The sequence below is a fragment of the Sphingomonas brevis genome (assembly GCF_023516505.1).
In the GTDB taxonomy this organism is placed as follows: Bacteria; Pseudomonadota; Alphaproteobacteria; order Sphingomonadales; family Sphingomonadaceae; genus Sphingomicrobium; species Sphingomicrobium breve.
This window is the reverse complement of record NZ_JAMGBB010000001.1, coordinates 1-56,903: the sequence shown is the minus strand read 5'-3', so window position 1 is coordinate 56,903 and position 56,903 is coordinate 1. Positions and strand designations below refer to the sequence as shown.

Genomic DNA, 56,903 nt, shown 5'->3' with positions numbered 1-56,903 from the left:
AGCCCTAGTTGCCGCCGGCCGACGACGGCGGCGCGTAGACGATCCGCCATTCGGTCTTCTCGCCAGATGCGACCGCCACCATCTGCGCTTGCGGCGCGCGATTATGCTTGGGCGGCCCGAAGGCGAAATGGCTGTGATCGCCCTCATCGAGCGACTCCGCGAGGGAATAGCCCGCGGTGCGATAGGCCGCCGCGATCTGCCAGTGAGCGATGCCTGGACGCCGCGCAATATCAATTGCCCTGCCGCGGAGATGATAACTGTTAGCGACGCCGCCGACGCGCCGGTTATGTTCGGGACTGCGGTAAGTGCTTGTCACCTGGCCCCATTGCGAGCCGATTTGCCTGACGCTGCCCATGTCGACCGCGCGGCCGGCAGGTTGCTCCATCGCCCAGGTGCCCGCGGGCAAAGGTTCACTACTGGCCGTCTTCAGCTTGCCCCACTGGACGGGCTTGGCCGGCTGGACCGGCTTCCCAAGTTCGCGGATGCCCCAATTGGTCTCCGCGGCGGCAGGAGCCGTCGCGAAAGCCAGCACCATCAATGCGATCCCCGCTCGCACCATGACTTGCCCCTTTTCACGCTCAGCGCTCCGTATAACCCAAATTTAACGTGGATTGGGAGTCTGTTGAGGCAAGGCGCCCATTCTAAGCGTTCATCGGTTCACCGCCGCGACAGCTTGCCGGGCGCATCTCCAGTGGCGTAGGGGACTATCGATGCACCTCATCCGAAGCCTGTTCCTCGCTGCGGCGCTGCTGACGCCAGCGGTCGCAACGGCCGCGCCCGAACAGTCCGCACCGCTACCTTCCGAAATCCGACTGTCGGACGAAGAGAAGGAGAAGGTGCTGGAGGCCGCGGCTGCCCGCAAGCGCGAGCATGTCGCTCCGACGGCCGAGGAGCTTGGGTCTCAACCGGTCCAGGTTCACGGCGAGGTCGGGGTTACACTCGGCACGGGCGGCTATCGTTCCATTTACGGCACTGTGTTCACGCCACTCGACGGCGATGGCTTCGCCGCCATGTCATTCGAAACTACCGATTTCGGCAAAAAAGACCGATACTTCGATCCCTGGTTGCGCTGAACTCAGCCTTCTTCGACCGCGATCACCGCCGACAACGACATCCAAATGCCGACCAGCACGACCAGCGCCGCCGCCGCAATCAGCAAGTCTGACCGGATCAGCGGATCAAGGATCAGGTCGAGCACATCGTAAATCGACACGAACGCCACCACCAGCAGCGCCAAGAACCACGACAGGTCGCGCGCGAAGCTACCCGATTTGAGCCGCCACAACACCGCGAAGAAGGCGATCATGAACAAGGGCGGCAACAGCCAGGCAACCCAGTCCGCCTTGATGATATCTTCCAGAAAGGCCCACATTCCGGCCAACGCCACCGCATTGGCAGCCAGATACCACCATGAGAGTTTTGGACGCACAGGCTTACCCACCTAATAATCTCCCCTCGCCTTCATCAAGGAGCCAAACCGACCCGGAGAGTCAATGGCGCACAGGTTAGAATCGGTCAGGTAGATTGACCGGTCCGACGAGTTCCTGGTGGCGGGCAATTGCGAAGCGATCGGTCATTCCCGCCAGATAGTCGCCGATCCCCCGAAGCCGCTGCTCTTCTCCCTCCGCGCGCTGCCAGCCCGCTGGCAAGGCGGATGAATGATCGCGGTAGAATTGCGCGAGGTCGCCAACGATCCGCTGCGCCTCGATGCGGATGGGCCGAAGGGCGTCGCTATCGTAAAGATTGGCATAAAGGTGGCGCTTGAGGCTGCGCTCCTCGTCCTCCAACCGCGCCGAAAAGCCGACTAGCGAACGTCCGGCATTGCGGATGTCGTCGATCGTCTCGACCCCCGATTCGACCACCCTAAGCCGGGTTTCTTCCAGCACGTCGCCAACCATCGATCCGATTCCGTCGCGAACCAGTGCCTTCAGCTTCTTCCCCCGGTCCAGTCCGGGATGGCGCAGCTCGATGTCGGCCCAGTGACGCGCGACAAACGGCTCGCTGACCAGCGCGTCGAGATTGAGGATGCCGGATCTCAACCCGTCGTCGATGTCATGATTGTCGTAAGCGATATCGTCCGCGATCGCCGCAACCTGCGCTTCCAGGCTGGGCCAGCTGCCAAGTTCCAGGTCGACTGCCGCATTTGCTTCAGCCATCGCCCATTTGGGCTTGGCGACCGGCCCATTATGCTTGGCCAGCCCCTCAAGCGTCTCCCAAGTCAGGTTGAGGCCGTCGAACCCCGGATATGGATTTTCGAGGCAGGTCACGAGCCGCAGCGTATGGCCATTATGGTCGAACCCGCCGGCGTCGGTCAGCGCTTCGTCGAGCGCTTCCTCGCCGCCATGGCCAAACGGCGGGTGGCCCAGGTCGTGGGCCAGGCACAGGGCTTCTGTCAGATCCTCGTTCAACCCCAGCGCACGGGCCATGGTCCGCCCGATTTGCGCCACTTCGATCGAATGGGTCAGGCGGACCCTGAAATGGTCGCCGTCGGGCGCGACGAACACCTGCGTCTTGTGCCGCAGGCGACGGAAGGCGACGGAGTGGACGATTCGGTCGCGGTCGCGCTGGAACAGGTCTCGCGGCCCACGCGGCGCCCGGTCCTCCTCGGCGAAGGCCCGTCCGCGCGATTGCGATGGCTGCGCGGCGAGGGCCTTGGGGAGGGTCATGTCTTGGAGAGTTTCTCGATCTTGATCTTTGCCGGTGTGCGGGTCCAGCTAAAGCCGTCGACGCCTTCCTTTTCAAGCTTGTTGACGAACGCCTGGGACTCGCTCTTGCTGTCGAACGGGCCGACCAGCAGGCGGAAATAGTCCTTGCCGCCGGTGACATAGCCAGCGCGCGACTTGAGCAGCTTGCCGGCCTTGGCCGACAGCTTCCGATATTCGATCGCCATGCGGTCCTGGTTGGACCCACCCGCCAGCTGGACCCAATGGGTTCCGGCAACGCCGAGCCTGGCAGCCTCCTCCTTGGCCTTCTTTTCCGCGGCCAGCTTCTCCTCGCGCGCCTTCTTCTCGGCTGCTTTCTTGGCAGCGGCCGCCTTGACTGCCTTGTCGTTGGAGGCGGTGGCAGCCGGCTTCTTTGGTTCCACTTTCGGCTCAGGCGCGGGAGGCGCCTCCGCCAGTGTCGCCAGCAGCTTGTCGATCCCGGTCAAATTGCTTTCGGCAGCGCTTTCCTCCCCGGCGGCCAACTGAGGTTCGGGCTGGGCCGGTTTCGCCTTGGTCTCGACAGGCGCCTGGTTGATTGCCGTCGGCGCGGCGCCATTGGCCGACGGCAGGCTAAAAGACGGGGAGGCCGTGGCAACCCTGTCTGACGGCAGCGTGAAAGCTGGCGAAGGTGCGGCTTTCACCGGCGGCGGATCGGCCGACGCCAGCTTGACCGGCTGCTGCGGCTTCGTAACCGGCGGGCTCAAAGGTCGGCCGCTGTCCGCGGCCGGGCCACGCACCGACACGGTAGGCTGGTTGGCCCGCAGCGCGGCCGGAAGTTCCGGGGTGCTGTTGGAGGCCTGCGCCAGCGCCACTCGCTCTTCGGGATTTTCCGGGAAGATACCGAGGTGGACCGCCGCAGCTTTTTCGGTGGTGCTGAGGTTGGGAAGGTACCGGAAGAAGGGCGCGAACCGGGCCGACCCGCCCGGCATCACTGCCTCGATCGCTTCCGCCGCGGCAATCTGGTCGCCGACCAGAGCCAGCACGAACGCCCGCGTGCGTTGAGCCGCCGCATCGCGCCGGTTGAGCAGCGGCTGGATCGTGTCCAGCGCCCCCTTGCGGTCGCGGCCGATCGCCAGGCTCAGCGCCAGCCGCCGGCGAGCCTCGTCGGACCCGAGCGATGCAATCGCCAACCGATAGTCCGCCTGAGCCGCCTTGAGGTCGCCCTGCAGGTCATGCGCCATGCCGCGATCGGCGGCCATCACCATCGGTTGAGCACCAAGCCGGCTTGCCTGGTTGAAGTAGAAGATCGCGCCGTCGGCGTCGCCCATATGCGCCATCGCCGCGCCCAGCCCGACCTTGGCCGCCGCGGCGTTTGGATTGACCTCTTCGGCCCGGCCGAAGAAGCCGGCAGCGGCCTGGACGTCGCCCAGCTCAAGCGCGGCCTTGCCGGCGCCGATCAATGCATTGAAGTCGCGCGGGGATGCCGCCAGCACGCGAATGTTGCGCGACAGTGCGTCCGCCGCGGTCTCGGCGGCAGCCTGGGCAATTGCGGGGGATGAAGTTACGCAGGTTCCGGCAATTAGCAGCGCGGCCACTGAGGCATTCACCAAAGCTCGTTTCAGCATGTTATTCTCATGCTGGCTCCAAGCTTTCGCAAAGCTGTCATGGAAAGGGCCGGCGCGACGGAACGTTGCGGCCCGGCGACAAACCGGGCCGCAGCTTAACCGTGGTTACTGATTATTCTGCCGATTGAGGAAGCGCGGGATGTCGAGCGGTTCGCGGCGGAAGCCCGGCGTCGGCTCTTCATCGATTTTGGCCTGGGCCGCGCCCCTGGCGATGTTCGACATCCGCTCGAATAACGTTCCGGACGCGGCGGCGGGCTTGATCTCGTCCGCATCGATTTCCGCAATCTCTTCCTCGTCTACCGGCGGAGCGATCGGCGTCCCCAGGACTGGGTCGGCGAGGATGTCCTCGCTGTCGAGAAGCAGCTCGTCAGTCACCTCTTCGTCCTCACCAAGGTCGAGCGGCTCTTCCTCATCCTGCGGAGCGCTGGTGGTGGCGATCGGCGCCGGGGCCGGCTCCGCGGCCGGTGTTGCCGCTGGCCGGCTCGCGGTCGGGAAGGTGAATACCTTGCCCTGGGTCGGCTGGACGAGAGCCTCGGCCTCGATGCCCGTGGCAACCACCGATACGCGGATCTTGCCGCCAAGGTCGTTATTGAACGCCGATCCCCAAATAATGTTGGCGTCGGGGTCGACCAGCTCCTTGATATGGCTGGCAGCCTCGTCGACTTCCATCAAACGCATGTCCTCGCCACCGGTGATCGAAATGATGACGCCCTTGGCGCCCTTCATGCTGACTCCGTCGAGCAACGGGTTGGAGATCGCCTTTTCGGCGGCCTCGATCGCGCGATTGTCGCCCGACGCCTCGCCGGTTCCCATCATTGCCTTGCCCATTTCGCCCATCACCGAACGGACGTCGGCGAAATCGAGGTTGATCAAGCCGGGCATGACCATCAGGTCGGTGATCCCGCGAACGCCCTGCTGCAGTACCTCGTCGGCCATCTCGAACGCTTCCTTGAAGGTCGTTTCCGAAGTGGCAAGGCGGAACAGATTCTGGTTGGGGATGACGATTAGCGTATCGACATGCTTTTGCAGCTCTTCGATGCCGGACTCGGCGGCACGGCCGCGGCGGGCGCCTTCGAAGGCGAACGGTTTAGTCACCACGCCGACGGTCAGGATGCCCTTGTCGCGCGCGGCCTTGGCGATCACCGGAGCGGCGCCGGTCCCGGTACCGCCGCCCATGCCGGCTGCGATGAAGCACATGTGCGCACCGTCGAGCATCCGCTCAATCTCGTCGAGCGTCTCTTCGGCTGCGGCGCGGCCGATCTCGGGGCGCGAGCCCGCGCCCAACCCCTGGGTAATCTTGAGCCCAAGCTGGATGCGGCGGTCGGCAGCCGACGCATTGAGCGCCTGCGCGTCGGTATTGGCGACCAGGAACTCGACGCCCTGGACGTCGGAGCGGATCATGTTGGCGATTGCGTTGCCGCCGGCGCCTCCGACACCAATGACACTGATCCTCGGGCGAAGTTCGTCAACTTCCGGCCGGATGAAATCAATGCTCATGGACTAACCCCTCCCCCTGCGCTGCTAGCGCGTTGAACCGTCAACGAGAATCCATGAATCATTGCGAGTCTCGCGACAAGCGGAAAAGTTAACGGACAACGAAAAAACTCGTGGATTGTGCCCCTATAGACTCACCATGATTCAATATGGGACAGGCAAGAAAATCCAACAGCCGTTCCAGCATGCTGGGGGCATGCCGGCCATGCGGCTACTCGCCGTTAACGTTAATATTAGTCCGGAATTACTCGGCGGATCTTGGGGACGCCGATTAGCCACCAAAGCGCCGCTGCCGCGCAGACAGCTGCCGTCAACTTGAAGGCGTTGTCATAGGAACCCGTCCAGTCGATGATCAGGCCGGTGACGATCGGCATGATGATCCCGGGTACGTTGCCGAGGCCGTTCTGAATGCCGATGAACGTACCCGACGCCCGCGGGCCGGCGAATATCTGGGCGATGGCGTATAGGTTCACCCCGCCGGTTGCCGCCGCCGCGCCGAATATGACCAGCCATAAGCCGATCGTTGCTGCGTCCTCCGCTTGCATCAGCGCCAGGATCGATACCGCCATCATCACGTTGCCGCCGACCATCAGCGTTCGTCGGACCAGGGCCTCGTCGCGGCCGGCGCGGACCAATCGATCGGACAGCCAGCCTTGCCCGACAGCGCTCAACGCCTGCGCAATGAAGCCGAGCGTCGCCAGGTAGGTCATGTCGGTGATTGAAAAGCCGCGCGTCTTGGTCAGGTACAGCGGCACCCAGATAATGATGAAGTAGAGCGGGTAGGTCGCGCCGAAATGGCCGATGCCCATCGCCCATACCTCCTTGGTTCGGGCGGTGATCCTTATCGGCACCGGCGGTTCGCGGCCGGCCGGGGCAAAGGTCGGCAATCGCCGGGCTGTCAGCAGCCAGGGAATAACCCACAACAGGGTGATCAGGCCGAAAACCACGAACATTGGCCGCCACCCATAGGATGCGACCATCAATCCACCGGCAAACGTGCCAACCACCGGACCCAGCGCGATCCCCGCTGCCACAACACTATTTGCCAGCCCCCTATTTTCAGGCGCGACGTGGCGGGCGATAACTTTAGACGCTCCGGGAAAAGTGATGCTTTCCCCAAGACCGAGAAACAGCCGAAATATGACCAGCGACAGCAGGCCGCCCACCAGGCCCATGGCCAGCGTGCTAAGCGCCCAGACGGCGATGCCGATGGCGATCAGCCGGTAGACACACCAGCGGTCGCAGGCCCAGCCGATGAAGAATTGGATCGGCACATAAGTCCAGAAGAAGGCCGACACCGCATAGCCATATTCGGTGTTGCTAAGGCCGAGTTCCGGTTTGAGCACCGGCGAAGCGATCGCGATTGCCCCCCGGTCGATATAGTTGAGGAGGATCGCCAGGCCGATCAGCAGGACTAGCGCCAGGGTAGCCGGCCGTGCCGTTGTAGTCGCAACCGTCGCCATCGATGCCCCCCGCGTTTCGAGACTCTAGAAGCCACCTCGCATTGCTGCAATCAGGCGGCCGACCATACCGGTTGCCGGCTTGCGCTCGCGCGCGGCGCCCATCGCCAGGTCGCGAATGTCGCCGCTCCCTGCACCGGCCAGCATCGCCAGCCCGACCAGGGTCGAAAATGCCGGGCCGCTATGCGCTTCCGGCAACCCCGTAATCGTCCTTGGGCGTCCGACACGCACTGCTCGGCCGAGCACGCCCTGCATATAGTCTGCGATATTCTTAAGTTCGGCGCCGCCGCCGGTCAGCACGACCTGCCGCCCGACCGGCCCGGAGAAACCGAGGCCCTTCAGCGCCGCCTCAATCTCGTTGGTGATCTGCTCGGTCCGTTGGCGGATCACGGTGATCAGCTGGGCATGGGTGATCCGTAGCGGCTCGCCGCCGTCCTCGCCGCCGATTGGTGCTGCCTCGACCATCTCATGATTATCGCGCGGGGAGGTCATCGCCGACCCGAACCGGCACTTCATCCGTTCCGCCTCGCGCCGTTGGACTCCGAAAGCGCAGGCGATGTCGTCGGTAACGTCCTTTGCTCCGAGCGGGATCGAGCGCAGGCCGACAAGCATGCCACCCGCGTGAAGCGAGACATTGGTCACCTCCGCGCCCATCTCGACCAGCGCGACGCCCAGCTCCCGCTCTTCGGGCGTCAGGCAGGACATTGCCGCCGCAACCGGCGAAGCGACGATCGCCTTCACACCGAGGTGCGCCGAGCGGATCACATAATCGATATTGCGGAGCGGCGCCGGGTCGGCCGCGACGACATGGATATCGACTCCCAGCCGGTCGGCGTGAAGGCCAATCGGATGATTTACACCTTCGACTCCGTCGATCGTGTAGAGCGCCGGATGGGCATGCAACACGACCTGGCCGTTGCGATCGATCGCCCCGCGGCCGACGGCAAGCAGCTCGTCGATGTCGGATTGCTCGACCTGGTGTCCGCCCAGCTCAACCTCGACATTGGCAATGTCGCTGACCAGTCCGCCTGCGGCAAAGCTCGCCCAGACATCGTCGATCGTCACTCCGCTGATCCGCTCGGCGATCTCGACAGCCTCGCGAACCGCCACCTCGCTTGCCTCCATGTCGGTGACATAGCCACGCTTGACCCCGCGGCTCTCCCGCTGGCCGGTGCCGAGCACACGCAGCCGCCCGTCAGGGTCGAGCGTGACGATCAGCGCGCTGACTTTGGACGAGCCGATGTCGAGCGCGGCAATCAGGGGTTGGTCGTTGTTGGCGGCCATGCTGCTGTTATTAACTCTCGGACGCGGATTGGGGAACGATCGGCTCGCCGGGTTCGCGCGGCAGCCGAACCGTCATCTTGCCGGGGATGCGAAGGTCGAACCGGACGATACCACGGCCCAGAAGTCCTGCCGACTGGTCCATCTTGGCGAAACGCACAAGCGCATCGCTGGCCGCCGACGCGCCTTCTGGCAGGGCAACAGTCTCGCCTGACTGGAAACTCAGGTCCCAACGGCGCCGCCCGACCCAGGTCGCCGACACCAGTTGCGCTTTCAGTGACGGGACCTTGGCCAGCAACTGGTCGAGCGGCACGGCCTGGGCATTGGCGCCCCGGCCGATCAGCAATGGCAAGTCGGGCATTTGGGCCACCGGAACCCGGTCCAGCACGACGCCTTCCGCGTCGATCAGCGTCAGCCGGTCCTCGTCCTGCCACAATGCGGCGGGCGTACGCTCGACGATGTCGATCACCAAAGTATCCGGGAAGCGGCGCGAAACGCGCGCATCCTTGACCCAGCCAAATTCGAGCAAACGCTTGCGAATGTCGGTAACGTCGACCAACGGCATGGCGGTGGTCTTCTGATCGAGCGCGATTTCATAGACCGGCCGGGGGTCCATGCGCTTGATACCCTGGACGTCGACGCTCTTCACCCTGAAGCCGGCGTTTCCGACGGCCTCGCCGACGGCCAGGCCAGCTTTGTGCGGAATGTCGAGCGCCAACAACGCCATTCCAACAACGCCCAGTGCGAACAGGCCGAAAGCCCAGGCGGCCATGCGGTTGGCCTGGGCCTGCTCGACCGGTAGCTTGGATGCCAGCTTCTTGGGAACGGAGACGCGCGCCGACTTCTTCGGTCGTGACCGGCCCGACGCCCCCCGCCGGACATGCGCCGCGCTCACGTCGCTGCTTCCTCCTCTTGCCTGACGTCGGCCAGCGCTTCGGCGATGATTCGCTCGACCAACTCGCCGTAACTGATACCCTTCTGCTTCGCTTGTTCGGGCACCAGGCTCAGCGGCGTCATTCCTGGCTGCGTATTGACTTCGAGCAGATAGACACCTGCCTCGCCCTGGCTGTCGTCCCACCGGAAGTCGGACCGCGACGCGCCCTTGCAGCCCAGCAGCCTGTGGGCGGCCAGCGCCATGTCCATCATCTCCTTGGCGACATTGCCAGGTACGTCGGCAGGGCAGACGTGCTCGGTGAGACCGTCGGTATATTTGGCATCGAAATCGTAGAAACCGGCCTTGGGCTTCAACTCAGTGACGCACATCGCCTCGTCGCCGAGCACCGCCACGGTCAGCTCGCGACCGCGAATGAACGGCTCGGCCAGCAGCCGGTCGAAATGCAGCCAGGGCCCTTCAGCCTTCTGGCTGATTGGATGGCCGTAATTGCCCTCGTCGGTCACGATCGCGACCCCGACTGACGAGCCTTCGTTGACCGGCTTCAGCACATAGGGCCGCGCCATTGGATCGCCTTCGTAGAGCGTGCGGCTTTCGACCACCTTGCCCTTGGGCATGCGGATGCCATGCGGCACCAGCACCATCTTGGTCAGCTCCTTGTCGATGGCGATGACAGAGGTTTCGAGGCCGCTGTGGGTGTAGGGGATCTGCATCAGGTCCAGGAGTCCCTGGATCGTCCCGTCCTCGCCCGGCGTCCCGTGCAGCGCGTTGAACACCACGTCGGGCCTGATCCCCGCCAGTACCCGTGCGACGTTGCGGTCCATGTCGACCGGCGTGACATGCACGAAGCCGCGCTCCTTCAGCGCCTTGACGATGCCCTCACCGCTCATCAGCGAAACCGAGCGTTCGGACGACCAGCCGCCCATCAGCACGACGATATTCAGGTTCCGGTCGAGCTCACTGGCCACGCTTACGCTACTCCGATCCGCTGGATTTCCCATTCAAGGGTAATGTTGGTCTTGTCCTGCACCCGGCGCCGGACTTCCTCTCCCAGCTCCTCGATTTCGGACGAGCTAGCGTTACCGAGATTGAGGAGGAAATTGCAATGCTTCTCCGACACTTGCGCGTCACCGATCCGAAGCCCGCGGCAGCCCGCCGCATCGACCAGCGCCCAGGCCTTGTGCCCGGACGGGTTCTTGAACGTCGAACCGCCCGTACGGCTGCGAAGGGGCTGCGATTCCTCGCGCGCCTGGGCGATCCGGTCCATCTCCTGGCCGATAATCAACGGATCGCCTTTGATGCCGCGGAATATGGCTTCCACTACCACCGCGCCATCGGGCAGCTCGCTGTGGCGGTAGGTGTAGCCGAGCCGCTCCGCGGGCCATTCTTCCACCGTTCCGTCGTGGAGCACCACCGTACATGAAACGAGGATGTCCTGCACTTCGCGGCCATAGGCGCCGCCGTTCATCCTGACGAAGCCGCCGACCGTCCCGGGGATACCGCGCAGGAATTCGAGTCCCGCGATTCCGGCATCGCGCGCGGTCGAGCTGACCAATATGCCGCTTGCCCCGCCGCCGCACCTCAGCGTGACCTCGTCGAGCCGTTCGATCTTCGAAAAGGCCTTGCCCAGCCGGACGGTCACGCCCGGCACACCGCCGTCGCGAACGATCATGTTGGATCCAAGGCCCAGGGCCATCACCGGCGTGTCGGCATCCAACACCCTCAGGTAATCCACCAGGTCATCGCGGTCGGCCGGCTCGAAGAGCCATTCCGCATTGCCGCCGGACTTGAACCACACCAGTGGCGCCAGCGCCGCATCGGCCTTCAGCTTGCCCCGAACGGCGGGAATGGCCGGCGCGCTGCTCATTTCTTGCTTTTGCGTGCCTCGGCGATGCCGTCGGCCAGGCCGCCCGCCCATTTGGTGATATCGCCGGCGCCCATGCAGATAATAATATCGCCCTCCGCCGCCAGGTCGCGCAGATTGCGCGCCAGGTCAGCAGAGTCCTCGACCGTTTTCACCAGCCGGTGGCCGCGCGAGCGCAACCCTTCCGCCAGCGCATTGGCGTCGACCCCTTCGATCGGTTCCTCGCCCGCCGGATAGACCGGTGCAACGAACACCACATCGGCGTCATTGAACGCATTCTGGAAGCCTTCCATCAGATCATGAAGTCGCGAATAGCGGTGCGGCTGGACCACCGCGATGACCCGCTCGGAGGCCGCTTCACGCGCCGCCGCCAGTACGGCCCTGATCTCAACCGGATGATGGGCATAATCGTCGATGATGTCCGCGCCGTCGACCTCGCCAACTTTCGTGAAGCGGCGCTTGACGCCAGTGAAATTATTGAAACCGCTCTTCAGCACTTCGTCGGAGAAGCCGAATTCCAATCCGACAGCGATCGCCGCCAGCGCATTCAGCACATTATGCTTTCCGGGCATCGGCACGAACATGCCTTCGATGGTGCGGCGTTCGCCGTCCTTGCCCAATACGGATACGTCGAACCGGCTGCCGCCCTTTTCGGGCACGACATTGTCGGCACGAAGGTCAGCCAGCGCCGACGTGCCATAGGTCACGATCCGCCGGTCGCGGATGTGGCTCAGCACCCCCTGCACGTCGGGGTCGTCGACACACATCACTGCCAGCCCATAAAAGGGCACATTCTCGATGAATTCGCAGAACGCCTTCTTGACCGCGTCGAAGTCGCCGTAATGTTCGAGATGCTCGGGATCGATGTTGGTCACCACCGCGATCGTCCCGTCGAGCCTCAGGAAGCTGCCGTCGCTCTCGTCGGCCTCGACTACCATCCAGTCGGATTTGCCGAGGCGGGCGTTGGAGCCATAGGCGTTGATGATGCCGCCGTTGATCACGGTCGGATCGATCCCGCCGGCATCGAGCATCGCCGCGATCATCGAGGTGGTGGTGGTTTTACCGTGCGTGCCTGCGACCGCGATGGTCATCTGCATCCGCATCAGCTCGGCCAGCATTTCTGCCCGCCGCACCCGCGGCAGCCTCCGCTCGGCAGCCGCCTGAATTTCGGGATTGTCCTCGCGGATGGCGGTCGAGCAGACCACCACCGTCGCATCGCCCAGATTGTCGGCGCTCTGCCCGATCATCACGGGGATGCCGCGCTTCCTCAGGCCTTCGGTGACATAGCTTTCCTGCCGGTCGCTACCCTGCACCTTGTAGCCCAGATGATGCATCACCTCGGCGATGCCCGACATACCGATCCCGCCGATGCCGACGAAGTGGATCGTGCCGATCTCGGTGCCCATCGCTTTCATGCCGGCACCCCTATGCCCGGAGCCTCGCGAGCCGGCTGAACGACCCGCCCGACCATCAGCGGCGCGGCTCCCGCGGCGATCCGCTCGACCAGGTCGGCGAGGTCCTTGGTGGCATGCGGTCGGCCGACCGACAGCGACCGCTCGGCGGCATTGGAGAGCGCCTGCGGGTCGCCCGCCACCGCCTCGATTTGCGCCGCCAGCACTTCCGGCATGAACTCGTCCTGCGGGATCATCCGCGCCCCGCCTGCCTTGGCCATTTCCCGCGCATTGACGGTCTGGTGATCGTCGGTGGCGATCGGCAGCGGAATCAGGATCGCGGGTCGTCCCGCCGCGGTCAGCTCGGCAATTGTTGATGCCCCGGCCCGGGCAATGATCAAATGCGCCTCGGCCAGCTTGTCAGGCATGTCCTCGATATAAGTCAGCAGCTCGGCCGGGATGTTGAGCGCGGCATAACGATTGCGGACCGCTTCGATATCGTCGGGCCGGCATTGCTGCACGACCTGCAGGCGGTGACGGAGCTTGGGCTGCAGCATGCCCAGCGCATCCGGGACCACGGAACCGAGCACCGTTGCGCCCTGGCTTCCCCCGGTAACCAGAATCTTGAGCGGCGCGGTCTCGTCGAATTCGGGAAAGGGCATGGTCCCCAGCCGCGACACCGATTCCCGCACCGGATTGCCGACTAGCGCCACTTTCCGCCGGAAGCGCGGCTTTAGCCGCTCGACGTCAGGATAGGATGTGGCGATAGCGTCGGCGCTCCCGGCCAGCAGCCGGTTGACCCGGCCGAGCACCGCATTTTGCTCGTGCAAGATGGTCGGGATGTTGAGCGCGCTTGCCGCCAACAGCGCCGGGAAGGCCGGATAGCCACCGAAGCCGACCACGGCGTCAGGCGTGAATTCGCGATACAGCGCCTTGGCTTCGCGCCTCCCCGCCAGCACCGCGCTGGCCGCCTTGATCCAGCCGATTGGTCCCCCGCCCAGCCGCCCGGCGGGGAGGATATGCGTCGGCACGTCTTGAAACAGCGCCGGGATGCGCGCTCCGCGCTCGTCGGTGACCAGCATTACGCCATGGCCGCGCCGCTTCAGCTCGGCGGCAAGCGCATGGGCCGGAACCATATGCCCGCCGGTGCCCCCGGCGGCGAGGGTAATATTCATCTAGCGATATTCTCCCCGCCCCATTTCACCACATAGGGCGAGCGGGTCAGATAAGGGTTTCGCCGCGTGAAGGCGAGCAGCAATCCCATCGCAATCGACAGAGCAAGCATCGACGAGCCGCCATAGCTGATGAACGGAAGGGTCATGCCCTTGGACGGCGCGATCTGGACGTTGACGGCCATGTTGATCAGCGCCTGCAACCCGAATTCGATCACCAGCCCGGCGGCGGCGAGAATCGCAAAGCTCGATTCCTCGTCGAGCAGCTTCACCAGCACCCGGGCGACGATGCCGAGATAGAGCAAGGCGATGGCCAGGCAGGCAATCAGGCCGAACTCCTCGCCGATAACCGAGAAAATATAGTCGGTCTGAGGCTCGGGTAGCCCGAACTTCCGCGTCCCCGCTCCCGGCCCCATTCCGAACAGGCCGCCTGCGGTCAGCGTCCGCATCGCATTTTCGGTTTGGAAATTGTCGCCGGTGCCGAACAGGAAGGCATCGATCCGCGCCGTCGCTACATCATAGAAGAAATAGGCCATCACCACGCCGATCAGCCCGACCAAGCCCAGCACGACAAGGATGCGGAGGTTGAGCCCGGCGATCGCCAGCATCGCGATCCACACTGCGCTAAAGATGATGGTCGATCCGAAGTCTGGCTGGCGCATCAGCAGGAATGCGACAATGCCGGTAACCACCGCCGACAGGGTGAAAATCGGCAGCGATTTGTCCTGTTCGCGCAAGGATAGCAGCCAGGCCAGCGAAATGACGAAGAAGGGCTTCAGAAACTCCGACGGCTGGAACTGGCCGATTCCCAGGTTGAGCCAGCGCTTGGCGCCGTTCACCTCGGCCCCCAGCCAGGGGACCAGCGCCAGCGCCACGAGGCATATCAGCGCACCGACCAGCGACAGGCGCTTCAATCGTTCTCGCGGTTGCATCGAAATGGCGATCATCACCGGCATCGACAGCGCGATCCAGGCGATCTGGCGGTAGAAATAGTAAAGCTCGGGCACGCGGACATTGCCACCCGAGTAGCGCTGCGCCGCCGCCGGGCTTGCGGCCGCGACCGCGATCAGGCCGACGCCGATCAGCACCGCCAGCAGGAGCAGCAGGACGCGGTCGATCTCCCAGAACCAGCGGCCGACGGTCGAGCGATCGGACCGGCCATAACGGTTGGGATCGACCAGCGCGGTCGCGTCCTTGATACGGCCGGTAATCGTCTGGTTCATAATTCCCCCACCAGGGCACGAAACGCATCCCCGCGCGCCTCGAAATCCCGAAACTGGTCGAAGGAAGCGCAGGCCGGTGACAGCAAAACCGTCTCTCCAGCAAGAGCCTCCGACGCGGCGGCGCGAACCGCCTCATCCAGCGTCACGCACTCTGCCACTTCCATCTGCGGGGACAAGAGGGTGGCGAACATTTCTCCCGCTTCGCCAATGGTATAGGCCTTGACGACATGGCCGAAGTGCGGGGCGCATTCGTCGAGATTGTCCGTCTTGGCCTGCCCGCCGAGGATCCAGCGGATTTTTGGGAAGGCGGCAAGCGCCGGAGCGGTCGCGGTCGGGTTGGTCGCCTTGCTGTCGTTGACGTAGAGGACGCCCTCTTTTTCGCGGATGCGCTCCATCCGATGCGGGAGGCCGGGGTAGGTGCGGAGGCCATCCCGGATTTGCTCAATTGAGAGTTTAAGAATGTCACAAACCTCTACGGAAGCCGAAGCATTTTCTAGGTTGTGAGGACCTTGAAGTGCAGCCCAGTTCCGCTGCTCGCTCGGCTTTAGGGCTTTGAAGTCGAAGACGTCTTCGATGAAGCTCGCGACAACGCCTTGGCTAGGGATGTCAAAGTCGCGAGCCTCGGTAACGCTAACAACCATGTTGTGCTCGGGCGTTTGCATCTCAAACAACCGCAGCTTCGACGCCGCATAGGCCTCGAAATCTTCATACCTATCGAGATGGTCGGGCGTGATGTTGAGCAGCACCGCGACGTCGCAATCGAGGCTCTTGGTCAGGTCGATCTGGTAGCTCGACAGTTCCAGCACATAGACTCCGCCTTCGGGGAGCGGGTCCTGGGCCAGGATCGGCAGGCCGATATTGCCGCCCATCTCAGTCGGCCAGCCCGCCGTCTTCAAAATGTGATGGACCAGTGCGGTGGTGGTCGACTTGCCGTTGGTGCCGGTGATCCCGACCACCTTGTGCGGCGGAAGCTCCGCCCGCGCCCGGGCGAACAGCTCGATATCGCCGATGATTTCGACCCCGGCTTCGCGAGCCCGCTGGGCGATCGAGTGGCGGTTGAGGGGCAGGCCCGGCGTAACGACGATGGAGTCGAAGCGCTTGAGGTCGCCATCGACAAAGTCTTCCAGCTCGACGCCCGCGGGCGCCTTGGCCCTGGCCTCCTCCTTATCGTCCCACGCCGTGACCTTTGCACCGCTGGCCAATAGCGCCTCGACCGTCGCCAGGCCGCTGCGCGCTAACCCAAGGACAGCATAATGTTTTCCGGCGAAGGCCCGGGCTGCGATCACCTGAGTTTGAGTGTGGATAGCCCGGCCAGCGCCAGGATGAAGCTGATAATCCAGAAGCGGATGACCACGGTCGGCTCGCTCCATCCTAAATGCTCGAAGTGATGGTGGATGGGCGCCATCCGGAAGATGCGCTTGCCGAACCGCTTGAACCAGAACACCTGGACGACGACGCTGACCGCTTCCAGCACGAACAGCCCGCCGACGATCACCAGCACGAACTCATGATGGGTCGCGACCGCGACCGCGCCTAGCGCTCCGCCCAGCGCGAGGCTGCCGGTATCGCCCATGAACACAGCCGCCGGCGGCGCATTGAACCAGAGGAAGGCAAGGCCCGCGCCGACCACCGCCAGCAGGAGTACGGTCAGATCGCCGGCGCCCGGCACATGCGGCAGGCCGAGGTAGGTCGCGTACTTCACGTTGCCGACCAGGTAGGTAATCAGCGTGAACGCCATGCAGGCGATGATTACGGGCATGGTCGCCAGCCCATCGAGCCCGTCGGTCAAATTCACCGAATTGCCAAAGGCGACGATCACAAAGGCACCAAAAGCGATATAGGCCCAGCTAAGGTCGATCACCGCGCCCTGGACGAACGGCATGTAAAGGTGCGTCCCCGACATCCGCACCATCAGCCAGGTGGCGAGGCCCGCGATGGCGAACTCCAGGAACAGCCGCATGCGCGCCGACAGTCCGGCATGATGCGCCTTCTTCACCTTGTCGTAATCGTCGAGGAACCCGATCAGCCCGAACCCGCCGGTGACCAACAGGCAGGCCCAGACATAGACATTGGTCAAATCCATCCACAGCAATACCGAGATGGCGACGCTGATCAGGATCAGGAGGCCGCCCATGGTCGGCGTGCCGCGCTTGGCGAGGTGGCTCTGCGGCCCGTCGGCGCGGATCGGCTGACCCTTGCCCTGCTTGGCGCGAAGCCAGCGGATGAACACCGGGCCTAGCAGCAGGCCGATGGCGAGCGCCGTCGCGGTTGCCGCACCGGCGCGGAAGCTGATGTAGCGGATCAGGTTGAGGAGGCCGGGGAAACCGAGCTGCTCGGCTATCCAATAGAGCATGCCGGTTCCTTCACCATGTACTCGACCAGTTTGGCAAGCCCGATCGAGTTCGACGCCTTGACCAACACCGCGTCGCCTGGTCGGACCATCGCGGCCAGCGCCGCGCAAGCCTGATCGACATTGTCGGCTCGGGTCATCGGCACCGCGGCGCCGATCGCCCGTTCCAACGGCCGCATATCTTCTCCGACCAAAATCAGCTGGTCCACCTTGGCGTCCAGCACCGAAGGCGCCAGTCCGGCATGGATTTCCTCGGCATGTTCGCCAAGCTCGCGCATCGGCCCCAGCACAGCGATCCGCCGCTCGACGCCCTGCTCCTCGCCCAGCGCCTTTAGCGTCGCCGCCATCGACGCCGCATTGGCGTTGTAGCTTTCATCGATCAGCAGATAGCTTCCACCGTCGACCGCGATCCGGTGCCGTTCACCGCGGCCCTTGAGCCCGCCCATGTCGGCCAGCGCCAGTCCGGCAATTGCAAGATCGGCGCCGACCGCTTCGACCGCTGCCAGCACCGCGAGCGAATTGGTCACCCAATGATCGCCCCTTTGGGCAATCGTGTAGGTCAGGTCGCTCTCGACCAGCCGCGCCGTCACGAGGCTGCCGCCATGTTCGGACCGCACCGCATGCACCACCGCGACATCGGCTTCGCCATGCCCAAAGGTGATCGTCCTTGCGGCATGTTTGCGCGCCGCCTTTACCAGCCGGTCGCGGTAGACGCTGTCCTCCGGCACGATGGCCAGGCCGTTCGGCTCCAGCCCCCAGAAAATCTCGGCCTTGGCGTCGGCAATTGCCTCCATCGACCCGAGATGCTCGATATGGGCCGAAGCGATCGTCGTGACCATCGCGACATGCGGACGGATGAGCCGGGTCAGCGCCGCAATCTCGCCGGCCGCGTTCATGCCCATCTCCAGCACGGCAAACTCGCAGTCGCGCGGCATCCGCGCCAGGCTCAGCGGGACGCCGGTGTGGTTGTTGTAGCTTTTTACCGAGCGGTGAACCCGGCCTTTGGAGTAGCGCTCCAGCGCTTCATAAAGCGCTTCCTTGGTCGAGGTCTTGCCGACCGAACCGGTTACGCCAATTATTTTACCCCCACAACGATTGCGTGATGCAATTGCAAGGTCGATCAACGCCCTGGGAACATCGTCAACGAGGATATGCGGGCCCCCGTAACTATTGGCGCCCGGCCTGGATACGAGCAATCCCGCCGCCCCAGCCGCCAGCGCCCTGGCAACATAATCATGTCCATCCGCGACCGTTCCCGGCATCGCCACGAACAGCCAGCCAGGCTCCACTTCCCTGCTGTCAAAGGTGACACCCGAAACTTCGAACGAGTCACCTTGCAGTATGCCGCCGGTGGCCGCGACAATCTCTTGCGACGTCCAAAGTTGGGGGCTCTGGGCGGTCACGCGGCGCACTCCCGCGCCACATTCACATCGTCGAACGGAAGCACCTGGTCCCCTATGATCTGTCCTTGTTCATGCCCCTTGCCCGCCACCAACACGATGTCGCCCGCCTTGGCCATGGCGATTGCTTCGCCGATCGCCGCGCGCCTGTCGCCAACTTCGATGGCAGTGGGAGCGCCGGCCAGCACCGCCTTACGGATGGCCGCCGGATCCTCGCTTCTTGGATTGTCGTCGGTGACGATCACGATGTCGCTTAGCCGCGCCGCGACCGCACCCATCTCGGGTCTTTTGCCTTCGTCGCGGTCGCCGCCGGCGCCGAGCACGGTGATCAGCCGGCCTTCCACATGCGGCCGCAGGGCAGCAATCGCCGCCTCGATCGCGTCGGGCGTATGGGCATAATCGACATAGACCGGCGCCCCGGCGTGGCTGATCACCGCCCGCTCGAGCCGGCCGCGCACCGGCGATACGCGTGCCATTCCGGCCAGAGTCGTGGCCCAGTCGCCGCCTGTCGCCAGCACCAGCCCGGCGGCAGTCAGCACATTGTTCATCTGGTAGGCGCCGATCAGCGGCAGCGCGAGCTTATGTTCCTTGCCCTCGTGGCGAAGCACGAGCGCTTGCCCCAGCGGCGTCGACGTGCGCGATTTGAGCTCGATCGTCTCCCCGTCCGGCCCGACCGTGACCAGCTTCAGTCCGCGCCGCCTGGCATGGCCAATCACCTCTTCCGACCGGGCGTCTCCGGTCCACACGACCGCAACGCCATCGTCTTCGACTACCTCGTCGAACAGCCGCATCTTGGCCGCGAAATACTCCTCCATCGACGAGTGATAATCGAGATGGTCGCGGCTGAAATTGGTGAATGCCGCGGCCTTCACCGGCACACCCTCCGCACGATATTGGTCGAGGCCGTGGCTCGATGCCTCATAGGCGACATGGCTTATCCCCATTCGATCCATGCCGGCCATGTTGCTGAGGAAGGTGACGATGTCGGGCGTCGTGAGCCCGGTCTTCACCTGGTCATCTGCCGTCGTGACGCCGAGCGTGCCGATCGAAGCCGACCGGTAGCCCGCCATCCGCCACAGCTGCCGCGTCAGCTCGACCGTCGAAGTCTTGCCGTTGGTCCCGGTAACCGCGACGATTGCGTCCGGATACGGCGCAAAAAACCTTGCCGCGAGCTGCGCGAACAGCCTGCGGGGCTCGTCGTCCGCCAGATGGGGGACACCGTCTACCCTGGCGTCGGGCCGGGCGACGATCGCCGAGGCGCCGCGCCGTATCGCCTCGCCGATAAAATCCTCGCCGTTGAACCGAGATCCCCGGAAGGCCCCGAATATATTGCCGGGCGCGACCTTGCGGTGGTCGAGCGCAAAGCCGGTCACTTCGGAATCGCTGATGATATCGGCGAGCTCGCCCAATTGCATGCCGAGCTATTCCGCTTTTTCGTGAACGTAGGGAAGCACTTCAGCCAGGTTCGGCTCACGGCGCTTGTCAGGCCGGACGCCGAGCATCGGTGCAATCCGGCTAACGGTTTTCGACACTACCGGCGCCACGTTCCAGCCGGCCGTGTGGAAGCCATAGGTTTCGGCCGTGGCCTTGGGCTCGTCGAGCATGACGACGATTACATAGCGCGGTTCGTCCATCGGGAACACGCCCGCGAATGACGTGACTACTGCCGCCGACGTGTAGCGGCCGCCGACAATCTTTTCTGCAGTGCCGGTCTTGCCGCCAATGCGATAGCCGGGCGCGTCGGCCTTCTTGCCAGTGCCTTCGGTCACCACGAGGCGGAGCAGAGCGCGCATCTTGTAGCTGGTATCCTCGGTGAACACGCGGTGCCCCTGCCCGACCGGGTGATTGCGGTCGACTTTGAGGAGGGTCGCCGGGCGGTAGATGCCACCATTGAACAGGGTCGCGTAGCCTGTTGCGAGGTGCAGCGGGGTCACGGCGATGGCGTGGCCGAAGCCGACAGTCATCGTCTCGAACGGGCCCCAGCGCGAACCCGGCGTAAGCGTACGGCCGCGCTCCTTGAGCTCGATGTTGACCTTGTCGAGAAAGCCCATTTTCCGGAGGAAAGCCTCCTGGCGGGTTTTGCCCAGCTGCGCGGCAATCTGCGCCGTGCCGATATTGGAGCTCTCCTTCATGATCTCGGCTACCGAGCAAGGGCGCCCGAACGGGTGGGTATCCGTAATGCTGTGGCCATAGGCGTGAAGCGCATCGGGACAGGGATACATTTGCCCCATCGAACGGACGACGCCCGAATCCATCGCCATCGCCACGGTGAACGGCTTGAAGGTCGAGCCGAGCTCATAAACGCCAAGGGTAGCGCGGTTGAACCGAGCCTCCGGCGTGCCTTGCCCGGCCGCGTTCGGATTGAGTTGCGGCAGCGACGTCATCGCCAGCACCTCGCCAGTATGGATGTCCATGACCACGCCGGCGGCGCCGATCGCCGAGAAGTGGGTCATCGCCTCGCCCAGCTCATGTTCCAGCGCCTGCTGGATTCGGCTGGAAATGCTGAGCACAATCGGCTGGCCGCGCCGGGCGGGATCGCGCAACTGCTCGTCGAACGCGCGCTCGATCCCGGCATTCCCCTTGCCGTCGATGTCGGTAAAGCCGACGACGTGCGCGGCGAGGCTCGTCTGCGGATAGAGTCGGTCGGGCTCGCGCTCCAGCGCCAGGCCCGGCTCGCCCAGCGTGTTGATCGCCGCCACCAGCCGCGGCGGCGCCCGCCGCCGGAGGTAATAGAAATTGCGCCCTGAGCGCAGCATGGCGAGATAGGTCGCCGTGTCCTTTTCGGGCATCAGCACGGCCAGCTTCTCGGCCACGTCGAGCTTGTTGCCGATAACCTTCCCCGGCTGCAGGCCGATGGTCCAGGCATCGATTGTCCGGGCCAGGGCCTGGCCTTCGCGATCGACGATGTCGCCGCGTTCTGGCGTCAGGTTGACGAGGCCGTTCTTGCGGCCGGCATGATCGCCGAACGCAGCAAGATAAATCAGCCTGAGAGCGATGATCGCGACAATTCCGGCATAGACCAGCATGCCGAACATCAGCCGCTGGTGCATTACGGCAAGTATCTGCCGCCGCTGTCCGACCAGACGGAGCCGCTCGGGCCGGGCGACGAGAGCGGGCGTCGGGGCGTTCATGTGCTAGTCGTCGCTGTCCTTGAGCGTGCGCTTTTTAGTAGAAGCCGCGGTGGGCGCGCTGCCTTTGGCTTTTGCGCCGGCCCCTGGCAAGGGCGCCAACGGATCGGCCGTCGCGGTTTTGACCGACTTCGTCGCAGTCACGGCGCTCGTTTTTGCAGGCAAGGTCGCCGGACCGCTTACTGCTGGCCTGGGCGGCGCAACCTTGACCGTCTTTGACGGCAGCACGGTGTAGCTCGCAACATGCATCATCTCGCCGATCGGGCGGGACGGCGGCGCGGCCACGACGCCCGGCTCGTCCGCGTCTCCGGTTAGCTTAGGCTGCCCGCCGGTCTGCGGGATCGGGGCGGCGGCGAGCACCACCGGCGCTTCCATTACCGGAGTCTTGTGGGGCGCAACCAGCGTCGCCAACTGGAAGCCGCCGTCGACGAACTGGTCGGCGTTGGGCGCCGATAGGCGGATGAACTTGACGTTCCACCGCTCAAGCTGGGCCAGCCGACCGCGCGTACCAATCTCGGTCTGCAACAGCCGGATGTCGCGCTGGGTCAGGGCGATCCTGGTCTCGACCTCTTCGAGCGCGGCGCGCTCCGAAGCGACCCGCAGCGACACGAGGTAGAAGCCGAGCGCCGCTCCCACCACTGCCCCTGCCGACAACACAGATCCAAAGCCACGCGCGCTCATTGTACAGCCCTCCGGGTTTGCACCCCCCTCTCCTGGTCCCACGCGGGCGCCGCGGTTCGAATTGCGGTACGGAGTCGCGCCGAGCGCGCGCGCGGGTTTCGGGCCAGCTCGGCCTCGGATGGCGAGACCGGCTTGGCAACTTGTTCGAAAGTCGGGGCGGGCCCGGGCGCGATCATCGGCCGATGGCGCGATCCTGCGGGAACGTCTCCGCTGCGAGTCTTGAGGAAGCGTTTGACGATCCGGTCTTCCAGGCTGTGGAAAGTGACCACCGCCAAGCGGCCGCCGGGACGAAGCGACCGCTCGGCGGCCCGGAGTCCTTGCTCCAGCTCGTCAAGCTCTGCGTTCAAATGGATTCGGATGGCCTGGAAGGTGCGGGTCGCCGGGTCGCTCTTCTGACCCTGGCGATAACCCAGCGCCCTGCGCACCACCGCCGCCAGCTCGGCCGTTCGGGTCAACGGTCTTGCAGCGACGATGGCGCGGGCAACCGCGCGAGCGCGCGGCTCCTCCCCATAGTCCTTGAGGACGCGGGCAATCTCGCCCTCTTCGGCATGGTTAAGGAATTCGGCTGCGGTTTCGCCCGACTGGCTCATCCGCATGTCGAGCGGGCCGTCTTTCTGGAATGAAAAGCCGCGATCGCCCTGGTCGAGTTGCATCGACGACACGCCGATGTCGAGCGCTATACCGTCGACCGGCAGCAAGCCACGTTCGGCCAACACGCGGTCCATCTGGCTGAACCGCTCCTCGATCAGGGTTAGCCGGTCGTCGTCGATCAGCGAGGGGCCGTTGGCGATGGCGTCGGGATCGCGGTCGAACCCGATCACCCGGCCCGCACCGGCCGCCAAAATGGCCCTGGCGTAGCCGCCTGCTCCGAAGGTGCCGTCGACTAGGGTCTCGCCGGGGACGACGGCGAGACCCGTTACGACCTCTTGAAGCAGCACCGGCAGATGGGCGGCGCCGCTGGTCATTGGCCGCGCTCCTCCAGCCGGAAGCGCGCGATATCCTTCATGTCTTCGGGGACGTTCTTGTCGGCCAGGAACAGCTTGGGGTTCCAGATCTGGAATGTCTCGCCGACGCCGACGAACAGGGCGAGGTCGTCGAGCTGGCCCTTGCGGCGCATCATCGGCGGCACGATGATCCGGCCCGAGCTGTCGTAAGGCACTTCCTCGGTCGCGCCGAACGCCATCATTGTCCGCCGGGCATGCTCCAGCTCGGCGGCGGGATCGGTCTCCTGCTTTTCCAGCAGTCGCTCGATCTTTTCATGCTTCAGCGCCGCGTAGGCGGGGTCATATGCGCTGAGGCAGGGAAAGGCGTCATGCTTGGCCAGGACGATGGTGCGGGCATCACCGCGGCGCTCGATTACCGAGCGCAGGAATGCGGGCACGGACACACGCCCCTTGGCGTCGACCGCATTCAAAGCACTGCCTTGGAACAGATGCTCTAGTGCCACGTCCCATCCCTCGGGCGCGGGCACAGCTCCCCTGCTCGCAGGTGCACGGGTTCCCCGTGCGCCTGACGTACTGATCGACTCAATACAGGTTTGCCCCGCGCTACTGAGTTTGTTGGTAACTCAAGCAGGCGCGGGATACAATGGATTTCGATGCCATATCGTGGGAATTCATGCCGTGTGGCGGATTTTCAACGGTTTTTCAGACTTTCTTTACCATTTGTTCCACGCCCGTTCTTGCGGGACAAGCCTGTGGATAAGATTGTTGGAAAAGCGCGCGACTCTGCGCGGTTCAACGAGTCTCAAGGCGATCCAGTTCGCTCGCCAACAGGTCCAGCCCGTCGGCATCCGGCGCATCGACATTGAGGAAATCGGCATCGGCGATCACCGTGGCCTGTCCCCGACCGATGTTACAGTGGGCGATCAGCCCCTCATCCGAAACATCACACTTGCCCTTACTTGCAAGTCCCGCCGACGACAGCTGGAGACCCCAATGGTCGAGCAACCCGGTGTCGGCGAACACCGGCGGCGAGCGCAGCAGGTCGCCCAGCGGTCGTTCGCTCGGCCAGTCAAGCTTCGGGTCGGCCAGAAGCAGCAGATGGCCGCCTTCGCGCAGCCAATTGTCCAAATCGACCAGAGCCTCGGCCGGCTGGGCCCGCGGATGCGCCATCAGCAACAAGCTCTTGCCTTTCAGGCTGGCTTCGTCCGCCACGCCGATCGGCACCACCCGGTAACGCTGTTCGAGTCGGGTCAAAGCCGGCGATCCGCCGCCCTCGATCGAAAAACTCTCGCCGAACACCAGCGGCAGGCTGGTGAGCAATGCGAGCTCCGGCCTTTCGGCGGCTGGCCGAGGTCCAGGGACGTCACCGCTCTCATGGGGTCGCCCGAGCCATCCAAGGCCGGCAATGGCGAACGTCGCCGCAACCGCCAGCAGTAGCCTGACCCTCACTGATCCTTGGCTTGGTTGGATTGGTCGTCCGCCTGGTTGGTCGAAGTACCCGTGCCCGGCGCCGCACCGATTTCCGCCAGCGGCTCATTGGGCTCCTGGTTGGCGAACATTTCATTCTGTTCGGCGGTCGGCGGAGCGTCGTTGCTCGACCGGCTGATGGCCGTTCCCAGCAGCACCAGCAGGAACACGAACGCGAGGCCGGTCAGGCCGATACGGATCCGTTGAATCCGTTCCTCCTTGTCGACACGGTTCATCCTGTGCAACTTATGCGGCGCGGGGTGTCATTGCAACGAAGCTGCGCTTTACGCGGCGCAGCACGCTTGATTAAGGGCGACGAATGAATCGCAACCTATCTCTCATCCTCCTCGGAGCCGTGGCGCTCGCCGCCTGCAACAAGGAATCCCACACCATCGTCGGCGGCGAAACGCCTGACCCGATGAAGGAAGAACTGGCGAAGGCCGCTCCGGTCGAGCTGCCGCCGGCCATCGAAGCCAGCAAGACTTACCGCTGCAAGGACAACAGCCTGGTCCGCATCGATTGGCTGCAGGGCGGCAAGGGAGCCTACCTCCATGGCGAGGGACACGATCAAACACATCTCAAGGCGGCGGAAGCTGCCGAGGGCAAGCCGGCCAGCACCGACCTCACGGCCGAAGGCGGCTTCGTGCTGAAAGGCGAAGCCAAAGCGTCGACTGTCACACTGACCGTGCCCGGCAAGGGCACTCAATCCTGCAAAGGCTAACCTGGAATTGAAGAAGGGCCCCGGGATCGCCGGGGCCCTTTTCGTTTAGGCAGGCTCGGATTCCTTCTGCTTGGAAAAGAACGCCTGCATCCGCTCGGGAAGCTCAGAATCCGGCACATCCTCGATATGGGTCGCCAGACTCCATCCATGGCCGAACGGGTCGTTCAGCGTTCCCATCCGATCGCCCCAGAATTGATCCTCGACCGGCATCGTCTGGGTGCCGCCAGCCGCGATCGCTTTCTGGAACGCCGTATCGACGTCGTCGAGATAGACGATCAGCCCGGTTGACGAACCGCCGCGCGCCTTGGGTCCCAGGTTCCCGCGCTCGGGGAATTCATCATTGAGCATGAACCTGGTGTCGCCGATCTGCAGCTCGGCATGGCCGATCTTGTCGCCCATCGGCAGGCGTGAAAGCTCCTTGGCGCCGAACGCCTGCTTGTAGAAATCGATTGCCTTGGCCGCATCGTCGACCGTCAGAACGACGTTCACGCTGCGATATCCTTCGGGAATTGGTTTGGGCATGGTTGCCTCCTTGTCCGATTCCCCCCGCCGCCGCCGATATCCGCCTCAATCATGACAAGCTCAATGCAACGACTCGCGACTGGCCTAGCCCTAGGCACCTATCGCCGTTAAAGGCCCGCGAATGACCGTTTTGGACGCCCCTCGCATCACCCCTGAAATCGTTGCCGAGCATGGCCTCGCACCGGAAGAATATGACCGCGTCCTGCATGCCCTCGGCCGCGAGCCGAACCTGGTCGAGCTCGGCATCTTCTCCGTAATGTGGTCCGAGCATTGCTCCTACAAATCGTCGCGCTTCCACCTGAAGAAGCTGCCGACGAAAGCCCCGTGGGTGATCTGCGGACCGGGAGAGAACGCCGGAGTGATCGACATCGGTGACGGCCAGGCCGCCATCTTCAAGATGGAGAGCCACAACCACCCAAGTTACATCGAGCCCTATCAGGGCGCGGCAACGGGCGTTGGCGGCATCTTGCGGGACGTCTTCACCATGGGTGCGCGCCCGGTCGCCAATATGAACGCGCTTCGCTTCGGCCGGCCGGACCACCCCAAGATGCGCCACCTGATCGCCGGCGTGGTCAGCGGCATCGGCGGCTATGGCAATTGCGTCGGCGTTCCGACGGTCGGCGGCGAAGTCAATTTCGATACCGCTTACGACGGCAACATATTGGTCAATGCGATGACCGTTGGCGTCGCTCACACCGACAAGATTTTCTATTCGGCCGCGACAGGCCTCGGCAATCCGATCGTTTATGTCGGGTCCAAGACCGGCCGCGACGGAATCCATGGCGCGACCATGGCATCCGCCGACTTCGACGAGAATAGCGACGAGAAGCGTCCGACCGTCCAGGTCGGCGACCCATTCACCGAGAAACTGCTGATCGAGGCCTGCCTCGAGCTGATGGCGACCGACGCTATCGTCGCCATCCAGGACATGGGCGCCGCCGGCCTCACCAGCTCGTCGGTCGAGATGGCATCGAAGGGCGGCGCGGGCATCCGGCTCGACATGAACAAGGTGCCGTGCCGCGAGGAAGGCATGACCCCCTATGAAATGATGCTGTCGGAATCCCAGGAACGGATGCTGATGGTGCTGAAGCCCGGCCGCGAGGCCGAGGCCGAGGCGATCTTCCGCAAATGGGAACTGGATTTCGCGGTAATCGGCGAAGTCACCGATACGGGCCATATGGTATTGGAATTCGATGGCGAGGTCGTATGCGACATCCCGCTCGGCCCGCTCGCTGACGAAGCCCCGGAGTATGAGCGGCCTTACATGTCGCGCGACGAGTATAAGGCCTGGGCCAAGGTCGAGCCGCTGGGCGACATCCCGGAGAGCACCGACATCGCGGCCGACCTGCTAAAGCTGATGGCCTCCCCCAACCTCGCGTCGCGCCGCTGGATCTGGGAGCAATATGATAGCCAGGTCGGTGCCGACACGGTTGAAAAATCGGGCGGCGACGCCGCCGTAGTCCGCGTCCACGGCACCGGCAAGGCACTGGCGATCACCACCGATTGCACGCCGCGCTATTGCTACGCCGACCCCTATGAGGGCGGGAAGCAGGCGATTGCCGAAGCCTATCGCAACCTCTGCGCGGTCGGGGCAAAGCCGCTGGCGGTCACCAATTGCCTCAACTTCGGCAACCCTCAGCGGCCCGAGATCATGGCTCAATTCGTCGGCTGCCTCGAAGGCATGGGCGAAGCCTGCCGCGCCCTCGACTTCCCGATCGTGAGCGGCAACGTCAGCCTCTACAATGAGAGCAAGGCGACGGGGGGTGGCAGCGCCATCCTTCCGACGCCCGCGATCGGCGGCGTGGGGTTGCTCGACGACTGGTCGAAGAGCGCCATGATTGCCTTCAAGGCGGAAGGCGAACAGGTCATTCTCATCGGTCACAGCGACAGCCATGTCGGCCAGTCCCTTTGGCTGGACGTCTGCCACGGCCGGCGCGACGGTGACGCGCCACCGGTCGACCTCTCCGCCGAAAGGCGCGCCGGCGAATGCATTCGCCGTCTGATCAAGGCCGGTCATGTTTCGGCGGTCCACGATTGCTCAGATGGTGGCGCGGCTGTCGCCGTTGCCGAAATGGCGCTGGCCGGAAACGTCGGCATGATCATGACGGTGGTCGAGCAGATCCCCAATCCGGGCGCGATCCTGTTCGGTGAGGATCAGGGCCGCTACATCGTCGCCACAAGCGATCCCGACACAGTCCGCGGCCTCGCCAATGCCGCCAACCTGTTCGCCGTTCCCATCGGCACGACTGGCGGCGACAGCATCACGTTCGACTTGGTTGGCCGCGGCGGTCCGCAATCCGTTACTCTGGCCAATCTCCGTGCCGCGCATGAAGGCTTCTTCCCAGCGCTGATGCAGGGTGAGCTTTAGTCGCGGGATGAGGCTCGCCGCGCTGCTTCTGGCGAATCTGGCCGGACCCGCGCCCGCGGCACCGCCCCCAGCGCAACCGGTCACGATCGTTGCCCATCGCGGGCTGGCGGAAGGATTGCCGGAGAATACCCTCGCCGCGTTCCGCCAGTCGATTGATCGCGGCATCAAGGTGATCGAGCTTGACGTGCGGGTCACCCGGGACCGGCAGTTGGTTATCCTCCATGACGCAACGCTCGATCGCACCACCGACTGCAGCGGCCCGCTGTCGAGCTTCACTCTTGTCCGCCTCAAGGCCTGCGATGCCGGCTGGCCAACCCACCAAGGCGAGCGAGTGCCGACGCTGGCCGAGGCAATCGCGCTGGTCGAACACGGCCCGGCCCGGCTCCTGCTCGACATCAAGCCGGCTACGCCCCTCGACGCCGTGCTCGCGGAAGTTCGCGAGCTTCATGCCGAACGAAAAGTCATTCTTGGTCTCCGCAGTGCCAGCGAGATATCGCAGGCCCGCACCGCGCTGCCCGGCGTCATGATCCTCGGCTTCATGCCGAAGGTCGACGATGCCCCCGCATTTGCCAAGGCCGGTGTCGATATCATCCGCCTCTGGTCCGACTGGGTTGGCGCGGACCCGGCACTCGTCGCCCGCACACAGAGACTAGGTACGGATGCCTGGGTGATGATCGGCCGGCGCCTGCCTGCCAATGCCGCCGAGTGGAGCGCGCTTCACAGCCGCATGCTTGCTACCTACCCGCAAGGCTTGATCACCAACCGGCCCGACCTAATCGTAGCAAGATGACCGCCGGATATTCGGGCACTCCGCTGGCGAAAAAGCTGGGCCTCAAACCTGGCATGCGCGCCTGGCCGCTCGACATGCCCGGCAACGTGCGCGCCGAGATCGATCGCGATGCGCCCGACGTCGACTGGCTCGCCCAGCCCGATCCGCCGCTCACGTTCGCCCATATCTTCGTCACGTCCGTCGCCGCGCTCGATTGCGAACTGCGCCTGCTGCTGCCGCTGATCGCCCGCGACGGCATGATCTGGGTCAGCTGGCCGAAGAAGGCGAGCAAGGTCCCTACCGACATCACCGAGGATGTCATCCGCGCCATTGCGCTCCCGCTTCACCTGGTCGACGTCAAGGTCTGCGCGGTCGACGAAATCTGGTCAGGGCTGAAGCTGGTCATTCGTCGAACAGAGCGTTGACTTAGCCGCGCCCGGTGGCAGCTTCCCGCGATCGAAGCTGGGGAGATGGACGATGGGACGCGCAATCGGCCTCGCGACACTGATAGCCGGAACGCTCGACATATTATTCGCGATGATCCTGACCCTCTGGTTCGGGCGCGAAATCCCCAACATGCTGCGATACGTCGGCTCCGGCCCCTTTCCCGCCGCGACCGACATGGGCACCGCCGGCGCCGCGCTCGGCCTCGTCACCCATTATGGGCTGATGGCGATCATGGCGGCCGCCTACATCGCGATCGCCAGCCACCGTCCGCAGCTGCTGGCAAGACCGGTCCAGTGGGGGATCATCTATGGCCTGGTCACCTATGTCATCATGAACTGGATCGTCGTCCCGCTGCGCTTCGACACGCCGCTTCCTCCCAAACCGCTGTCGATTGCGACCCAGCTGTTCGCCCATATCGTTCTGGTCGGCATCCCGATCGCCCTCATCGCCGCAAGGCTCATCAAGCGTCCCGCCTTCGCTTAAGGATTCACGCCCACGCCTCCGGCTAGTGAGCGAAGTGCTCGGATAGCCCCCGGATATCCTGCATTTTCTCTCTTGCGAATGGTTCGCATTATCGAGTATGACGAACGCCATGATCGTTTGTGTCTGCAATGCGATTCGCGAGGATGAGCTGCGCGCCGTTGCCCGTGATGGCGCGGCCGAGCCGCTTGCCGCCTACAAGGTGCTCGGCTGCGAGCCGCTTTGCGGATGCTGCCTCGACTACGCCCAGGAAGTGATCGACGACGAGCAGAGGAAGCCTGCCCGGCGCAATCGCTCGTCGGTAGTCGTGACGTTCCCAAAGGCCGCCTAGCTGCGATTAAGTCGCATTATTTTTCGCTGATTTCCGCCAGTTTTTCGCTTCCCTTTGGCGTGCCCAAGCGTTAGACGCCATGCCACCTCCACAGGAGACCGCGCATGAAGGGCGACAAGAAGGTCATTCAGCTCCTCAACGAAGCGCTCAAGAATGAGCTGACCGCGGTCAACCAATATTGGCTGCATTATCGGATGCTCGACAATTGGGGCATCGCCAAGCTGGCCGAGTTCGAGCGGCATGAGTCGATCGACGAGATGAAACATGCCGACAAATTGTCGGAACGCATCCTGTTCCTGGACGGCCTTCCCAATTTCCAGCTGCTGGGCAAGCTTAGGATCGGCGAGAGCGTCGAGGAAATGCTGAAGTGCGACTATGCGCTGGAGCTGGAGGCGCTGACCCAGCTCAAGGGCGCCATCGCTCACTGCGAAAAGGTCCAGGACTATGTCAGCCGCGACCTGTTCAGCGAGATCCTCCAGAATGAGGAAGAGCATGTCGACACGCTCGAGAAGCAGTTCGACATGATCTCCCGGATGGGTCTGCAGAATTACATTCAGCTTCAGTCCGAAGCGACTGAAGATTAGCTTCCTTCCGTCATCCCCGCGCAGGTGGGGACCCAGCGAAACAAGAATCTAGGTTCCCGCTTTCGCGGGAATGACGATAGGTGTTCTTTCTGGGGGAGCCGATGGCCACGACATCAACCAATCGCATCTTCAGTCTCGACATGATCCGCGGCGTCGCGGTGATGGGCATCTTTTCGGTCAACGTCATCGCCTTCGCGATGATCGAGGCGGCCTATTTCAACCCGCCCGCATATGGCGGCTGGCACGGCGCCGATCTCGGCCTGTGGGCAACCAATATGCTGGTCATCGACGGCAAGATGCGCACGCTATTCTCGATGCTGTTCGGGGCCTCGACCCTGCTGGTAATCGAACGGGCGGAGGCAGCCGGCCTCAGCGGTCCCAAGGTCCATATTCGCCGGATGTTGGTGCTGCTGTGCTTTGGCCTGATCCATTATTATCTCATCTGGTTCGGAGACATCCTCACCCTTTACGCGACGAGCGGCCTCATCGCCTTCCTCTTCCGAAGGCTCCCGGTTTATCGATTGGTTGCGCTTGGATCGGCCTTCCTGCTCGGCAGCATGATGCTCTTTTCCGGATTCATCTTCACCCAGTACCAGGCCGACATTGCCGCCCATGCGCCGGGCGCCACGCAAGCGGCGATCAGGGAATGGAATGACGGGCTGGGAAATTTCTTCCCCACTGCCGCCGAAATAGCCAAGGACAGGGCGCTGCACCTTGGGTCCTGGCTCGAATTTGTCAGGCATAACCTTGCACATTGGACCGAACAGATCGGCCAAACCTTGGTGTTCATGCCCGAAACGATCGGGCTGATGCTGCTCGGAATGGCCGGGTACAAGTCGGGCTTCCTGACCGGCGACTGGGCCGACGCCGATTATACCCGCATCGCCAGCATCGCCATTCCCATCGGCCTTGCCGCCGGCGCGGCAATCATCGCCTATGACGTCTTGGCCAACTTCTACATCATCGGCGTCTTCGTCGCTTTCATCATATTGGCTACTCCGTTCATCACGATTATGGCGTTCGGCTATGCAGCGCTGATCATCCTGCTGTCGCGCAGGCATGGCTGGATCGCCCAGCGCATCGCCGCGGCGGGACGCTGCGCCTTCACCAACTATCTCGGCACGTCGCTCATCGCGACTTTCATCTTCTACGGCTGGGGTCTCGGTTACTACGGGTCATTGTCGCGCTGGCAGGCATGGCTGCTGGTGCCGTTGGTATGGGCGGTCATGCTGGCCTGGTCGAAGCCGTGGCTTGAGCATTTTGAATATGGCCCGCTCGAATGGGCGTGGCGCAGCCTTTCGCGAGGCCAGTTGCAAGCGATGCGGAGGAAGCGGTCGCGGACGCTTCCGGCATGAGGGCGTGCTAGCTAACCAAGTCTCAACTGGCCGAAGGAGGGAAGAATGGACAGCAAATCCCGGAACTGGACCCTGGTCGGACTTGCGATCGCGCTTTTTGGCCTTCCGGCAATCGTGACCGCCTATAATTGGCAAGTTGCCGCGCCGACCAACGCGACGATAACAGTCCGGGAAATCGCCATCCTCACGTTGACCGGGTTCCTCCTGTGGATCGTGGTCAAGCGCGAGCAACTGCCTTTGTCGTCGATCGGCCTTCGGTTTGATCGGCCCGGAAAGTCACTCGGCTGGGGCCTGGTGCTGGCGATCGTCCTTTTCGCCGTGATACTCGCCATTCTCGCGGTCTACAGCTCGCTCGGCATCAAATATGGCGAGGGCGCCAAGATAGCGCCGTCTTTGCTCGTGGCACTGCTGACCGTCATTCGGGCCGGGATTTCCGAGGAAGTTTTCTATCGAGGATTTGCGCTCGAGCGTTTGCAGTCATTGAGCGGCAGCAAATGGATTGCGGCCGCCGTTTCGCTGCTGCTCTTTGCCGGCTTTCATTACCGGCAGGGGTTTGCGGGCGTATTTATCGCCCTCGTCGTGGGCGGCGTAATTACGCTATTTTATATGTGGAAGCGCGATCTTCTGGCGACCATTACCGCCCACTTCCTGGTCGATTTCACGCCCAATGTGCTGTTCCCGCTTTTGGGCGCGGGCGACTAAATCCGGCCGAAGCCCTGGTTGCCAACCTTCTTCCCGAACCCGCCAGCGGCGGGCGCCCGGCTCTGCAGCGGGTTGGTCGCCTTGTCGAACAGCTCGACGGTCCGGTTCCACAGGCGGCGAAGCTCCACAACATCGGGCACCATCTCGTCGGGGAAGCGGTGGGATTCGATGCAGAAGCGCGCGGTCTGCTCGATCTTCTCGGCGACCATCGATAGAGGCTCGGCGCCGAACTGGCGGGCCTCGCCTTTCAGCGTATGTGCCGGGATTACCAGCGCGACCGTGTCATGGTCGTGCATCGCCTGCTCGATCGCGGCCAGGCTCTTCGCCCCGTCCTCGCGGAAATAGGCCAAAATCCGAATGAAGCCCGGGCCAAGCTCTGCCCGGCTCTTCTCGAAATGACCCCAGTCGATGATGTCCGAGCCTTCGTCCACTTGATCCCATGCTCCCAGGCGCCTCTGGTCCAGGCGCAGTCCCACCGCACCTGACTAAGCCCAAAAGGGTAAAGGAGCGGTTATTTTTTGAGGGACCAAACCCGCCATCACCGCGGGCCTGGTCCCTTACTTAACCCTTGTTGTGAAATGGGTTCTTCGGGGAGCGCATGGTCAGGCGCAACGGCACCGGTCCAAGCCCCAGCTCGCGCCGCATCGAATTCAGGAGGTAGCGCTGGTAGCTGGTCGGGAGCTGGTCGACCCTTGTTCCAAACACCACGAAGGTCGGCGGCCGGGACTTTACCTGGGTGATGTAGCGCAGCTTGATCCGCTTGCCGCCCGGCGCTGGCGGTGGATTTTGTTCGACCGCGCGCTCGAACCAACGATTTAGCTCGCCGGTCGTCACGCGCTGCGACCATTTGTCGCGCACTTCGAAGGCGGCGCCTAGCAGCTGGTCGATGCCCTTGCCGGTTTTTCCGGAAACGGTCAGCACCGGCACGCCCTTCAGCTGGCTGAGCCCCTCTTCCAGTGCTGCCTTGACGCCATTGAACAGCGATGACGCATTTTCGGCCACATCCCATTTGTTGAGCGCGATGACGAGCGCCCGGCCCTCTTCCAGCACCTGGTCGGCGATCCTCAAATCCTGTGATTCAAGCCCGCGGGTCGCGTCGAGCAGAAGCACCACCACTTCCGCATAGTCGATCGCCCGTTTGGTATCGAACGCCGACAATTTCTCCAGCTTGTCTTCGACTTTGGCCCGTTTCCTCAGGCCCGCGGTGTCGACCAGCTGAACTGGACGGTCGTGCCACGCCCAGTCGATACTGATGCTGTCGCGGGTGATGCCGGCTTCGGGACCGGTGATCATCCGCTCCTCACCCAGCATCTTGTTCACCAGGGTCGACTTGCCGGCGTTGGGCCGGCCGACGATTGCCAGCTTGAGCGGTCCACCGCCTTCTTCGCCTTCCTCGGCCTCGGTCAGGAAATGCTCATGCTCGACGTGCGGGCGAATGGCCTCGAACAGGTCGACCAGCCCTTCGCCATGCTCGGCCGATAAAGCGAATGGCTCGCCCAGACCCAGCGAAAAGGCTTCCAGCCGGCCCGACTCGCCGGCATTGCCCTCTGACTTGTTGGCGGCGACGACGACCGGCGTGGCATGGCCGCGCAACCAGCGTGCGATTTCCTCGTCGAGCGGGGTCAACCCTTCGCGGCCATCGATCAGAAACAGTGCCACATCGGCTTCGCGCACCGCCGCCTCGGTCTGGGCGCGCATTCGACCGGGCAGGCTAAGCGGGTCCTGGTCCTCGAACCCGGCCGTATCCATCACCCTGAACTTGAGGTCGAGCAGACGCCCTTCGCCCTCGCGCCGGTCGCGAGTCACTCCCGGCCGGTCGTCGACCAGCGCGACGCGCTTGCCAACCAGCCGGTTGAACAGCGTCGATTTGCCGACGTTGGGACGGCCGATAATTGCAACAGTGGGAAGGGGCATGGCGTCGCCCCTGCCCGCCTGCTGCTGATGCGTCAACTAGCGGTAGGCGACCAGCCTGCCGCTGTCGGTCAGGATATAGAGCGTATTATTGGCCACCACCGGCTGAAAGCTGATCCCGTCCTTGAGGTCGACCTGGCTCTGGAAGCTGCCGTCGGCTGGGCTGACGTTGATCAATGCGCCGTTCGACCCGGCGACGATCAGCCGCTCGCCGGCAAGCACCGGCCCGACATAGGTGATAAGGCCTGACTTGGCCTTCATCTTCTCCCAGCGCGGCAATTGGTTGATCCAGCGAATCTTACCGTTGGCGCGGTTGACCGAGATCAGCTGGGCGCGGTCGTTGACTGCGAACACCCAGTCGCCGGCGACCCAGGGCGTGGCGATTCCGCCGAAGTTCAATTCCCAGATGCGCTGGCCCGAGAAAAGGTCGAGCGCGACCATCCGGCCGCCTTGGCCGACCGCATAAACCACGCCGCCGTCGATTACCGGATCGGCATCGATGTCGCTCAGCGACGCAACGCTGGTGGTGATGGAGGTCCGCGCCAACGCGTCCTGCCACACCTGCCGGCCATTTTCGTATCGATAGGCGTTGAGCTCGCCGCTGGAGAAACCGGCAACCACCGTGCCTTGGGCGACCGATGGCGCGGCCGATCCGAACACGCCCGCGATTTCCAGCGCGGCGGCATTCGACCAGTTGGTCGTGCCGTCAGCAGCCTTCAGCGAGTAAATCTGGTTGTCCTGGCTCATCACATAGACGGAGCCTTCGGCCACCGATGGCTCTCCGCGAAGCGGACCGCCCGGCCGTACGGTCCACACCAGCCCGCCATTGCCGGCGTCGAGCGCAGCGACATAGCCAAGGCCATTGGTGGCATAAACGCGGCCACCCTCATAGGCGACGCCGCCGCCGTAGAGCGACGAGCTATTCTCGCCAGCATCGCCGAACCTGGTCGACCACAGCTGGCTGCCGGAGCTGCCATCGAACGCGCGCACCACGCCCATCGTGTCGATGGTAAACACCTTGCCGTCGGCGACGACCGGGCCTCCGCCCAGGCGGCCATCCTTGCCGCTGCCCTGACCGATCGACGCGGTCCAGGCGACGCCGAGCGACTGGCCCAGCGAGACATGACCGACCGATTTGCGGGCATTGCCGCCGGACTGGGCCCATTCACTATTGGTCTCGGCCGCGGGCAGGCTCATCGGCAGCGCTGCAGTCTCCGGGTCGATGTCGATGTCGGCTTCGTTGACCAGCACCGCAACGCGGTCGCCCGGAACAGTGAGCTTGTCCTTCTTCTTGAACACGCCGAGCGGACCGCCGCCGCCGCAACCGGCCAGCAACGAAGCCGAAATCAGAAGAAGAGCAACGCGGGATACGTGACGCATGGAATTCATGTCCTACTGGGCAGGAGTGGCGGTAAGGTCGACCGGCATCGAGGCCGTGGCGTCGACTCCAAGCGAGCCGGCGAGCTGAACTGCTCGGCCGCGGATCGATTGGGGAACTTGTTTGTCGGCGGCGATCTTGGCGAACAGCTGGCCGGCGCCATTGCGGTCGCCCTTGGCGAGCATTGCCAGGCCGGTCATTTCGCCGGCGCTGCCGAAGAAAGGATTACCGGGCTGCGACAGAGGCGCCAGGCGCGCGATCACCTCGTCGGGCTTGAGATTATCATATTCGGTCATTGTCCGCCGGACGGTGGCAAGGTCGCGGTAAGGTTGCGGCAGGCCATCGTCTGCCTCTACCTGCTTATAGAGCTCGGCCGCGGTCTTGCGGTCGTTCTGGCGGAGTGCGGTCGCGGCGCGGCCCAGCAATGCCGATGCGCGCGTGACATCGTTGGATGAGGTGCTGAGCGACGTCAGTTCGGCTTGCGCACCCTTGAGATTGCCCGATGCCACCTTGTCGAGGGCGGCCGATACGGTCTCGGCTTCGGCCTTGGCCTTTTTTTGCTGGTAGGTCTGCCAATAAAGGAAGCCGCCGACGGCAGCCAGGAACAGAATAACGGCAACGACAATCCACTTGCCGTACGACTTGGCCATATCGGCCATCTGGTCGCGGCGGAGATTTTCATCGACTTCGCGGACGAAGGCTTCGGCCGGATCGGTAGGAAGCGCCAAGTTAATCCTCAAAACTGTCCGTGGGGGACGCTGGCCGCTTCTTTCCCCACCCCAAATGAACAGAAGCTGGCGGGAAGCCGTCTAGCCGCTTGGACGGCAAAGGCAAAGGCGGAAAGCGCTCTATTCGGCAGGAACGGCCAGCGGCACCGGAACGGCGATCTGCTGCTGGTCGGCAAGGTAGCCGTGAATGGCCGCTACGACCTGCGCTCCGTCGCCGACCGATGCCGCGACCCGCTTGACCGATCCCGATCGGACATCACCGATGGCGAATATGCCGCGCCGGCTGGTTTCCAGAGGCAGTCGATCGTCGCCGGCGGCTTCCCCGGTCAGGACGAAGCCGCGATTGTCGAGCTTGATTCCGGAGCTTTGCAGCCAATCGGTGTTGGGCTCGGCGCCGATGAAGGAGAAGAGGAACCGCGACGGGCAGCGGATCTCCTTGCCGGTTGAGCGCTCGCGGACCGTGATCCCTTCCAGCGCACCCGGCTCGCCGTCGAGCGATTTGATCTCGCAACCGATAACCACCTCGACATTGGGCAGGCTTTCGATCCGTTCGATCAGATATTGCGACATGGTTTCGCTGAGCGGTCGCCGTGCGATCAGGCCCACCCGCCGGGCCCGCGCCGCAAGATAGACGACCGCCTGGCCGGCCGAATTACCACCACCGACGAGCGCCACGTCCTGACCGGCGCACAGATCCGCTTCAAGCGGCGAGGCCCAATAATGAACACAGCTGCCTTCGAACTCCTCGAGCCGGTCGACTTCCAGCCGGCGGTAGCGCGCACCCGTGGCCAGGACGACGCTCTTCGCCTGGACGCGTTCGCCGGTCGCCAGCAGCACATGGCAGGGGTCGTTGCCGCACTCGAGCCTTGTTGCTTCATCTGGAATGGCCAGCTCGACTCCGAATTTTTGCGCCTGGCTATAGGCGCGGCCCATTAGCGCCATGCCGCTGATCCCGGTCGGGAAACCAAGATAATTCTCGATCCGGGCAGAGGCACCGGCCTGTCCTCCGAACGAGCGGCAGTCGATGGCCAGCACGGACAGCCCTTCAGATGCGGCATAGACCGATGTCGCGAGGCCTGCCGGTCCCGCGCCGATAATCACCAGGTCGTACAGCTTGTCGGAGTCGATTTGCCCGACCAGCCCGACGCAACGCGCGAGCTGCGCCTCGCTCGGGTTCCTGAGCAGCTGTCCACCGGGGCAAAGCACGATCGGCAATTCCTTCGGCTCGATCTGGAATCGCTCGATCAACGTTGCGCCGCAGCTGTCACTGGCGGGGTCGAGGTTCTGGTAGGGATGTCCGTTGCGGCGCAGGAAATTGATCAGCCTCAGCACATCGGCATTGCTTTCATGACCGACGATGATCGGGCCCGCCCCAGCCTCGATCAGCCCGACCCGGCGCAGGATCAGTGCGCGCATGATCCGCTCGCCCAGTTCGGCCTCGGCGATCAGCATCGCGCGCAGGCGATCCGGTGCAACAGCGATCGCTTCGACATCTTCAAGTGCCGTCACCTCGACCAGCGATGGCCGCCCCGACAGCTGCGCCAGTTCGCCCATGAAATTGCCCCGCTCGTGCGTGACGATATGGGTCGGCGGATGGCTTTGCTGCATGACCTCGGCCCGGCCCGACAACACCAGCAGCAGGCCCGGTCCGACCTCGCCGGGCCGCGCAATCGTCTCGCGGGCGGCATAGCGCACCGGCTCGCCGAACCGCGACAGCCGCGCCAGCTCGTCGTCGGTCAGCCGCGGGAACATCTGCGCTCCGCGAGTAGAGATGATCGACTGGCTGGTCTCGGTCATGGGCTACTCTTTCGGGCGGTAAGTCTGGTCCCCGGTCGGGAAAGCACGGCTCCGCACCTCCTCGGCATATTGACCGACGGCCGCGCCGATCTCGGTCGCCATGTCGGCATAGCGCTTCACGAAACGCGGCGTGCGTTCGAACAGGCCCAGCATATCCTCGGTCACCAGCACTTGCCCATCGCATCGGGGCGAGGCGCCAATGCCGATGATCGGCACCCCGACCGCCTCGGTCACCTGCTCGGCGATCTGCTCCATCACCCCCTCGGCAACGATGCAGAAGGCGCCCGCGTCGGCTACCGCCCTGGCGTCGGTCAATATCTTCTTGGCCTCGTCGGCGCTCTTGCCGCGCGCGCCATATCCGCCGAGCACATTGACCGCCTGCGGGGTCAGTCCGACATGCCCGATCACCGGAATTCCGCGATGGGTGAGGAAGTCGATGGTCGGGGCCATCGCCTCGCCGCCCTCCAGCTTGACCGCGGCGCAGCCGGTTTCCTTCATGACCCGCGATGCGCTGGCGAATGCCTGCTCGGGCGAGCCTTCATAGCTGCCGAACGGCATGTCGACCGCGACCAGCGCGTGCCAGCTGCCGCGTACGACCGCGGCTCCATGGGCGCACATCATTTCCATCGTCACCGGCACGGTCGACGGAAGGCCGTAGATTACCTGGCCAAGGCTGTCGCCTACCAGCAGCATCTCGCAATGCGGGTCGAGAAGCTGGGCCATCCGCATGGTGTAGGCGGTCAGCATCACCAGCGGCTGGTCGGTCTTGCCGTCTTTCTTGCGCGACCGGATCGCCGGAACGGTCATGCGCTTTCCCGGCACCGGGCTGGGCGTTGCTCGGCTCGTTGCCGTATCGATGGTGAAGGTCGACATGCCCGCCTATTAGCGATTGTGCAGTGCCGCAACCAGCCCCGTGCCGGTCCGGTGCGCTCCTACGCGTTCAGCGCAGCCAGCCGCGCCGTTTGGCCAACCTCGAAAGCATGAAGATTCCGTAGCAGACGACCATCACTACGATCGGGCCGAGCAAAGCGTCCGAGGTCACGACCCGCATTTCCGGGACAATGAACACGGCGCTGAACTGGACGACGACCGCGATCAGGGAGATCAGCAGTAACAGCACCGCCCAGGTGCGGCGCAGCAGCAGCCCGACCGTTCCAGCCAGCCCGACCCACACGGCCGTACCGAACGCCGCATAATACCAGCTGGGCCGGGCGCCCAGCATCGCAGCTTGGTCGAGCGGCAGGGTCGCGACTTGCTCGGGCGTCAGCCGGACCTCGGCAAGATAAAAAAAGCAGCCCAGGCATTCGAACAGCAGCGCCGCGACGGCGGCCACCCAATACCAGGTTGGAGGACTGCCGCCTGCTGCGGCCGTCGCATTTTCGTCGCTCATAATCCCCCTCCACACATTGCCGCAGTGGAGACTGCGCGTCACCCGGCTCCAAATCAAGCGAGTTGGCCGCGGTCGGTGATTAGCCATGGAAACCCTTGCGATTCCGCGACAATTCGGTGCACAACAGCATCTGCCGGACTAGGGCCGGCGCGGTGCGTAGGGGGGTCGGAGCCATGAAGCGGATCTTGCGATCCAGGCTGCCGGAGCGTTTTGCAGACAGGGTTCCGCCGCTGATCGTCGAGATTGCGGTCGGAATTGGCATACCCGTTTTGATGACGCTTGTTCGCGTGCTGCTGCACCCGATCATTGGCGACCGCGCACCGTTCGCCTTGGTTTACGTCGCGATGGTCGGGGCCACGGTGCTGGCCGGCTGGCGCAGCGGGCTACTGACTTTGGTGTGCGGCCAGTTGCTAGCATGGTACTTTGTCGTCGATCCGGTCACCTATGCGCTGCGCAGCCAGCAATATTTCGAGAGCTTTCTCGTCTCGACATTCTCGCAATTGTTCATTTTGCTCATCGTCTGGCTCTACCAGCGCGAGGTGGATCGGGCCTGGGCCCGGCGCGAAGTTCAGATCGACTTGCTCCATCAGGCGCTTGCGGAAATCGATCATCGCACCAGCAACAATTATCAGACGGTGCTGGCCTTGGTTCAGGCCCAGGCCCGCCGCGCCGACCCCTCGGTCAAGGAAGCGCTCAACCAGGTTGCGGACCGAATCAACGCCATCGCGCTTGCCTCCAAGCAGTTGGCGCTCAACAGCGAAAGCCTAGAGCAGGTGCGCGTTACCCATCACCTTGGGGAACTCTGCACACAGATCCGCCAGGGCCTGACTCGCCCCGGGGTAAGCGTCGAATGCCATATCGACGATATCGCCGTTGGGGCCGAGCAGGCGATCGCCATGTCGATCCTGGTCAACGAGCTCGTCACCAACGCGTTGAAACATGCCTTTCCCGACGATCGCCAGGGCGAGATCCGCGTGTTCTTGGGCCGATCGAACGGCGGCATGTTGCTGGAGATTGCCGACAATGGCGTCGGCATGCAGGGAAATAGTCGCTCCCGCGGCACCGGGCTTGGCACACGGCTGGTCGATACTTTCACCAAGCAACTCCGCGCCCGCTACGAAGTGGAAACCGGCGAGGGCGGAACGCGCCACCGTATCCACCTGCCCAAGGCCGCCTAGCAAAGCTGCGTCCGCCCAGCGGCTTTATTAAACCAAATAGTTGACAATCAAATCTGACATATCCATATTCAACCACATGGTTGATAATGATTCGCCCCGTCTGGATGTAATCTTCCGTGCTCTCGGCGACGCCACGCGTCGCGGCATACTGGCAAGGCTGGCGCTTGGCGAGAAATCGATCGGAGAGCTGGCCGAACCGTTTGCGATGAGCTTCGCCGGTGCCTCCAAGCATGTGAAGGTGCTTGAGGACGCGGGCCTGGTTCGGCGCGAGGTGCGCGGGCGCACCCATATCTGCCGGCTCGAGGCTGCCCCGCTGGCCAGCGCGGACCAGTGGCTCAGCCATTACGAGCGCTTCTGGACCGGCCGCCTCGATACCCTCGAGCAGCTGTTGCGCGAGGACGACGCCCGAAAGACGGCCAACCGAAAGAACCGACCCCCACAAGGAGAATGACGATGACCGAACTGGCAACTTCCCAGGAATATGGCGTGCTGAGCGCGCCCGCCACATTGACTATCGAGCGGCTGCTGCCCGGCTCCATCGACCGGGTCTGGGCCTATCTCACCGAAAGCGATCTTCGCCGCCAATGGCTGGCCGCGGGTACGATGGAAATGCGCGTCGGCGCGCCGGTCGAGCTGGTCTGGCGCAACAATGAACTAATGGACAATCCCGGCACGCCGCCTGACGGCCTCGACGGCCGGCACGAGATGCAAAGCGAAATCACCGAGCTCGAACCTCCCCACCGGCTGGGATTCACCTTCGGGAACGCCGGCGAGGTTACGTTCGACCTGGAACCGGTCGGCGACATGGTGCGCCTTACCCTGACCCATCGCCGATTGCCCGATCGTACGACGATACTGAAGGTAAGCGCCGGATGGCACGCTCATTTCGATGTGCTCGCCGCCCGCCTCGGTGGCGAAGAGCCCCCGCCCTTCTGGGACAATTGGGTCGCGCTCAAGGCCGAATATGAGCGGCGCCTTCAGGCTTGAATAAGGATTGAGTGAGCCTCGGTTGATCGTGTCCCGCACGGTCAATCCGGCCAGTGATGAAATCGGACAGTACCCCACACTGCCCGATTTCATCACTCCCACTCGATCGTGCCGGGCGGTTTCGACGTATAGTCGTAGACCACGCGGTTGATCCCTTTGACCTCGTTGATGATCCGCGTCGCGCAGCGCGAAAGGAAGGCGGCGTCGAACGGGTAGATGTCGGCGGTCATGCCGTCGACGCTGGTGACGGCGCGCAGTGCGCAGACGCTGTCATAGGTGCGGTAATCGCCCATTACTCCGACCGTCCGCACTGGAAGCAGCACGGCGAACGCCTGCCAAATCGTATCGTAAAGACCGGCGCTCCGGATTTCTTCGAGGTAAACCGCATCGGCCTTGCGAAGAATGTCGCAACGGTCCTTGGTGACTTCGCCCGGGATACGGATGGCGAGGCCCGGTCCCGGGAAAGGGTGGCGCCCGACGAACTGGTCGTTGAGCCCCAGCTCGCGGCCGAGATCGCGGACCTCGTCCTTGAACAGCTCGCGCAAGGGCTCGACCAGCTTCATGTTCATCCGGTCGGGGAGCCCGCCGACATTGTGATGGCTCTTAATCGTCACCGACGGCCCGCCGGTGAAACTGACGCTCTCAATCACGTCGGGGTAAAGCGTGCCCTGGGCCAGGAAGTCGGCCCCTCCCAGCTTATTCGCTTCTTCCTCGAACACGGCAATGAACTCGGCGCCGATGAACTTGCGCTTGGCTTCGGGGTCAGTGACCCCGGCGAGGCCGGCCATGAACCGTTCCTCGGCGTCCACCACCACGAGGGGGATGTTGTAATGATCGCGGAACAGCGTCTCGACCTGCTGGCGTTCATTGAGGCGTAGCAGGCCGTGATCGACGAACACGCAGGTCAGCTGGTCGCCGATCGCCTCGTGGATCAGGATGGCCGCGACCGAGCTGTCGACGCCGCCGGAAAGGCCGCAGATCACCTTGCCAGCACCGACTTGATCGCGAATTTCAGCGACCTTGGTCTCGCGATAGGCGGCCATGGTCCAGTCGCCGGCGAGGCCGCACACGCGGTGGACGAAATTGGCGATCAGCCGGGCCCCGTCTGGCGTGTGCGCCACCTCGGGGTGGAATTGGGTGCCGTAGAACTGGCGCTCCTCATCGGCGATTACCGCGAAGGGCGCACCGTCGCTCACCGCGACAATCCGGAAGCCCGGCGCGAAGGCGGTGACCTTGTCGCCGTGGCTCATCCACACCTGGTGCCGCTCCCCGACCGCCCACAGGCCGTCGAACAGCGCACATTCCTCGGTGATGGTGATGAAGGCGCGGCCGAACTCGCCGTCCCATTCGCCCTGGTTGCCGGGCTCGACCCGCCCGCCAAGCTGGTGGCTCATCACCTGCTGGCCGTAGCAGATGCCGAGGATCGGGACGCCCTTGTCGAAGAGCTCCTGCGGGGCGCGCGGGCTACCCTCTTCGGGGACACCGGCGGGCGAGCCCGACAGGATGATGCCCTTGGGCTTTAACCGGTCGCAGGCGGCCGATGCCAGGCTGAACGGCGCAATCTCGCAGTAGACGCCGGCTTCGCGCACCCGGCGCGCGATCAACTGCGTCACCTGGCTGCCAAAGTCGACGATGAGGATGGTTTCTTGGGGCTCCATGTCGGGCCGATAGTGAGGCTCGCCCGAACTGTAAACCTCGGCACGCTTCTCGGTCATCCGAAAGCTTGCTAGTCGGTGCCGATGGCAGGGGCGCAGTCGACCATCATCCTCTCATACCGCCGCGAGGACAGCGCCGGGGTGACCGGCCGCATCTTCGACCGGCTAATCCAGGAATTCGGCTCCGGCCGCGTTTTCATGGACATTGATTCCATGCCTGCCGGAGTCGATTTTCACGACCATCTTCAGGAGATTCTGGCCGATTGCGGCGCGTTGCTGGTGGTGATCGGCAAGGGCTGGCGCTCGCAGCGAAAGGGCCAGCTGCCCCGGATCATGGACCCCGACGACTGGGTCAGGATCGAGGTCGAGACCGCGCTGGAACGTGGCATCCCGGTCGTCCCCTTGCTGATCGATGGCGCAGCCCTGCCGGGTCGCGACCAGCTTCCCGAGAGCCTGTGGCCGCTGCTCCGCCGCAACGCCTTGCCGGTCGACAGCGGCCGCGACTTCCATTCCCAGCTGTCCCGCCTCGTTCGTGACCTCAGGTTGCAGATCGATCCGGCCGGCGCTCCGCCGGCCACGGTCGCGCCGTCCCCGGCTCCCCAACCGGCCACGGTCGCTGCAATCGAGGCGATCAACTGGAAGTCGCTCGGCCGCTGGATCCTGCTGCTTGCGCTGATCATCACCCTCGGCGCGATCGCAATAAGTGGAGCGGATTCCGACCGAGTGCGCGAGAAGGCGGATGTGAAGATCGACGTCACTCCACCCGATCCGCCGGCAATCCCCCATCCCGAACAATAGTTAGGCAATGGCTTAACTGTCTTGACACCTGCATCGCGACTCGATAGTTAAGCACATGCTTAAGGATTTGACTCGCCTCGACCGTGCTTTTCAGGCGCTCGCCGATCCCGCCCGCCGCGGCATGCTGTCGCGGCTGGCCCGGGGCCCGGCGTCGGTCAGCGAATTGGCCCAGCCGTTCGAGATGAGCCTGCCGGCGGTGATGCAGCACCTGAAGGCGCTCGAGGACAGCGGGCTGATCCGCAGCGAGAAGAAGGGCCGGGTTCGCACCTGCCGGCTTCAGCCCGGAGTGCTGGCCGCGGCCGAGCAATGGTTGGTCGACCGCCGCTCCGAATGGGAAAAGCGCCACGACCGCTTCGAAGAATATGTGATGGAATTGAAGGACAAGGGAGATTGATGATGACTGACAAGCTGGACCTGGTGCTTGAGCGCACCATCGACGCGCCCGTGGAACTGGTGTGGAAGGCTTACACCGATCCGGAACATCTGAAGCAATGGTTCGCGCCTCGGCCCTACCAGATCACCGAATGCGAACTCGACCTTCAACCCGGCGGCATCTTCCGTATTCGCATGGTCGGTCCCGACAATTTCGACACCGGCCACGGCGTGCCGGGCTGCGTGCTCGAAGTGGTCGAGAACCGGAAGCTGTCATGGACCAGCGCGCTCGGGCCGGGCTATCGCCCCAACGAAGCAGGTGAAGGTTGCGAAAGCTTCCCGATGACCGCGATCGTCACCTTCGAGGACGATGGCAACGGCAAAACCGCCTACAAGGCCGTCGCGCTCCACAAGAGCGAAGCCGACCGCCTAACCCATGAGCAGATGGGCTTCCACGATGGCTGGGGTACGGTTGCCGGCCAGCTCGAGGAATATGCCGCGACGCTTCGCGCCAACGCCTGAACATTGGCCCGGTGAAGTTGGAGTCGGTCGCGCCCAGAGGCGTGGCCGGCTCACATTTCGTTGCCGCGCGGAAAATTAACGGCAACTCTTCCTGCATTGCCGCGTTGCGTTTCCCCAAACAGGGGAAGCGGGGTGATACAGGATCTCTATGACAGCGAAGAAAGCAATCAAGCCGGAGACCGGCATTTCGACCGGCATCGAAGCATTTGATGACATTCTGGCCGGCGGCTACGGCCGGGCCCGCGTTCACCTGGTCGAGGGCCGGCCCGGGTCGGGCAAGACGACGCTAGCCCTGCAGTTTCTGATGGCCGCGCGAGAGCGTGGCGAAAGCACGCTCTACGTCACCCTGTCCGAGGGCCGGGAGGAGCTATTGGCTTCGGCCGCGACCCACGGGTGGTCGCTCGATGGGATCGAGATCTACGAACTGGTCCCGGCCGAGCTCAGCCTGGATCCCACGCGCGAGCAGTCGGTTGTCTATTCGTCCGATCTTGAACTGGGCGAGACGGTCAAGCTCGTGATGGATTGCGTCGAACGGCTGAAGCCCGACTGCGTTGTGTTTGACAGCCTGTCCGATATCCGCCTGCTGGCCGGCTCCCCGCTGCGCTATCGCCGGCAAGTGCTGGCGCTGAAGCATTATTTCACCGGCAAGGGCATCACGACGATCTTCGTCGACGACCTCACCGAGGAAATGGACGACGCAAATTTGCACAGCCTGGTTCATGGCGTCACCCGCCTGGAGCAACTGACCATTGCCTATGGAGCCGAACGCCGCCGCTTGCGCGTCTACAAGATGCGCGGGCGGGCCTTCCGCGGCGGCTTCCACGACTATATCATTCGCACCGGAGGCCTGGTCATTTTCCCCCGCCTAATCGCCTCCGAGCATGTTGTCGCTAATCTCGATGACAAGCCGGTAAGCAGCGGCCTCCCCGACCTCGACAGCCTGCTGAAGGGCGGCCTCGATCGCGGCACGGCTACCCTAATCATGGGTCCCGCAGGCTGCGGCAAGTCGACGCTGGCGCTGCAATATGTCTGCGCCGGACTGGCCCGGGGCGAGACGGCGCTGTTCATCAGCTTCGATGAAACCCGGCGCAACTTCTACAAGCGTGCGGGCGGGCTCCATATCGAGCTCGCCAAGTGGCAAGATCAGTTCACATTCCAGCAGGTCGATCCGGCAGAGCTGAGCCCAGGCGAATTGTCCGGGATGGTCCGCGATCACGTCTCCCGGGGGACCAGCATCGTCGTGCTCGACAGCCTGTCAGGCTACCAAAATGCCATGCCCGAGGAGCAGTTCCTGCTGCTCCAGATGCATGAGATGCTGACCTACCTCAACCAACAGGGCGTGCTGACGATCCTGGTCCTCGCCCAGCATGGGCTGGTCGGCCAGATGCAGTCCCCGATCGACCTCACCTATCTTTCGGACAACGTCCTTCTGCTGCGCTATTTCGAGGCGGCCGGCCAACTGCGCCGTGCCATATCCGTGTTGAAGAAGCGCACCGGCGGCCACGAGCCGTCGATCCGCGAATATCGGATCGACAAGCTCGGCGTTCGGGTGGGCGAGCCACTTACCCAGTTCAGCGGCATTCTGACCGGCGTTCCGAGATTTTCTGGGAAGAGCGATACGCTTTTGCGCCAGCGCGAGGACGCCTAGCAGAGTGCCGCAACAACTCGCCATTTTGGCGCCATCCGGGCGCGACGCGACCGTCATTCGCAGCATCCTCAAGGGCGCCACCGTTGCTACGTGTGTCGAGCCCGACATCGGATCGCTAATTGAAGCGTTGGACGAGCCGCGTGCCGGCGGACTGATTCTGGCTGAGGAAGCGCTCGGCGAGGATGGCCTGATCATCCTGCAGCGATGGCTCGACGGCCAGCCTCCCTGGTCCGACTTGCCGATCGTCCTGCTGACTCGCGGACGTGCTGGCCCGGACGCCAACATCGCCATTGCCGGCCGCCTCGGCAATGTCACGATACTCGAACGCCCGCTCCATCCAGTTACGCTGGTTTCGGCAGCGCGCGCCGCCCTTCGCGCCAGGGCGCGTCAGCATGAGGCCGAACAATATGTCGCCGAACTGGAACTGAGCGAGCAGCGGGTCCGCGAGAGTGAGGCGAAATACCGCGACCTGTTCAATACAATGGACGAAGGGTTCTGCATCATCGAGTTCCTCGATGGCCCGGCCGGCCCGTTGAGTGACTATGTCCATATCGAGGCCAATGACGCCTACGCTCGTCACTCCGGCATCACCGATGTCGTCGGCCAACGTCTGCGCGAGATGGTGCCCGACGAAGCCGACTCCTGGGCCGAGCGCTACCGCGCAGTATTGGAGACTGGCGAGCCAATCCGCTTCGAGCAGGAACTGGTTGCGACTGGCCGCCATCTCGAACTTGCTGCGTTCCGGCTGGAGCCCCCTGAACGGCGGCAGGTCGCAGTATTGTTCCAGGACATCACTGCCCGCCGGCAGGCGGAGATCGCGCTTCAGCAGCTCAACGTGACGCTCGAGCAGCGCATTTCCGACGCGCTGGCGGAGCGCAAGCTGCTCGCCGAGCTGGTCGAGGGCACCGACGCCGTCGTTCAGGTGGTCGATCCCAGTTTCCGAATCCTCGCAATCAACCGCGCCGCGCTGGACGAATATGAGCGCATCCACGGGATCCGGCCAAAGGTCGGTGACAGTAAGCTGGACCTCATCAAGGACAAGCCGGAGGCATATGAACAGATGCGCCGAATTTGGCAGCGAGCGCTGAATGGCGAAGCATTCACCGAAGTCGCCGAAGTCGACGGGCAGCGCAGTTCACGCTTCTTCGAGATGAAGTTCAGTCCGCTTTACGGGCCAGGCGGCGAACTGATTGGCGCGTACCAATTTGCCAACGACGTGACCGACCGGCTGCGCGGCCAGCAGCAGTTGGCCGAAGCAACCGCGCGAATGCATGAAATGGCCAAGCTCGAAACACTAGGGCAGCTGACTGGCGGCGTCGCCCACGACTTCAATAATCTGCTGACCCCGATCGTCGGCGCTCTCGACATGCTTCGCCGCCAGCATGAATCGGACGAGCGCTCGAGCCGGCTGATTTCAGGAGCAATGCAGGCTGCGGAACGCGCCGCTACCCTGGTCCAGCGCCTGCTCTCATTTGCCCGCCGGCAGCATCTGGAGGCCCGAACGGTCGATGTAAAGTTGCTGGTCGAGGGCATGCACGATCTAATGCAGCGAACGATCGGCCCGCATATCGCGGTGCGTGTCGAAACGGCGGCCAACCTTCCTGCGGCCCGGGTCGATCCGGGCCAGCTCGAACTCGCCCTGCTCAACCTAGCGGTCAATGCCCGCGATGCGATGCCCGGCGGCGGCCAGCTGCGGCTGACGCTCGATCAGGCCGAGGTGCGGCCATTGGACAATGATTCCCTGGATCCCGGCATCTACATCCGGCTTTCGGTCAGCGACACCGGCGTGGGCATGGATGAAGCGACACTCCATCGCGCGATCGAGCCGTTCTTCACGACCAAGGGACAGGGCGAAGGGACGGGCCTTGGCCTGTCGATGGTCCATGGCCTGGCCGCCCAGTCCGGAGGGGCGCTGAGGATCAGCAGCAAAGTCGGTAAGGGAACTATTGCCGAGCTCTGGCTGCCGGCGGCAACCGGCGAGGTCGATGCTACTGAAGGCACCGACGAGCGCTTGCCGGATCAGCCCCGCCGCGCCTCGATCCTGATCGTCGACGACGAAGGGCTGGTGCGTGCCGCAACCGCGGAGATGCTGCGCGAAATGGGCCACTCGGTGAAAGAGGCGGCGACGGGATCAGCGGCGCTCGAGATGCTGTCATCGGGCGAGGAATTCGACCTGCTGATCTCCGACTATCTGATGCCGGGCATGCGCGGCAGCCAATTGGTCGAGGATGCCCGGACCATTCGGCCTGGCCTACCTGCGCTGCTGCTGACGGGCTACGCCAATCTGGCCAAGGGCGAAGGCTCCGGATTGCCGCGCTTGTCCAAGCCATTCCGCGAAGCCGACCTGGCCAGGGCAGTCGCCGAATTGCTTATCGAAAGTTCGAGACCGCGGGGCAAGCCAAGGCTTCGTTCGGTATAAAAAAAAGGCGGGAGCCTTTCGACTCCCGCCCGACTTTTCAGCTCAGCTTTTAGCGACGGTTGATGTCGACGTCGCGGACGCGGCCGCGATAATCAACCGTGCATGAGTAGGACAGGTCGGCTCGATAATTGGAGCCGAGCAGGCCGAACAGGTTGAGGCCATTATTGACGCGACCGCTGGTCGCCAGGCCGCGAACTCGGATGCTGTTGCGGTTGGGGTCAACGCGGGTGACGCTGAGCACTCGACCGGTGTTATAGGCACCATAATAACCATTGTACGCGGTGCGATAGCTTAGGCGGTTCTGGACCGCGGCAGTGCACCGGTTCACAGCCGCCTGGCTGTTGATGCCGTAATTGTCATACCCATAGGCGTTGCCGTAGGGGTAATATTGAGCTGCCGAGGGCGCTGCGCTGGCAAGCGCGGCGAAGCCCACGCCACCAATCAGGATTTTTGCCATGGTCATGGCGACATTCTCCTTCTCGTTGGGTCTAAACCCTTCGATCATAAAACGCGCGGATTGGCGGGGGCGGTCAGCCATTCACCGCCTGACAACCACGGACGGTCGAGGCGCGGTTCATCATGGGTTTATGACGCCTCCCTAACGACCAACAAAAATGCGCGGGAATCCGAAGATTCCCGCGCATCCCGTTCCCCCGGTGAAGAGGTTCTCGGTCAGTTAGTAGCCGCGATAATAAGCGGTACGACGCTTGATGTTGATATCGCGGATCTGGCCGTCGTAACGGACTTCGCAGTTGAAGCTGAGGTCCGCGCCGGCGCCGTAGCCGTAGTTGCCGTAACCGCTGCGGCCGTAGCCCTCGTAACCGCGATAGCCCGAAGTGGCGACGCCATATACCTTGAGCCCATAGCTCTTCCGCTCGACGCGGGTGATGCCCTGGACTCTGCCGCCACCGGCGTTGGCCTGGTTGTAGCCGTAGCCCTGGTTGTAGCCGTAGCCCTGGTTGTAGCCGTAGCCCTGGTTGTAACCGTAGCCGCCGCCATAGGGGTTGCCGTAATTGCCGTAGCCGCCACCATAAGGGACGCTACCGTAACCATAATAGCCGCGATGGCCGTTCAGGCGGGCATCGACGGCACGGGCGCACTGGTCGACCACGCCGGACTGGTTGGAATATTGATTGTAGCCGTAATTGCCATACGGATAGCGGCCGTAACCCAGGACCTGGCCAAGAATTTGGCCAACCGGATTGTTGCCGTATCCATAGCCCGGATACTGGGAGCCGGGATACTGGGCCGCTGCCGGGCTTGCGACCCCAACCAGCGCTGCCAAACCGGCTGCCCCGGCCAGTAGTTTAATCTTCGCCGACATCGGCTTTCTCCTTAAATACGCAACTCTCACCCGGAGTCCCGGGAATAAGAACGCTTTTAAGGACCAGCGGATGCATCGCCGCTGAATGCAGTCGATGCCTTTCGTTCAGCTTGGTTAACGGGGGCGCCCGCCACGCCAATCAGCAGCTTGGGCTTAATATCCCTGCCAGTTCGCGGTCCGCCGCTTGATGTCGATGTCTCGGATCTGACCACTCCTGTAGACCTTGCATTCGAACCGCAGGTCCGCGCCGGCGTTATAGCCATAATTGCCGTAGCCGCGGCGGTTCCAGCCGTCGTAACCCCCGTAGCCGGAACTGGCGACGCCGATCACCTTCAGCCCATAGCTTTTGCGCTCGACGCGCGTAATGCCCTCGACCCGTCCGTAGTTGCGATAACGGTTGTAGCGGTTGCCCTGGTAATAATTGTTGTAGCCGCCAAGCCGCTGCTCAACCGCCCGTGCGCAACGGTCGACGCCATATTGTTCGCCGCCATATTGGTTATAGCCATAATTTCCGTAGGGATATTGGCCGTAACGATACTGATTGATGACCGCGCCGAGGAATCCGCCCGGGTTGGGCTGCTGCGGATAATATTGCGCCTGCGCGGGCATCGCTGCGCCAAGCGCAATGGCCAGGCCGGCAGCGCCAGCGAAATACTTGAACCCTTCCGACATTTTCCCTCCTTGATTGACGCCAGGCGACACGAGCCCTCGCCAATAACGTTACATATCCGAAAAGGATGCGGCTAGATTTGAGAGGAACCAAGCCCAACGAAAAGGGGAGCATGAGCGGCGGCCCATGCTCCCCGGGGTTCGGACGGCTTCTGACTACCGCCAAGCCATGCCCTTCTGAAGTTATCGAAAGATAAGGCGGCGAAAAAAGTCTCGGCATGGGATGCCTCTCAGCATTGGGCTGTGCCGTCCCTCGACGATGCGATATGAACGCCAGTGTGGGGAAGGGACTTCAACATCCATCGGGACGGGTGATTGCCTTGGGCCGGCTGATGCTGGCCGTGCTGTTTTGGGTCACGGTCCTGATCGACGTCAGCCAGCCAACCTATGCCCCGAGAGCGGCCTATGCCTTGCTCGGCGCCTATCTGCTGTTCGCGGCGGCCGTGGTCGCATTGACCTGGCGCAACTGGTGGCTCGACGCCCGTCTGGCCGGACCGGCGCATGCTATCGACATTTCGCTGTTCACGGCCCTGGTTTTGCTCACTGCCGGTTTCACCAGCCCCTTCTTCGCCTTTTTCATCTTCGTATTGCTGTCGGCGGCGATCCGCTGGGGCTGGAACCTTACCGCCGCCACCGCCATCCTGCTCGCCCTCCTTTACCTCATCGTAGGTATGCTGGTCGCGACCCCTGACCAACCGTTCGAACTGCAACGTTTCATCGTCCGCGCCGGCCAGCTGGTAATCCTGTCGCTGATCTTGATCTGGTTCGGCGCCAACCAGTGGCGTACCGCCTATTACATGCCTGACGAATATCTGCTTTCCCGTCCGGAGCCGGAGGATTCGCCGCTGGAAAATGGCCTGCGTGCAGCCATGGCGGGCGTCCGCGCTGCCCGCGGCGCCTTCGTCTGGCATGAGCCTGGGCGAGACGAACTCTCTGCCCTCACCATCCGCGACGGCGAGGTCGACCAGGTCAAGCTGTCGGGCGCGGAGCTGACCGCTGACTGGACCAATGGTCCATTCGTCTACGACATGGAGCGCAACCGCGGCCTGCGCCGCGATTCCGAGCGCAACCTCGAACAGTTGCAGCCGCGGCAGGTGATCGGCCAGCGGATGATCGCTGCGCTGCAGCTCAGCGAAGGCCTGGCAGTTGCGGTCCGCTCCGACCGCGGCGACGGGCAGCTTTTTCTGGAGCAGGTCGCCAACCTGTCGACCGATCATATCGACCTCGGCAAGCAGATCGCCGCCGACGTCTCGGTCCATATCCAGCGTCATGCGCTGTTCAAGGCGGCCGAGGACAGCGCCGAGGCCCGCTCCCGCCTGACCCTTGCGCGCGACCTTCACGACAGCGTGGTGCAGTTCCTCGCCGGAGCTGCCTTTCGGCTGGAGGCGATGAAGCGCACAACCGGCGCCGGCCGCGATATCGAGCCGCAGCTCGACGAGCTGAAGCGGCTAATGCTGCAGGAGCAGCGCGAGCTTCGAACCTTTATTGCCGCGCTGCGCAGCGGTCCGCTGGTCGCGCTCAACGACCTCGCCGCCGAACTCAAGGGCTTGGCCGAACGGCTGGCGCGGCAATGGGATATCGGCTGCACCTTCTCGTCCAGCGCTGCGGAAATGATGATCCCGACCCGCCTTCGCCTTGACGCTCACCAGCTACTCAGGGAAGCGGTCGCTAACGCCGTTCGCCATGCCGAGGCCAAGTCGATCGAGATCGAACTTGCCGCGGCGGCCAATCAGCTGAAGCTGGTGGTGGTCAATGATGGCGCCGAATTCAAAAAGCGCGGCGGGCGGATGGAAATGCCGACTTCGCTCCAGGAGCGGGTTCAGCAGGCTGGGGGCGAGATCGACATGGCGCGCGGAATGGGAGTTACCAAATTGTCGATAACGCTGCCGATCGGAGAAGAGCTCGCATGACCCGGGTATTGCTGGCCGACGATCATCCGATGATCCGCACTGCGCTCGAAGTGCTGCTCGGCGACACCAGCTATGAGCTGGCCGGGATCGCCGGCACCGGCGAGGCCGCGCTTGAGGAGCTGGAGCGGCTCGACCCGGAAATCTTGCTGCTCGACCTGCAAATGCCGGGAGGCACCGGCATGGATGTGCTGAGGGCGGTGCGAGCCAGGAAGAAGCCGGTCAAGGTGATCTTGCTGACCGCTGCGATCGACGACCATACGTTGCTCGAGGCAAAGGCGCTCAAGGTACACGGGATGGTCCTCAAGAACAGCGACCCGGCATATTTGCTCGACTGCCTCGACAGTGTTCGCCTCGGCCGCAACTGGATCGATCCCGAGCTGGCGGAGCGCGCCGCCGACCTCGCCAAGGCCGGCAAGCGCAGCGCTCATCGCAGCCTCGCCCCGCGCGAGCGGCAGCTGGTCGATTTCGTCCGCCGGGGCCTGCGCAACCGCGAGATAGCGGAGCAGCTCGGCGTGACGGAGGGCACGGTCAAGGCGTACCTCCACGCGATTTTCGAAAAGCTCGGAGTCAGCAGCCGGACGGAGCTGGCCATCCGCGCTGGCGAATTCCTCGCCGTCCCCTGAAGTTTACGCCCTCGCGCCTAAGGCCTAGGCCTGCGGCAACGCATCCGGATGGACCGCCGCGGCATGCTCCATCATCAAATGATCGAGCGTGAAGCCGTGCATGATCGGCAAGGCAAAGCCAGCCGATCCGTCCGGCCCCGCCGCGAGCATCGCCAGCGGCTGCGCGTCGCCTGCGTGAGCGGGGACCACCGCATTGAGCAGGTTGTCGATCGCCTGTCCCCGCTGCCCATCGGCAAGTGCTTCGGCGACTAGCTCGACCACACTTGAGCTTGGTGCGTTGCCATGTTCCGCAAGGACGGCCGGCAGCTGCTCCGCCGAGGGCATCGCCACCATCGGGGGCGATGCGAACATGAAGCCATGGTCTGGTGCATCGGAAGCCTGAGGCGACACTGGCGCGGCATCGACCCGCATGACCGTCTCCGATCCGATCAGCGAGTGGCTGGAGTCGGCCTGATGCATCACATGAGATGCCTCATTGCCATGATCCATCGACACGGCCGCCTCTCGCTGAACCGCGACCGCCGAGGTCTCGGCCGGCTCGGCACCATGCAACGCCGACAGGACATGGGTCGATGACGTCGCGGCGAATGCTTCGGTATCGCGGCCATCGCCCGCGCCTTCATGGACGGGTTGAGCGGCAGCCGCGTAGGACGACGCCAATCCCGCGGCTGCGACAGCGGCCAGCAACACCGCATTATTGCCGTTGGCAGCGACCGTCTTGGCATCTGCTTCAACCCGTACGCCGGTATTGAACACCGCGTCGGCCAGCACGCCGGTAGAACCGTCGGTCCGCGTGAAACTGCCCGTACCCACTACCTGGACATCTCCGCCCGCCGCCGAATAGGGCACCCCGTCGCTGGTCAAGGAGATGCCGGCAATACTGTGCGCTGCCAGCGATTGTAGCTCGCCGGCGTCGACCCGGCCGTCGCCGTCGGCGTCCTGCCACACCCCGAAATCGCCGAAGCCCGCGTCGGCATCGGACAGCTGCCCGTCGCCATTGCTGTCGTAGCGGGCCAGCCCTTCGAGGTCGCTGCCGCTGGTTGCGAACACGATCTCGTCGGCACTCACTTGCCCGTCATGGTTGGCGTCGCGGACCAATAGGCCGTCATTACCTGCGACCCAGGCCGTCGCCACGGCGCCGCCGCCATAGTCGAAGTGCGCCCCCGCATCGGTACCGAGGAAACTGACCTGCCCGTCGCCGTCGAGATCGAGGGCGATGGGGGGAGCCACCGCGTTGACGTTAACCGTCGTCGCCGCGCCACCCGACAAATAAGTGATCGCATATGGGCCGGCGCCGGTGTTGACGTTGCCCACCGTCGTCCAAACTTGACCGCCAACCGCCGAGCCGTTCGCGTCGACTTGAATTAGGCCAGTCGTTGTAACGCGCAGGAACCCACCTGTGATAACGTTGGTGCCGGCGGTAACACTCAGTAGCTCAGTGACGTCAATGGTGTCAGCGTTGCCCGCGACGTTGCTGTAATCCAAAATCGAGTCAACGCTGCCAGCTGGACTATTGATGAGCACGAACGTGTCGTTGCCGTTTCCGCCGGTGAGAGTGTCGACGTCAGCTCCACCGTTCAGGACGTCATTGCCATCGCCGCCTTGGAGATTGTCGTTACCATTCTGCCCGAACAGAGTGTCGTTCCCACCGAGGCCCATCAAGACATCGTTGCCAGAGTTACCGTAGAGCACGTCGTCGCCAGTCACACCATTCAAGGGATCTCCCGAATTTCCGTTGGAGCCCGTTAGGATCGTGAAAACTTCGTCAGTGAACACGCCTGCCGGATCGCCGGTTTGAGTCGCACGTACAGTGACGCTGATGGTTTTGTTCACTCCGATGTCGAGCGCTGACAAAGTATTCCCGCTGATCGAAAACAATCCGGGCTGACTTTGAGTAACGACTGAGAACGTAATTGCGCCAGGGTCGGGGTCGGTCGCGGTGAGACTGCCAGTGAAATCGAACTGGTTAAGATTGACATCGCCAGCGGGAACGGCGGGTGTCAGCTTGATATCGGTTGGCTGGACTCGTCCGGCTGCATTGATCGTCACACTCACCGTTGCCGTCTCGGTAACTCCGCCCGACGTCACCGTGTAGGTGAAGCTGTCACTGCCACTCTGCCCGGCGGTCGGCGTGTAGACCACGAAATCGTCGGCCGTATTGCCCACTGTTCCGTTGTTGTTGATCGTTACTGTTCCCTTGGCGCCCTGGGTGACCGCGCTAATGAACCGCGCCGCGCTTTCGAACGTGTCGTTGGCCAGCAGGTCGAGGTTGTTGGCCCCGCTATTCTGGTTGACGGTGAT

Annotated in this window: 56 protein-coding genes; 20 read left to right on the top strand and 36 right to left on the bottom strand. The window is 63.6% G+C overall.

What is annotated here, in order from left to right:
- Positions 1-4 precede the first annotated feature (4 nt).
- A complete protein-coding gene (locus tag LZ518_RS00290) occupies positions 5-559 on the bottom strand; it encodes a D-Ala-D-Ala carboxypeptidase family metallohydrolase (protein WP_249914065.1) in 555 nt (184 codons plus the stop codon).
- 151 nt (positions 560-710) lie between these two features.
- Between LZ518_RS00290 and LZ518_RS00285 the strand changes: the two genes are divergently transcribed.
- Positions 711-1,073 (top strand): hypothetical protein, encoded by a 363-nt coding sequence (locus LZ518_RS00285; protein WP_249914064.1) that lies wholly within the window; start codon positions 711-713, stop codon positions 1,071-1,073.
- 2 nt (positions 1,074-1,075) lie between these two features.
- Here LZ518_RS00285 and LZ518_RS00280 read toward each other — a convergent pair whose 3' ends face one another.
- The 22 genes from LZ518_RS00280 to LZ518_RS00175 form a co-directional block, all read right to left on the bottom strand.
- Positions 1,076-1,441 (bottom strand): hypothetical protein, encoded by a 366-nt coding sequence (locus tag LZ518_RS00280; RefSeq protein WP_249914063.1) that lies wholly within the window; start codon positions 1,439-1,441, stop codon positions 1,076-1,078.
- Between the two features lie 64 nt (positions 1,442-1,505).
- A complete protein-coding gene (locus LZ518_RS00275; protein ID WP_249914062.1) occupies positions 1,506-2,666 on the bottom strand; it encodes a deoxyguanosinetriphosphate triphosphohydrolase in 1,161 nt (386 codons plus the stop codon).
- A complete protein-coding gene (locus tag LZ518_RS00270; RefSeq protein ID WP_249914061.1) occupies positions 2,663-4,267 on the bottom strand; it encodes an SPOR domain-containing protein in 1,605 nt (534 codons plus the stop codon). Before LZ518_RS00270 ends, LZ518_RS00275 begins: the two co-directional genes overlap by 4 nt.
- A 105-nt stretch (positions 4,268-4,372) precedes the next feature.
- Complete coding sequence (gene ftsZ, locus LZ518_RS00265; RefSeq protein WP_249914060.1) at positions 4,373-5,764, bottom strand: cell division protein FtsZ; 1,392 nt, start codon at positions 5,762-5,764, stop codon at positions 4,373-4,375.
- Between the two features lie 230 nt (positions 5,765-5,994).
- The gene (locus LZ518_RS00260; RefSeq protein ID WP_249914059.1) at positions 5,995-7,224 is read right to left on the bottom strand and encodes an MFS transporter; all 1,230 of its coding nucleotides are present in this window, start codon (positions 7,222-7,224) and stop codon (positions 5,995-5,997) included.
- Between the two features lie 24 nt (positions 7,225-7,248).
- A complete protein-coding gene (gene ftsA, locus LZ518_RS00255) occupies positions 7,249-8,505 on the bottom strand; it encodes a cell division protein FtsA (RefSeq protein ID WP_249914058.1) in 1,257 nt (418 codons plus the stop codon).
- Positions 8,506-8,515: 10 nt separating this feature from the next.
- The gene (locus LZ518_RS00250; protein WP_249914057.1) at positions 8,516-9,397 is read right to left on the bottom strand and encodes a cell division protein FtsQ/DivIB; all 882 of its coding nucleotides are present in this window, start codon (positions 9,395-9,397) and stop codon (positions 8,516-8,518) included.
- Complete coding sequence (locus LZ518_RS00245) at positions 9,394-10,395, bottom strand: D-alanine--D-alanine ligase (RefSeq protein ID WP_249914056.1); 1,002 nt, start codon at positions 10,393-10,395, stop codon at positions 9,394-9,396. The genes LZ518_RS00250 and LZ518_RS00245 overlap by 4 nt, the downstream gene beginning before the upstream one ends.
- The gene (gene murB, locus LZ518_RS00240; RefSeq protein ID WP_249914055.1) at positions 10,365-11,261 is read right to left on the bottom strand and encodes a UDP-N-acetylmuramate dehydrogenase; all 897 of its coding nucleotides are present in this window, start codon (positions 11,259-11,261) and stop codon (positions 10,365-10,367) included. Before murB ends, LZ518_RS00245 begins: the two co-directional genes overlap by 31 nt.
- On the bottom strand, positions 11,258-12,673 hold the full coding sequence (murC, locus tag LZ518_RS00235) for a UDP-N-acetylmuramate--L-alanine ligase (RefSeq protein WP_249914054.1): 1,416 nt from the start codon (positions 12,671-12,673) through the stop codon (positions 11,258-11,260). Before murC ends, murB begins: the two co-directional genes overlap by 4 nt.
- The gene (gene murG / locus LZ518_RS00230) at positions 12,670-13,824 is read right to left on the bottom strand and encodes an undecaprenyldiphospho-muramoylpentapeptide beta-N-acetylglucosaminyltransferase (protein ID WP_249914053.1); all 1,155 of its coding nucleotides are present in this window, start codon (positions 13,822-13,824) and stop codon (positions 12,670-12,672) included. The genes murC and murG overlap by 4 nt, the downstream gene beginning before the upstream one ends.
- Positions 13,821-15,044: an FtsW/RodA/SpoVE family cell cycle protein gene (locus LZ518_RS00225; protein ID WP_249914052.1), complete on the bottom strand. Its 1,224-nt coding sequence runs from the start codon at positions 15,042-15,044 to the stop codon at positions 13,821-13,823. The genes murG and LZ518_RS00225 overlap by 4 nt, the downstream gene beginning before the upstream one ends.
- Positions 15,041-16,330, bottom strand: coding sequence for a UDP-N-acetylmuramoyl-L-alanine--D-glutamate ligase (gene murD / locus LZ518_RS00220; protein ID WP_249914051.1), 1,290 nt, complete (start codon positions 16,328-16,330; stop codon positions 15,041-15,043). Before murD ends, LZ518_RS00225 begins: the two co-directional genes overlap by 4 nt.
- Positions 16,327-17,397, bottom strand: a complete 1,071-nt coding sequence (mraY, locus tag LZ518_RS00215; protein ID WP_249914050.1) for a phospho-N-acetylmuramoyl-pentapeptide-transferase — start codon at positions 17,395-17,397, stop codon at positions 16,327-16,329. Before mraY ends, murD begins: the two co-directional genes overlap by 4 nt.
- A complete protein-coding gene (locus LZ518_RS00210; RefSeq protein ID WP_249914049.1) occupies positions 17,382-18,797 on the bottom strand; it encodes a UDP-N-acetylmuramoyl-tripeptide--D-alanyl-D-alanine ligase in 1,416 nt (471 codons plus the stop codon). The genes mraY and LZ518_RS00210 overlap by 16 nt, the downstream gene beginning before the upstream one ends.
- Positions 18,794-20,209 (bottom strand): UDP-N-acetylmuramoyl-L-alanyl-D-glutamate--2,6-diaminopimelate ligase, encoded by a 1,416-nt coding sequence (locus tag LZ518_RS00205; protein ID WP_249914048.1) that lies wholly within the window; start codon positions 20,207-20,209, stop codon positions 18,794-18,796. The genes LZ518_RS00210 and LZ518_RS00205 overlap by 4 nt, the downstream gene beginning before the upstream one ends.
- A 6-nt stretch (positions 20,210-20,215) precedes the next feature.
- Positions 20,216-21,925, bottom strand: coding sequence for a peptidoglycan D,D-transpeptidase FtsI family protein (locus LZ518_RS00200; RefSeq protein WP_249914047.1), 1,710 nt, complete (start codon positions 21,923-21,925; stop codon positions 20,216-20,218).
- A gap of 3 nt (positions 21,926-21,928) precedes the next feature.
- A complete protein-coding gene (locus LZ518_RS00195; RefSeq protein ID WP_249914046.1) occupies positions 21,929-22,603 on the bottom strand; it encodes a hypothetical protein in 675 nt (224 codons plus the stop codon).
- Positions 22,600-23,568, bottom strand: a complete 969-nt coding sequence (rsmH, locus tag LZ518_RS00190) for a 16S rRNA (cytosine(1402)-N(4))-methyltransferase RsmH (protein WP_249914045.1) — start codon at positions 23,566-23,568, stop codon at positions 22,600-22,602. Before rsmH ends, LZ518_RS00195 begins: the two co-directional genes overlap by 4 nt.
- Positions 23,565-24,050 carry a division/cell wall cluster transcriptional repressor MraZ gene (locus tag LZ518_RS13490; RefSeq protein ID WP_249914044.1) on the bottom strand — a complete coding sequence of 162 codons (486 nt, stop codon included), beginning with the start codon at positions 24,048-24,050 and terminating at the stop codon, positions 23,565-23,567. The genes rsmH and LZ518_RS13490 overlap by 4 nt, the downstream gene beginning before the upstream one ends.
- Before the next feature lie 289 nt (positions 24,051-24,339).
- The gene (locus tag LZ518_RS00180; RefSeq protein WP_249914043.1) at positions 24,340-24,996 is read right to left on the bottom strand and encodes a hypothetical protein; all 657 of its coding nucleotides are present in this window, start codon (positions 24,994-24,996) and stop codon (positions 24,340-24,342) included.
- Entirely contained in the window at positions 24,993-25,250 is a 258-nt protein-coding gene (locus LZ518_RS00175) for a hypothetical protein (protein ID WP_249914042.1), read from the bottom strand. Before LZ518_RS00175 ends, LZ518_RS00180 begins: the two co-directional genes overlap by 4 nt.
- Positions 25,251-25,333: 83 nt before the next feature.
- Here LZ518_RS00175 and LZ518_RS00170 point away from each other — a divergent pair, with 83 nt between their 5' ends.
- Positions 25,334-25,735, top strand: a complete 402-nt coding sequence (locus tag LZ518_RS00170; RefSeq protein WP_249914041.1) for a hypothetical protein — start codon at positions 25,334-25,336, stop codon at positions 25,733-25,735.
- A 45-nt stretch (positions 25,736-25,780) separates the two neighbouring features.
- On the opposite strand, the gene LZ518_RS00165 is transcribed toward LZ518_RS00170, so the two are convergent.
- Positions 25,781-26,257 carry a VOC family protein gene (locus LZ518_RS00165; RefSeq protein WP_249914040.1) on the bottom strand — a complete coding sequence of 159 codons (477 nt, stop codon included), beginning with the start codon at positions 26,255-26,257 and terminating at the stop codon, positions 25,781-25,783.
- Positions 26,258-26,378: 121 nt separating this feature from the next.
- Here LZ518_RS00165 and purL point away from each other — a divergent pair, with 121 nt between their 5' ends.
- From purL to LZ518_RS00125, 8 genes are all read left to right on the top strand, one after another.
- Positions 26,379-28,625, top strand: a complete 2,247-nt coding sequence (purL, locus tag LZ518_RS00160; protein WP_249914039.1) for a phosphoribosylformylglycinamidine synthase subunit PurL — start codon at positions 26,379-26,381, stop codon at positions 28,623-28,625.
- A gap of 7 nt (positions 28,626-28,632) precedes the next feature.
- The gene (locus LZ518_RS00155) at positions 28,633-29,415 is read left to right on the top strand and encodes a glycerophosphodiester phosphodiesterase (protein WP_249914038.1); all 783 of its coding nucleotides are present in this window, start codon (positions 28,633-28,635) and stop codon (positions 29,413-29,415) included.
- Positions 29,412-29,819 carry a hypothetical protein gene (locus tag LZ518_RS00150; protein ID WP_249914037.1) on the top strand — a complete coding sequence of 136 codons (408 nt, stop codon included), beginning with the start codon at positions 29,412-29,414 and terminating at the stop codon, positions 29,817-29,819. Before LZ518_RS00155 ends, LZ518_RS00150 begins: the two co-directional genes overlap by 4 nt.
- A 52-nt stretch (positions 29,820-29,871) precedes the next feature.
- The gene (locus LZ518_RS00145; RefSeq protein ID WP_249914036.1) at positions 29,872-30,324 is read left to right on the top strand and encodes a hypothetical protein; all 453 of its coding nucleotides are present in this window, start codon (positions 29,872-29,874) and stop codon (positions 30,322-30,324) included.
- A 109-nt stretch (positions 30,325-30,433) separates the two neighbouring features.
- The gene (locus LZ518_RS00140) at positions 30,434-30,652 is read left to right on the top strand and encodes a (2Fe-2S)-binding protein (RefSeq protein WP_249914035.1); all 219 of its coding nucleotides are present in this window, start codon (positions 30,434-30,436) and stop codon (positions 30,650-30,652) included.
- Positions 30,653-30,756: 104 nt separating this feature from the next.
- Positions 30,757-31,236, top strand: a complete 480-nt coding sequence (gene bfr, locus LZ518_RS00135) for a bacterioferritin (RefSeq protein WP_249914034.1) — start codon at positions 30,757-30,759, stop codon at positions 31,234-31,236.
- Positions 31,237-31,337: 101 nt separating this feature from the next.
- Positions 31,338-32,591: a DUF418 domain-containing protein gene (locus LZ518_RS00130; RefSeq protein ID WP_249914033.1), complete on the top strand. Its 1,254-nt coding sequence runs from the start codon at positions 31,338-31,340 to the stop codon at positions 32,589-32,591.
- A 45-nt stretch (positions 32,592-32,636) separates the two neighbouring features.
- Positions 32,637-33,293 (top strand): CPBP family intramembrane glutamic endopeptidase, encoded by a 657-nt coding sequence (locus LZ518_RS00125; protein ID WP_249914032.1) that lies wholly within the window; start codon positions 32,637-32,639, stop codon positions 33,291-33,293.
- Here LZ518_RS00125 and LZ518_RS00120 read toward each other — a convergent pair.
- From LZ518_RS00120 to LZ518_RS00090, 7 genes are all read right to left on the bottom strand, one after another.
- A complete protein-coding gene (locus tag LZ518_RS00120; protein WP_249914031.1) occupies positions 33,290-33,724 on the bottom strand; it encodes an Hpt domain-containing protein in 435 nt (144 codons plus the stop codon). The genes LZ518_RS00125 and LZ518_RS00120 overlap by 4 nt on opposite strands.
- A 130-nt stretch (positions 33,725-33,854) precedes the next feature.
- Positions 33,855-35,207, bottom strand: coding sequence for a ribosome biogenesis GTPase Der (gene der / locus LZ518_RS00115; protein ID WP_249914030.1), 1,353 nt, complete (start codon positions 35,205-35,207; stop codon positions 33,855-33,857).
- A gap of 36 nt (positions 35,208-35,243) precedes the next feature.
- Positions 35,244-36,584: an outer membrane protein assembly factor BamB family protein gene (locus LZ518_RS00110; protein WP_249914029.1), complete on the bottom strand. Its 1,341-nt coding sequence runs from the start codon at positions 36,582-36,584 to the stop codon at positions 35,244-35,246.
- Between the two features lie 12 nt (positions 36,585-36,596).
- Positions 36,597-37,310, bottom strand: a complete 714-nt coding sequence (locus LZ518_RS00105) for a tetratricopeptide repeat protein (protein ID WP_249914028.1) — start codon at positions 37,308-37,310, stop codon at positions 36,597-36,599.
- Positions 37,311-37,430: 120 nt separating this feature from the next.
- Positions 37,431-39,107, bottom strand: a complete 1,677-nt coding sequence (locus LZ518_RS00100) for an FAD-dependent oxidoreductase (RefSeq protein ID WP_249914027.1) — start codon at positions 39,105-39,107, stop codon at positions 37,431-37,433.
- Positions 39,108-39,110: 3 nt separating this feature from the next.
- A complete protein-coding gene (gene panB / locus LZ518_RS00095) occupies positions 39,111-39,980 on the bottom strand; it encodes a 3-methyl-2-oxobutanoate hydroxymethyltransferase (protein ID WP_249914026.1) in 870 nt (289 codons plus the stop codon).
- Between the two features lie 67 nt (positions 39,981-40,047).
- Positions 40,048-40,497 carry a hypothetical protein gene (locus tag LZ518_RS00090; protein ID WP_249914025.1) on the bottom strand — a complete coding sequence of 150 codons (450 nt, stop codon included), beginning with the start codon at positions 40,495-40,497 and terminating at the stop codon, positions 40,048-40,050.
- Positions 40,498-40,670: 173 nt separating this feature from the next.
- Between LZ518_RS00090 and LZ518_RS00085 the strand changes: the two genes are divergently transcribed.
- From LZ518_RS00085 to LZ518_RS00075, 3 genes are all read left to right on the top strand, one after another.
- Positions 40,671-41,675 carry a sensor histidine kinase gene (locus LZ518_RS00085; RefSeq protein WP_249914024.1) on the top strand — a complete coding sequence of 335 codons (1,005 nt, stop codon included), beginning with the start codon at positions 40,671-40,673 and terminating at the stop codon, positions 41,673-41,675.
- Between the two features lie 76 nt (positions 41,676-41,751).
- The gene (locus LZ518_RS00080; protein ID WP_249914023.1) at positions 41,752-42,126 is read left to right on the top strand and encodes an ArsR/SmtB family transcription factor; all 375 of its coding nucleotides are present in this window, start codon (positions 41,752-41,754) and stop codon (positions 42,124-42,126) included.
- A 2-nt stretch (positions 42,127-42,128) separates the two neighbouring features.
- Positions 42,129-42,662: an SRPBCC family protein gene (locus tag LZ518_RS00075; RefSeq protein WP_249914022.1), complete on the top strand. Its 534-nt coding sequence runs from the start codon at positions 42,129-42,131 to the stop codon at positions 42,660-42,662.
- A 92-nt stretch (positions 42,663-42,754) separates the two neighbouring features.
- Here the strand turns inward: LZ518_RS00075 and guaA are convergent, their stop codons facing one another.
- Positions 42,755-44,320: a glutamine-hydrolyzing GMP synthase gene (gene guaA, locus LZ518_RS00070; protein WP_249916456.1), complete on the bottom strand. Its 1,566-nt coding sequence runs from the start codon at positions 44,318-44,320 to the stop codon at positions 42,755-42,757.
- An 81-nt stretch (positions 44,321-44,401) separates the two neighbouring features.
- Here guaA and LZ518_RS00065 point away from each other — a divergent pair, with 81 nt between their 5' ends.
- From LZ518_RS00065 to LZ518_RS00045, 5 genes are all read left to right on the top strand, one after another.
- Positions 44,402-45,115, top strand: coding sequence for a toll/interleukin-1 receptor domain-containing protein (locus LZ518_RS00065; RefSeq protein WP_249914021.1), 714 nt, complete (start codon positions 44,402-44,404; stop codon positions 45,113-45,115).
- Between the two features lie 55 nt (positions 45,116-45,170).
- Positions 45,171-45,509 (top strand): ArsR/SmtB family transcription factor, encoded by a 339-nt coding sequence (locus tag LZ518_RS00060; RefSeq protein WP_249914020.1) that lies wholly within the window; start codon positions 45,171-45,173, stop codon positions 45,507-45,509.
- Positions 45,510-45,511: 2 nt separating this feature from the next.
- Positions 45,512-46,009 carry an SRPBCC family protein gene (locus tag LZ518_RS00055; protein ID WP_249914019.1) on the top strand — a complete coding sequence of 166 codons (498 nt, stop codon included), beginning with the start codon at positions 45,512-45,514 and terminating at the stop codon, positions 46,007-46,009.
- Positions 46,010-46,157: 148 nt separating this feature from the next.
- Positions 46,158-47,657 (top strand): ATPase domain-containing protein, encoded by a 1,500-nt coding sequence (locus tag LZ518_RS00050; RefSeq protein WP_249914018.1) that lies wholly within the window; start codon positions 46,158-46,160, stop codon positions 47,655-47,657.
- 4 nt (positions 47,658-47,661) lie between these two features.
- On the top strand, positions 47,662-50,076 hold the full coding sequence (locus LZ518_RS00045) for a hybrid sensor histidine kinase/response regulator (protein ID WP_249914017.1): 2,415 nt from the start codon (positions 47,662-47,664) through the stop codon (positions 50,074-50,076).
- A 49-nt stretch (positions 50,077-50,125) separates the two neighbouring features.
- Here LZ518_RS00045 and LZ518_RS00040 read toward each other — a convergent pair whose 3' ends face one another.
- The 3 genes from LZ518_RS00040 to LZ518_RS00030 form a co-directional block, all read right to left on the bottom strand.
- Entirely contained in the window at positions 50,126-50,539 is a 414-nt protein-coding gene (locus LZ518_RS00040) for a hypothetical protein (protein WP_249914016.1), read from the bottom strand.
- Between the two features lie 213 nt (positions 50,540-50,752).
- The gene (locus LZ518_RS00035; RefSeq protein WP_249914015.1) at positions 50,753-51,400 is read right to left on the bottom strand and encodes a hypothetical protein; all 648 of its coding nucleotides are present in this window, start codon (positions 51,398-51,400) and stop codon (positions 50,753-50,755) included.
- Positions 51,401-51,553: 153 nt separating this feature from the next.
- A complete protein-coding gene (locus LZ518_RS00030; protein WP_249914014.1) occupies positions 51,554-52,072 on the bottom strand; it encodes a hypothetical protein in 519 nt (172 codons plus the stop codon).
- Between the two features lie 263 nt (positions 52,073-52,335).
- Between LZ518_RS00030 and LZ518_RS00025 the strand changes: the two genes are divergently transcribed.
- On the top strand, positions 52,336-53,979 hold the full coding sequence (locus LZ518_RS00025; RefSeq protein WP_249914013.1) for a sensor histidine kinase: 1,644 nt from the start codon (positions 52,336-52,338) through the stop codon (positions 53,977-53,979).
- On the top strand, positions 53,976-54,602 hold the full coding sequence (locus LZ518_RS00020; RefSeq protein ID WP_249914012.1) for a response regulator: 627 nt from the start codon (positions 53,976-53,978) through the stop codon (positions 54,600-54,602). The genes LZ518_RS00025 and LZ518_RS00020 overlap by 4 nt, the downstream gene beginning before the upstream one ends.
- Before the next feature lie 24 nt (positions 54,603-54,626).
- On the opposite strand, the gene LZ518_RS00015 is transcribed toward LZ518_RS00020, so the two are convergent.
- A partial coding sequence (locus tag LZ518_RS00015; protein WP_283938136.1) for an Ig-like domain-containing protein occupies positions 54,627-56,903 on the bottom strand: 2,277 nt, incomplete at its 5' end.

Coding starts and splice junctions, on each gene's coding strand:
- der (WP_249914030.1), bottom strand. CDS start 35,207: ATGCCCCTTCCCACTGTTGCAATTATCGGCCGTCCCAACGTCGGCAAA.
- LZ518_RS00245 (WP_249914056.1), bottom strand. CDS start 10,395: ATGGGAAATCCAGCGGATCGGAGTAGCGTAAGCGTGGCCAGTGAGCTC.
- LZ518_RS00090 (WP_249914025.1), bottom strand. CDS start 40,497: ATGAGCGACGAAAATGCGACGGCCGCAGCAGGCGGCAGTCCTCCAACC.
- mraY (WP_249914050.1), bottom strand. CDS start 17,397: ATGCTCTATTGGATAGCCGAGCAGCTCGGTTTCCCCGGCCTCCTCAAC.
- guaA (WP_249916456.1), bottom strand. CDS start 44,320: ATGGAGCCCCAAGAAACCATCCTCATCGTCGACTTTGGCAGCCAGGTG.
- LZ518_RS00140 (WP_249914035.1), top strand. CDS start 30,434: ATGATCGTTTGTGTCTGCAATGCGATTCGCGAGGATGAGCTGCGCGCC.
- ftsA (WP_249914058.1), bottom strand. CDS start 8,505: ATGGCCGCCAACAACGACCAACCCCTGATTGCCGCGCTCGACATCGGC.
- LZ518_RS00020 (WP_249914012.1), top strand. CDS start 53,976: ATGACCCGGGTATTGCTGGCCGACGATCATCCGATGATCCGCACTGCG.
- LZ518_RS00035 (WP_249914015.1), bottom strand. CDS start 51,400: ATGTCGGCGAAGATTAAACTACTGGCCGGGGCAGCCGGTTTGGCAGCG.
- LZ518_RS00085 (WP_249914024.1), top strand. CDS start 40,671: ATGAAGCGGATCTTGCGATCCAGGCTGCCGGAGCGTTTTGCAGACAGG.
- LZ518_RS00030 (WP_249914014.1), bottom strand. CDS start 52,072: ATGTCGGAAGGGTTCAAGTATTTCGCTGGCGCTGCCGGCCTGGCCATT.
- LZ518_RS00165 (WP_249914040.1), bottom strand. CDS start 26,257: ATGCCCAAACCAATTCCCGAAGGATATCGCAGCGTGAACGTCGTTCTG.
- LZ518_RS00110 (WP_249914029.1), bottom strand. CDS start 36,584: ATGCGTCACGTATCCCGCGTTGCTCTTCTTCTGATTTCGGCTTCGTTG.
- LZ518_RS00025 (WP_249914013.1), top strand. CDS start 52,336: ATGAACGCCAGTGTGGGGAAGGGACTTCAACATCCATCGGGACGGGTG.
- LZ518_RS00275 (WP_249914062.1), bottom strand. CDS start 2,666: ATGACCCTCCCCAAGGCCCTCGCCGCGCAGCCATCGCAATCGCGCGGA.
- LZ518_RS00145 (WP_249914036.1), top strand. CDS start 29,872: ATGGGACGCGCAATCGGCCTCGCGACACTGATAGCCGGAACGCTCGAC.
- LZ518_RS00080 (WP_249914023.1), top strand. CDS start 41,752: ATGGTTGATAATGATTCGCCCCGTCTGGATGTAATCTTCCGTGCTCTC.
- murC (WP_249914054.1), bottom strand. CDS start 12,673: ATGAAAGCGATGGGCACCGAGATCGGCACGATCCACTTCGTCGGCATC.
- murG (WP_249914053.1), bottom strand. CDS start 13,824: ATGAATATTACCCTCGCCGCCGGGGGCACCGGCGGGCATATGGTTCCG.
- LZ518_RS00270 (WP_249914061.1), bottom strand. CDS start 4,267: ATGCTGAAACGAGCTTTGGTGAATGCCTCAGTGGCCGCGCTGCTAATT.
- rsmH (WP_249914045.1), bottom strand. CDS start 23,568: ATGACCAGCGGCGCCGCCCATCTGCCGGTGCTGCTTCAAGAGGTCGTA.
- LZ518_RS00060 (WP_249914020.1), top strand. CDS start 45,171: ATGCTTAAGGATTTGACTCGCCTCGACCGTGCTTTTCAGGCGCTCGCC.
- LZ518_RS00285 (WP_249914064.1), top strand. CDS start 711: ATGCACCTCATCCGAAGCCTGTTCCTCGCTGCGGCGCTGCTGACGCCA.
- LZ518_RS00040 (WP_249914016.1), bottom strand. CDS start 50,539: ATGACCATGGCAAAAATCCTGATTGGTGGCGTGGGCTTCGCCGCGCTT.
- bfr (WP_249914034.1), top strand. CDS start 30,757: ATGAAGGGCGACAAGAAGGTCATTCAGCTCCTCAACGAAGCGCTCAAG.
- panB (WP_249914026.1), bottom strand. CDS start 39,980: ATGTCGACCTTCACCATCGATACGGCAACGAGCCGAGCAACGCCCAGC.
- LZ518_RS00125 (WP_249914032.1), top strand. CDS start 32,637: ATGGACAGCAAATCCCGGAACTGGACCCTGGTCGGACTTGCGATCGCG.
- LZ518_RS00065 (WP_249914021.1), top strand. CDS start 44,402: ATGGCAGGGGCGCAGTCGACCATCATCCTCTCATACCGCCGCGAGGAC.
- LZ518_RS00170 (WP_249914041.1), top strand. CDS start 25,334: ATGAATCGCAACCTATCTCTCATCCTCCTCGGAGCCGTGGCGCTCGCC.
- LZ518_RS00075 (WP_249914022.1), top strand. CDS start 42,129: ATGACCGAACTGGCAACTTCCCAGGAATATGGCGTGCTGAGCGCGCCC.
- LZ518_RS00100 (WP_249914027.1), bottom strand. CDS start 39,107: ATGACCGAGACCAGCCAGTCGATCATCTCTACTCGCGGAGCGCAGATG.
- LZ518_RS00260 (WP_249914059.1), bottom strand. CDS start 7,224: ATGGCGACGGTTGCGACTACAACGGCACGGCCGGCTACCCTGGCGCTA.
- ftsZ (WP_249914060.1), bottom strand. CDS start 5,764: ATGAGCATTGATTTCATCCGGCCGGAAGTTGACGAACTTCGCCCGAGG.
- LZ518_RS00225 (WP_249914052.1), bottom strand. CDS start 15,044: ATGAACCAGACGATTACCGGCCGTATCAAGGACGCGACCGCGCTGGTC.
- LZ518_RS00150 (WP_249914037.1), top strand. CDS start 29,412: ATGACCGCCGGATATTCGGGCACTCCGCTGGCGAAAAAGCTGGGCCTC.
- LZ518_RS00200 (WP_249914047.1), bottom strand. CDS start 21,925: ATGAACGCCCCGACGCCCGCTCTCGTCGCCCGGCCCGAGCGGCTCCGT.
- LZ518_RS00290 (WP_249914065.1), bottom strand. CDS start 559: ATGGTGCGAGCGGGGATCGCATTGATGGTGCTGGCTTTCGCGACGGCT.
- LZ518_RS00050 (WP_249914018.1), top strand. CDS start 46,158: ATGACAGCGAAGAAAGCAATCAAGCCGGAGACCGGCATTTCGACCGGC.
- LZ518_RS00055 (WP_249914019.1), top strand. CDS start 45,512: ATGACTGACAAGCTGGACCTGGTGCTTGAGCGCACCATCGACGCGCCC.
- murB (WP_249914055.1), bottom strand. CDS start 11,261: ATGAGCAGCGCGCCGGCCATTCCCGCCGTTCGGGGCAAGCTGAAGGCC.
- LZ518_RS00155 (WP_249914038.1), top strand. CDS start 28,633: ATGAGGCTCGCCGCGCTGCTTCTGGCGAATCTGGCCGGACCCGCGCCC.
- LZ518_RS00130 (WP_249914033.1), top strand. CDS start 31,338: ATGGCCACGACATCAACCAATCGCATCTTCAGTCTCGACATGATCCGC.
- purL (WP_249914039.1), top strand. CDS start 26,379: ATGACCGTTTTGGACGCCCCTCGCATCACCCCTGAAATCGTTGCCGAG.
- LZ518_RS00195 (WP_249914046.1), bottom strand. CDS start 22,603: ATGAGCGCGCGTGGCTTTGGATCTGTGTTGTCGGCAGGGGCAGTGGTG.
- LZ518_RS00205 (WP_249914048.1), bottom strand. CDS start 20,209: ATGCAATTGGGCGAGCTCGCCGATATCATCAGCGATTCCGAAGTGACC.
- LZ518_RS00175 (WP_249914042.1), bottom strand. CDS start 25,250: ATGAACCGTGTCGACAAGGAGGAACGGATTCAACGGATCCGTATCGGC.